The sequence below is a fragment of the Nocardia veterana NBRC 100344 genome (assembly GCF_000308855.1).
In the GTDB taxonomy this organism is placed as follows: Bacteria; Actinomycetota; Actinomycetes; order Mycobacteriales; family Mycobacteriaceae; genus Nocardia; species Nocardia veterana.
Genome location: NZ_BAGM01000135.1, coordinates 1 through 57,324 on the forward strand (window position 1 = coordinate 1; position 57,324 = coordinate 57,324).

Annotated in this window: 52 protein-coding genes (1 of these 52 only partly in view); 25 read left to right on the forward strand and 27 right to left on the reverse strand. The window is 67.7% G+C overall.

The features are described from left to right. Window positions 1-491: 491 nt before the first annotated feature. Together ON37_RS26020 and ON37_RS26025 are read right to left on the reverse strand one after the other, a co-directional pair. The gene (locus tag ON37_RS26020; protein ID WP_040723000.1) at window positions 492-3,263 is read right to left on the reverse strand and encodes an FAD-binding and (Fe-S)-binding domain-containing protein; all 2,772 of its coding nucleotides are present in this window, start codon (window positions 3,261-3,263) and stop codon (window positions 492-494) included. Between the two features lie 19 nt (window positions 3,264-3,282). Further along, complete coding sequence (locus ON37_RS26025) at window positions 3,283-4,200, reverse strand: NADP-dependent oxidoreductase (protein WP_245553481.1); 918 nt, start codon at window positions 4,198-4,200, stop codon at window positions 3,283-3,285. Window positions 4,201-4,385: 185 nt separating this feature from the next. Between ON37_RS26025 and ON37_RS26030 the strand changes: the two genes are divergently transcribed. After that, complete coding sequence (locus ON37_RS26030; protein WP_040723042.1) at window positions 4,386-6,266, forward strand: ABC transporter ATP-binding protein; 1,881 nt, start codon at window positions 4,386-4,388, stop codon at window positions 6,264-6,266. Between the two features lie 93 nt (window positions 6,267-6,359). Here the strand turns inward: ON37_RS26030 and ON37_RS26035 are convergent, their stop codons facing one another. The 6 genes from ON37_RS26035 to ON37_RS26060 all read right to left on the reverse strand — a co-directional run bounded on the left by ON37_RS26035 (window position 6,360) and on the right by ON37_RS26060 (window position 13,400). Then, entirely contained in the window at window positions 6,360-7,580 is a 1,221-nt protein-coding gene (locus tag ON37_RS26035) for a Cmx/CmrA family chloramphenicol efflux MFS transporter (protein WP_051032054.1), read from the reverse strand. Between the two features lie 121 nt (window positions 7,581-7,701). Continuing rightward, window positions 7,702-8,274, reverse strand: a complete 573-nt coding sequence (locus ON37_RS26040; RefSeq protein ID WP_040723002.1) for a TetR/AcrR family transcriptional regulator — start codon at window positions 8,272-8,274, stop codon at window positions 7,702-7,704. A gap of 84 nt (window positions 8,275-8,358) precedes the next feature. After that, a complete protein-coding gene (locus ON37_RS26045; RefSeq protein WP_040723044.1) occupies window positions 8,359-9,354 on the reverse strand; it encodes an oxidoreductase in 996 nt (331 codons plus the stop codon). A gap of 94 nt (window positions 9,355-9,448) precedes the next feature. Continuing rightward, complete coding sequence (locus tag ON37_RS26050; RefSeq protein WP_040723003.1) at window positions 9,449-11,365, reverse strand: hypothetical protein; 1,917 nt, start codon at window positions 11,363-11,365, stop codon at window positions 9,449-9,451. Window positions 11,366-11,421: 56 nt separating this feature from the next. Further along, window positions 11,422-12,207, reverse strand: a complete 786-nt coding sequence (locus ON37_RS26055) for an enoyl-CoA hydratase/isomerase family protein (RefSeq protein WP_040723005.1) — start codon at window positions 12,205-12,207, stop codon at window positions 11,422-11,424. A gap of 116 nt (window positions 12,208-12,323) precedes the next feature. Next, the gene (locus ON37_RS26060; RefSeq protein ID WP_174362151.1) at window positions 12,324-13,400 is read right to left on the reverse strand and encodes a DNA polymerase IV; all 1,077 of its coding nucleotides are present in this window, start codon (window positions 13,398-13,400) and stop codon (window positions 12,324-12,326) included. A 90-nt stretch (window positions 13,401-13,490) separates the two neighbouring features. Between ON37_RS26060 and ON37_RS26065 the strand changes: the two genes are divergently transcribed. The 3 genes from ON37_RS26065 to ON37_RS31210 all read left to right on the forward strand — a co-directional run bounded on the left by ON37_RS26065 (window position 13,491) and on the right by ON37_RS31210 (window position 15,245). Beyond that, entirely contained in the window at window positions 13,491-14,048 is a 558-nt protein-coding gene (locus ON37_RS26065) for a TetR/AcrR family transcriptional regulator (RefSeq protein WP_040723007.1), read from the forward strand. A gap of 29 nt (window positions 14,049-14,077) precedes the next feature. After that, on the forward strand, window positions 14,078-14,560 hold the full coding sequence (locus tag ON37_RS26070) for a PaaI family thioesterase (protein WP_051032055.1): 483 nt from the start codon (window positions 14,078-14,080) through the stop codon (window positions 14,558-14,560). Window positions 14,561-14,627: 67 nt separating this feature from the next. Then, a complete protein-coding gene (locus ON37_RS31210) occupies window positions 14,628-15,245 on the forward strand; it encodes a DUF1707 SHOCT-like domain-containing protein (protein WP_051032056.1) in 618 nt (205 codons plus the stop codon). Between the two features lie 11 nt (window positions 15,246-15,256). Here ON37_RS31210 and ON37_RS26080 read toward each other — a convergent pair whose 3' ends face one another. Next, a complete protein-coding gene (locus tag ON37_RS26080) occupies window positions 15,257-15,712 on the reverse strand; it encodes a MarR family transcriptional regulator (protein WP_083893298.1) in 456 nt (151 codons plus the stop codon). 104 nt (window positions 15,713-15,816) lie between these two features. Between ON37_RS26080 and ON37_RS26085 the strand changes: the two genes are divergently transcribed. Continuing rightward, window positions 15,817-16,212 carry a hypothetical protein gene (locus tag ON37_RS26085; protein WP_040723008.1) on the forward strand — a complete coding sequence of 132 codons (396 nt, stop codon included), beginning with the start codon at window positions 15,817-15,819 and terminating at the stop codon, window positions 16,210-16,212. A gap of 85 nt (window positions 16,213-16,297) precedes the next feature. Here the strand turns inward: ON37_RS26085 and lon are convergent, their stop codons facing one another. Both lon and ON37_RS26095 read right to left on the reverse strand, forming a co-directional pair. Further along, complete coding sequence (gene lon, locus ON37_RS26090) at window positions 16,298-18,691, reverse strand: endopeptidase La (RefSeq protein WP_051032066.1); 2,394 nt, start codon at window positions 18,689-18,691, stop codon at window positions 16,298-16,300. A gap of 215 nt (window positions 18,692-18,906) precedes the next feature. Next, window positions 18,907-19,779 carry a helix-turn-helix transcriptional regulator gene (locus tag ON37_RS26095; RefSeq protein WP_040723010.1) on the reverse strand — a complete coding sequence of 291 codons (873 nt, stop codon included), beginning with the start codon at window positions 19,777-19,779 and terminating at the stop codon, window positions 18,907-18,909. Window positions 19,780-19,917: 138 nt separating this feature from the next. Here ON37_RS26095 and ON37_RS26100 point away from each other — a divergent pair, with 138 nt between their 5' ends. Together ON37_RS26100 and ON37_RS26105 are read left to right on the forward strand one after the other, a co-directional pair. Beyond that, a complete protein-coding gene (locus ON37_RS26100; protein WP_040723012.1) occupies window positions 19,918-20,697 on the forward strand; it encodes an NAD(P)H-dependent oxidoreductase in 780 nt (259 codons plus the stop codon). A 75-nt stretch (window positions 20,698-20,772) separates the two neighbouring features. Beyond that, window positions 20,773-21,561, forward strand: coding sequence for a TetR/AcrR family transcriptional regulator (locus ON37_RS26105; protein WP_245553483.1), 789 nt, complete (start codon window positions 20,773-20,775; stop codon window positions 21,559-21,561). Window positions 21,562-21,607: 46 nt separating this feature from the next. On the opposite strand, the gene ON37_RS26110 is transcribed toward ON37_RS26105, so the two are convergent. Next, the gene (locus ON37_RS26110) at window positions 21,608-22,657 is read right to left on the reverse strand and encodes an AurF N-oxygenase family protein (RefSeq protein WP_051032057.1); all 1,050 of its coding nucleotides are present in this window, start codon (window positions 22,655-22,657) and stop codon (window positions 21,608-21,610) included. 312 nt (window positions 22,658-22,969) lie between these two features. Between ON37_RS26110 and ON37_RS26115 the strand changes: the two genes are divergently transcribed. The 6 genes from ON37_RS26115 to ON37_RS26140 all read left to right on the forward strand — a co-directional run bounded on the left by ON37_RS26115 (window position 22,970) and on the right by ON37_RS26140 (window position 28,798). After that, complete coding sequence (locus ON37_RS26115; protein ID WP_040723013.1) at window positions 22,970-23,998, forward strand: zinc-binding dehydrogenase; 1,029 nt, start codon at window positions 22,970-22,972, stop codon at window positions 23,996-23,998. 125 nt (window positions 23,999-24,123) lie between these two features. Continuing rightward, window positions 24,124-25,479, forward strand: a complete 1,356-nt coding sequence (locus ON37_RS26120; protein ID WP_040723014.1) for a DUF445 domain-containing protein — start codon at window positions 24,124-24,126, stop codon at window positions 25,477-25,479. Between the two features lie 55 nt (window positions 25,480-25,534). Next, window positions 25,535-26,341, forward strand: coding sequence for a TIGR03084 family metal-binding protein (locus ON37_RS26125; RefSeq protein ID WP_040723050.1), 807 nt, complete (start codon window positions 25,535-25,537; stop codon window positions 26,339-26,341). Window positions 26,342-26,703: 362 nt separating this feature from the next. After that, window positions 26,704-27,435 (forward strand): hypothetical protein, encoded by a 732-nt coding sequence (locus ON37_RS26130; RefSeq protein WP_040723016.1) that lies wholly within the window; start codon window positions 26,704-26,706, stop codon window positions 27,433-27,435. A 222-nt stretch (window positions 27,436-27,657) separates the two neighbouring features. Next, window positions 27,658-28,164, forward strand: a complete 507-nt coding sequence (locus tag ON37_RS26135; RefSeq protein ID WP_040723017.1) for an SRPBCC family protein — start codon at window positions 27,658-27,660, stop codon at window positions 28,162-28,164. A gap of 10 nt (window positions 28,165-28,174) precedes the next feature. Then, window positions 28,175-28,798: a ribonuclease H family protein gene (locus ON37_RS26140; protein ID WP_040723018.1), complete on the forward strand. Its 624-nt coding sequence runs from the start codon at window positions 28,175-28,177 to the stop codon at window positions 28,796-28,798. 199 nt (window positions 28,799-28,997) lie between these two features. Here ON37_RS26140 and ON37_RS26145 read toward each other — a convergent pair whose 3' ends face one another. The 9 genes from ON37_RS26145 to ON37_RS26185 form a co-directional block, all read right to left on the reverse strand. After that, window positions 28,998-29,888 carry a hypothetical protein gene (locus ON37_RS26145; RefSeq protein WP_051032058.1) on the reverse strand — a complete coding sequence of 297 codons (891 nt, stop codon included), beginning with the start codon at window positions 29,886-29,888 and terminating at the stop codon, window positions 28,998-29,000. A 61-nt stretch (window positions 29,889-29,949) separates the two neighbouring features. Beyond that, a complete protein-coding gene (locus ON37_RS26150) occupies window positions 29,950-31,119 on the reverse strand; it encodes an MlaD family protein (RefSeq protein ID WP_040723019.1) in 1,170 nt (389 codons plus the stop codon). Next, window positions 31,116-32,210 carry an MCE family protein gene (locus ON37_RS26155; RefSeq protein WP_040723020.1) on the reverse strand — a complete coding sequence of 365 codons (1,095 nt, stop codon included), beginning with the start codon at window positions 32,208-32,210 and terminating at the stop codon, window positions 31,116-31,118. The genes ON37_RS26150 and ON37_RS26155 overlap by 4 nt, the downstream gene beginning before the upstream one ends. Continuing rightward, window positions 32,207-33,295 (reverse strand): MCE family protein, encoded by a 1,089-nt coding sequence (locus ON37_RS26160; protein WP_040723021.1) that lies wholly within the window; start codon window positions 33,293-33,295, stop codon window positions 32,207-32,209. The genes ON37_RS26155 and ON37_RS26160 overlap by 4 nt, the downstream gene beginning before the upstream one ends. After that, the gene (locus tag ON37_RS26165; protein WP_040723023.1) at window positions 33,292-34,299 is read right to left on the reverse strand and encodes an MCE family protein; all 1,008 of its coding nucleotides are present in this window, start codon (window positions 34,297-34,299) and stop codon (window positions 33,292-33,294) included. Before ON37_RS26165 ends, ON37_RS26160 begins: the two co-directional genes overlap by 4 nt. After that, the gene (locus ON37_RS26170) at window positions 34,296-35,324 is read right to left on the reverse strand and encodes an MCE family protein (RefSeq protein WP_040723024.1); all 1,029 of its coding nucleotides are present in this window, start codon (window positions 35,322-35,324) and stop codon (window positions 34,296-34,298) included. Before ON37_RS26170 ends, ON37_RS26165 begins: the two co-directional genes overlap by 4 nt. Beyond that, window positions 35,324-36,826: an MlaD family protein gene (locus ON37_RS26175; protein WP_040723025.1), complete on the reverse strand. Its 1,503-nt coding sequence runs from the start codon at window positions 36,824-36,826 to the stop codon at window positions 35,324-35,326. Before ON37_RS26175 ends, ON37_RS26170 begins: the two co-directional genes overlap by 1 nt. Window positions 36,827-36,838: 12 nt before the next feature. Next, complete coding sequence (locus tag ON37_RS26180) at window positions 36,839-37,702, reverse strand: ABC transporter permease (RefSeq protein WP_040723026.1); 864 nt, start codon at window positions 37,700-37,702, stop codon at window positions 36,839-36,841. Window positions 37,703-37,706: 4 nt separating this feature from the next. Further along, window positions 37,707-38,525 carry an MlaE family ABC transporter permease gene (locus ON37_RS26185; protein ID WP_051032059.1) on the reverse strand — a complete coding sequence of 273 codons (819 nt, stop codon included), beginning with the start codon at window positions 38,523-38,525 and terminating at the stop codon, window positions 37,707-37,709. A 541-nt stretch (window positions 38,526-39,066) separates the two neighbouring features. Between ON37_RS26185 and ON37_RS26190 the strand changes: the two genes are divergently transcribed. From ON37_RS26190 to ON37_RS26225, 8 genes are all read left to right on the forward strand, one after another. After that, a complete protein-coding gene (locus ON37_RS26190; protein WP_051032060.1) occupies window positions 39,067-39,735 on the forward strand; it encodes a chymotrypsin family serine protease in 669 nt (222 codons plus the stop codon). Window positions 39,736-39,899: 164 nt separating this feature from the next. Then, the gene (locus tag ON37_RS26195; RefSeq protein ID WP_040723027.1) at window positions 39,900-40,418 is read left to right on the forward strand and encodes a DUF6764 family protein; all 519 of its coding nucleotides are present in this window, start codon (window positions 39,900-39,902) and stop codon (window positions 40,416-40,418) included. A 149-nt stretch (window positions 40,419-40,567) separates the two neighbouring features. Then, entirely contained in the window at window positions 40,568-41,734 is a 1,167-nt protein-coding gene (locus tag ON37_RS26200; protein WP_040723055.1) for a serine hydrolase domain-containing protein, read from the forward strand. 62 nt (window positions 41,735-41,796) lie between these two features. Then, window positions 41,797-43,197 (forward strand): cytochrome P450, encoded by a 1,401-nt coding sequence (locus ON37_RS26205; RefSeq protein ID WP_051032061.1) that lies wholly within the window; start codon window positions 41,797-41,799, stop codon window positions 43,195-43,197. Window positions 43,198-43,506: 309 nt separating this feature from the next. After that, window positions 43,507-44,433, forward strand: coding sequence for a L,D-transpeptidase (locus ON37_RS26210; protein WP_051032062.1), 927 nt, complete (start codon window positions 43,507-43,509; stop codon window positions 44,431-44,433). Window positions 44,434-44,785: 352 nt separating this feature from the next. After that, window positions 44,786-45,706 carry a carbohydrate ABC transporter permease gene (locus tag ON37_RS26215; protein WP_040723057.1) on the forward strand — a complete coding sequence of 307 codons (921 nt, stop codon included), beginning with the start codon at window positions 44,786-44,788 and terminating at the stop codon, window positions 45,704-45,706. Further along, window positions 45,703-46,566 (forward strand): carbohydrate ABC transporter permease, encoded by an 864-nt coding sequence (locus ON37_RS26220; protein WP_040723030.1) that lies wholly within the window; start codon window positions 45,703-45,705, stop codon window positions 46,564-46,566. The genes ON37_RS26215 and ON37_RS26220 overlap by 4 nt, the downstream gene beginning before the upstream one ends. 18 nt (window positions 46,567-46,584) lie before the next feature. After that, entirely contained in the window at window positions 46,585-47,916 is a 1,332-nt protein-coding gene (locus ON37_RS26225; RefSeq protein WP_245553485.1) for an ABC transporter substrate-binding protein, read from the forward strand. Window positions 47,917-47,922: 6 nt separating this feature from the next. Here the strand turns inward: ON37_RS26225 and ON37_RS26230 are convergent, their stop codons facing one another. The 3 genes from ON37_RS26230 to ON37_RS26240 are packed head-to-tail and all read right to left on the reverse strand — an operon-like array spanning window position 47,923 to window position 51,202. Beyond that, window positions 47,923-49,911, reverse strand: a complete 1,989-nt coding sequence (locus ON37_RS26230) for a M13 family metallopeptidase (protein WP_373282090.1) — start codon at window positions 49,909-49,911, stop codon at window positions 47,923-47,925. Window positions 49,912-49,962: 51 nt separating this feature from the next. Then, on the reverse strand, window positions 49,963-50,343 hold the full coding sequence (locus ON37_RS26235; RefSeq protein ID WP_040723032.1) for a DUF397 domain-containing protein: 381 nt from the start codon (window positions 50,341-50,343) through the stop codon (window positions 49,963-49,965). A 10-nt stretch (window positions 50,344-50,353) separates the two neighbouring features. Further along, entirely contained in the window at window positions 50,354-51,202 is an 849-nt protein-coding gene (locus tag ON37_RS26240; protein ID WP_040723033.1) for a DUF5753 domain-containing protein, read from the reverse strand. 116 nt (window positions 51,203-51,318) lie between these two features. Between ON37_RS26240 and ON37_RS26245 the strand changes: the two genes are divergently transcribed. Next, complete coding sequence (locus ON37_RS26245; protein WP_040723034.1) at window positions 51,319-51,834, forward strand: hypothetical protein; 516 nt, start codon at window positions 51,319-51,321, stop codon at window positions 51,832-51,834. A 16-nt stretch (window positions 51,835-51,850) separates the two neighbouring features. Here the strand turns inward: ON37_RS26245 and ON37_RS26250 are convergent, their stop codons facing one another. Together ON37_RS26250 and ON37_RS26255 are read right to left on the reverse strand one after the other, a co-directional pair. After that, a complete protein-coding gene (locus ON37_RS26250; RefSeq protein ID WP_040723035.1) occupies window positions 51,851-52,417 on the reverse strand; it encodes a DUF4190 domain-containing protein in 567 nt (188 codons plus the stop codon). Between the two features lie 36 nt (window positions 52,418-52,453). After that, window positions 52,454-53,188 carry a pirin family protein gene (locus ON37_RS26255; protein WP_051032063.1) on the reverse strand — a complete coding sequence of 245 codons (735 nt, stop codon included), beginning with the start codon at window positions 53,186-53,188 and terminating at the stop codon, window positions 52,454-52,456. Between the two features lie 170 nt (window positions 53,189-53,358). On the opposite strand from ON37_RS26255, the gene ON37_RS26260 reads away from it, so the two are divergent. Next, on the forward strand, window positions 53,359-54,747 hold the full coding sequence (locus tag ON37_RS26260; RefSeq protein WP_040723037.1) for an MFS transporter: 1,389 nt from the start codon (window positions 53,359-53,361) through the stop codon (window positions 54,745-54,747). Here the strand turns inward: ON37_RS26260 and ON37_RS26265 are convergent. Then, entirely contained in the window at window positions 54,737-55,018 is a 282-nt protein-coding gene (locus ON37_RS26265; RefSeq protein ID WP_157171592.1) for a hypothetical protein, read from the reverse strand. The two genes, ON37_RS26260 and ON37_RS26265, sit on opposite strands and share 11 nt — an antisense overlap. Window positions 55,019-55,251: 233 nt before the next feature. On the opposite strand from ON37_RS26265, the gene ON37_RS26270 reads away from it, so the two are divergent. Both ON37_RS26270 and ON37_RS26275 read left to right on the forward strand, forming a co-directional pair. Beyond that, a complete protein-coding gene (locus tag ON37_RS26270) occupies window positions 55,252-56,898 on the forward strand; it encodes a glycoside hydrolase family 183 protein (RefSeq protein WP_051032068.1) in 1,647 nt (548 codons plus the stop codon). An 81-nt stretch (window positions 56,899-56,979) separates the two neighbouring features. After that, window positions 56,980-57,324, forward strand: partial view of a hypothetical protein gene (locus ON37_RS26275; protein WP_040723038.1) — the start only. 471 nt of this gene lie beyond the right edge of the window; the window shows 345 of its 816 coding nt (coding positions 1-345); the start codon lies at window positions 56,980-56,982; the stop codon falls past the right edge of the window.

The window sequence follows — 57,324 nt, forward strand, 5'->3', positions numbered from 1 at the left end:
AGGCCGGAGTCGGAGTCGCCGGGCGCGGGCCGGACCCGGTGCCGGCGCGGCGTGGTCGTTCCACTGCGGGTGGTCCCGATCGTCGACCTGCTGCGTCCTGGCACCGCATCATTGTGCGCCCGGTTCGCCGGCGGGATACCGGGACCCACCGGGCGCCGGACGACGCCGCAGCTTCTCGAGGAAACTCCCAGGTGTGGTTGTGCCCGAGCGCACGCGGGTCGGGCAGCATGTAACGATACGATTACGCACGCCGATTTCGCTGCAGACCGTTTTCGACTGCTTCGGTCGGCAATGCCACAACGGAGGTGTCCATGCTTACCAACATTCTGAATTGGCTGCTCAACGCGTGGGGTGGCGTTTCCGCCGGTAGCTCGGGCTACCAGATCCCGCCGGGCACCCTGCCGTTCGGCAGCTGACCTGCCACCCGCGGGTCCGCCGCGGCAGCGGCCGGCGGGCGCGCGGGTTCCACCCGCCGACGACCCGGTGGGCGATCACCGACCGGTCAGATACCGGGCGAGATGGAGTCCGCGGCGTCCGGCCAACTGTTCGGCCTGGGTCCGGCAGGAGAAGCCGTCGGCCAGCAGGGGCGTTTCCGGATCGGCCGAGCGCAGCGCCGGCAGGAGACCGTTCTCGGCCACCGCTACCGAGATGTCGTAGTGGCCGGCTTGCATGCCGAAGTTCCCGGCGAGTCCGCAGCATCCGTTGATCTCGGTGATCGTCGCGCCGGTCCGGCGCAGCAGCGCCAGATCGGCGTCGAAGCCCAGCACCGCGTGCTGATGGCAGTGCGGCTGCACCACCACGGTCTCGCCGGAGCGGTCCGGCGGCTGCCAGCCGGGCTGTTCGACGAGGAACTCGGCCAGGGTTCGCACCGCGCGGGCGGTCGGCGCCGCCCGTGGATCGTCCGGTAGCAGTTCGATCAGATCCGAGCGCAGCACCGCGGTGCACGAGGGTTCCAATCCGATCACCGGCCCGCCCGCGCGGATATGTTCGTCGAGTGCCTCGAGTCCGGCCCGCAACCGTTTGCGCGCCCCGTCGAGTTGTCCGGTGCTGATCCAGGTGAGTCCACAGCACACCCGGCGCTGCGGGATCCGCACCCGATAGCCGGCCGACTCGATCAATTCGACCGCCGCCCAGCCTATCTCGGGTGCGAACGCGTCGGTGAAGCTGTCGATCCACAGCATGGCGACCGGGCCGTCCCGATGGAGGTCACGGTCGCGGCTCGCCCACTGCCGGCGAAACGAACGCGGCGCCAGTCGCGGCGCCGGGCGGCGCGGATCCATCCCCGCCAGTCGCATACCCCAACTGCGCAAGCGCCGATTGCCGGTCAGCGCGTTGACGATCCGCGGTACCCGGGTGCCCACCGCCAACCAGCGCGGTAGCTGCCCGAGCACGTAATGATCCATCGGCCGCGGCCGGCCCTGGTACGCGCGATACAGCGTTTCGGATTTGTAGGTCGCCATGTCCACGCCCGCCGGACAGTCCGACGAACAGGCCCGGCACGACAGGCACAGGTCCAGCGACTGCGCGACGGCCTCGTCTCGCCAGTCGAGTGCGCCGCGCACCACCTCCTGCAAAACCCGGGCGCGCCCGCGGGTGCTGTCCTTCTCGTCGGCTGTGGCGAGATAGGACGGACACATGAAGCCGCCCGCCGCGCGCGTGTCGGCGCGACATTTGCCTACCCCGACACAGCGGTGCACGGCCGCACCGATATCGCCGTCGGCGCCGAAGGCGAATCCGCCGACCGCGGGCACCGGACCGACGCCCGCCAGTCGCAGCCGCGCGTCGACGGGTTCCGGCCGCACCAGGACACCCGGGTTGAGCGCGTCGTCGGGATCGAAAAGTGTTTTGAATTCCGCGAATACCCGCAGGGCGGCGGGGGAGTACATGCGCGCCAACAGCTCCGACCGGGCGCGGCCGTCGCCATGCTCGCCGGAGGCGGATCCGCCGTGGCGCACCACCAGATCCGTGGCCGCGTAGAGGAAATCGCGGAAGCGCTGCGGCGCGTCGGCGATCGGCAGATCGAGGCGGACATGGATACAGCCGTCACCGATGTGGCCGTAGAGCAGGCCGTCGACGCGATACTCGTGCATCAGCCGGTCGAAATCGCGCAGATAGTCGCCGAGCCGCTCGGGCGGCACCGCGGCGTCCTCCCATCCGGGCCACGCGGGTTCGCCCGCCGGAGTTCGCCCGGCCAGTCCGGCGCCGTCGGCACGAATGCGCCACAGCCGTGCCGCGACCGCCGGATCGGTGACGATCCGGCTGTCCAGCGCACCGCACGAACGAGCCACCGACGCCGCGCTGTCTCGCGCGAATTCCGTACTCTCCCCGGCGAATTCGACGAACAACCAGGCACCGCCCGCAGGCAGTTCGGGCACCGCCCGGCCGTGCGCGCGCACGACGTCCACCAGCCGGGCGTCCAGCCCCTCGACGGCGATCGGATGACCCGCCATCACCGCCTTCACATCATCGGCGGCGGTGGGCATATCGGGATAGCCGAGCACCGCGACCGCAGTGGCGCGGGGGACCGGCACCAACTCGACCGTCGCGTCGAGGATCAGGCCGCAGGTACCTTCGGAGCCCACGAATGCCCGCGCGATCGAGGAACCGCGTTCGGGCGTGAGATAGTGCAGGCCGTAACCGGAGGCCTGCCGTTCGAATCGGCCCAGTTCGGTGCGCAATGTCGCGAGATGTCGCCGGGTGAACTCCGGTAGCCCGGGCAGTGCGGAAAGATCGGAACCCAGCCTGCGCTCACTGCCGGTCCCGTCGAGAATTCGCAGCTCGTGCACGGTATCCGAGGTGCGCCCCCAGGCCACCGCGCGCGGCCCGCAGGCATTGTTGCCGAGCATGCCGCCCAGGGTGCAGCGATTCTGCGTCGACGGGTCGGGGCCCAAGCGCAGCCCGTGCCGGCCGGCCACACGTTGCAGTTCGGACAGCACGAGCCCGGGTTGCACTCGCGCACAACGCTGCTCGGGATCCATCGCGAGCACGCCGTTCATGTGCCGGCTGAAGTCCAGGATCAGCCCGGATCCGATCGCGTTGCCGGCCACGGAAGTTCCGCCACCGCGCGCGGTGACCGGAAGACCCTCCTCGCGTGCCGCCCACAGCGCTCGGGCGACATCGTCGTCCCCGCGTGGATACACCACCGCCGCCGGGACGACGCGGTAGTTGGAGGCATCCGAGGAGTACTCGGCGCGGCGCCGATCGTCGGCGTCGACCTCGCCGTCGATCCGGTCACGCAGGGCCCGCACCCAGGAGTCGGTCATACCGCCAGGGTAGAACCGGTCAGGACGGGATCAGGACGATCTTGCCGAGTCCGTGGCCCGTCTCGCTCTCCCGCTGGGCTGCGGCTGCCTCGGCCAGCGGATAGCCGCGAGCCGGACCGGCGAGCCGGAATTCGCCCGTCGCCACCAGCTGCGCGACCCGCGCCACCACATCCAGTCCCGCCCCACCCGGGCGGGAGAAGAAGGTGATGTCCTTGTCCGCCGCAGCGCCGTCGGCGATGGTGATGATGCGGTCGGTACCGCCGCGCAATTCGATTGCGGCATCGAGGAATCCGTGGCCCGCACAGTCGAAGACGGCGTCGATCCCACGCGGCGCGAGGGCGCGCACCCGCTCGACGACGCCCGGACCATATGTGGTCGGCAGCGCTCCCAGGCCGCGGACCACCTCCTGATTGGCAGCCGATGCGGTGCCGACCACGGTCGCCCCGAGGGCCCGGGCCAACTGCACCGCCAGCGAGCCGACCGCACCCGATGCCCCGTTCACCAGCAACGTCTCGCCCGGTTCGAGTTCGAGTTCGTCCAGACCGCCACCCGCGGTGTTGGCGGCGACCGGCACGGCGACGGCGTCCGGGAAGGACAATCCGGCGGGCTTGGCCACCAGGGGACCGCTCAAGGCGTACTCGGCGTAGCCGCCGCCCTGTGCCCAGCCCAGCACCTCGTCGCCGGGACGAAATCGCGCCTCGGGACCGGCCGCGTCGACCACGCCGGCGATTTCGAAACCGGCCCGGCGGGGGAAGGCGGCCGGGCCCGGCATCAGGCCGGCGCGCATCTTCCAGTCGGCGGGATTCACCCCGGCCGCCCGGACCGCGACCCGCACCTGATCACCGGTAGGTTCCGGGATCGGCACCTCGACCAGTTTCAGCACTTCCGGACCCCCGACGTGGTCGTACTGGACGGCCCGCATCCGATCTGTCGCCATGACGTCGACCTTAGGACCTGCGCCGGGCGGCGGCGCTTCCGCCATCCGGCGTGGCCGCCGAAATTTCGCCCGGAGCGAACCGGGACTACTTGTCCTCAACCATTGTTGAGGTCTTAATGTCGGTGACCCGGAGTTGATGTCGGTGGCCCGGAGTTGAATGGCTTCGGCAGCGGAAGGAGATGCGGATGAGCATCGAGTCGGTCGCGTGGAGTCAGCTGTATCGGCAGGCACACGCACCTGAGCAGCGGCGTGGCCTGCGCCGGGAGACGGCCGCGCGCATTTTGCGCTTCGCCCGGCCCCACCGCGCCCAGCTCATCGGGTTTTTGATCTTCAGCATCGCATCCGCGCTGCTCACGGTGGCCAATCCCGTCCTCGCCGGGCGAGTGGTGAACGATATCGTCGGACATGCCGCACCGAGTTCGGTGCTGACCCTGGCCGCGATCATCGCGGCGGTGGCGGTGGCGGACGCCGCGTTGGGCATCGTCATCCGGTGGTTGTCCGCGCGCATCGGTGAGGGGCTGATCCTCGATCTACGCACCGCGGTTTTCGACCACGTCCAGCGGATGCCGGTCGCATTCTTCACTCGCACCCGCACCGGAGCACTGGTCAGCCGGCTCAACAACGATGTGATCGGCGCGCAGCGCGCGTTCAGCACCACGCTGTCCGGGGTGGTGACCAATATCGTCACCCTGCTGCTCACCGTGGTGGTGATGGTGCAGCTGTCCTGGCAGATCACGCTGCTCGCGCTGATCCTGTTGCCGCTGTTCATGATTCCGGCCCGCCGGATGGGCACCCGGATCGCCGGCATTCAGCGGGAGGCGGCCCAGCTCAATGCCGCGATGAGTACCCAGATGACCGAACGCTTCTCCGCGCCGGGCGCCACGCTGGTCAAACTGTTCGGGCGGCCGGATCAGGAATCCGCGGAGTTCGCGGTGCGGGCCGGGCGGGTGCGCGATATCGGGGTGCGGACCGCCATGTTGCAAACGGTCTTCGTGACCGCGCTGACCTTGGTGTCGGCGCTGGCGGTAGCGCTGGTCTACGGACTGGGTGGCTGGTACGCACTGCGCGGCCAGCTCGATGCCGGTGCGGTGGTCGCACTCTCGCTCCTGCTGACCCGGCTGTACACGCCGCTGACCGCGCTGGCCAGCGCGCGGGTGGACATCATGTCGGCGCTGGTGAGTTTCGAGCGGGTCTTCGAGATCCTGGACCTGAAGCCGTTGATCCAGGATGCGCCGGACGCGAAACCTGTTCCGCCGGGTCCGGTGTCGGTGGAATTCGAGGACGTGCGGTTCGGCTACCCGGCGGCGGACAAGGTGTCGCTGGCCTCGCTCGAGGATGTGTCGACCCTCGACCAGCGCGGCGGAACCGAAGTGCTGCACGGCATCTCCCTGCGCGCCGAGCCCGGCCAGGTGATCGCGCTGGTGGGTTCGTCCGGCGCCGGGAAGTCCACCATCGCGCAATTGGTGTCGCGGCTCTACGACGTCGACGGCGGTTCGGTGCGCCTGGCCGGCGTGGATGTGCGCGATCTGACCACCCGGTCCATTCAGGACACCGTCGGACTGGTCACCCAGGACGGCCACCTGTTCCACGACACCATCCGGGCGAATCTCCTGCTGGCGCGGCCGGAGGCCGATGAGGCGGACCTGTGGGACGCGGTGGAACGGGCCCGGCTGCGCGCCGTGATCGAATCGCTGCCCGACGGGCTGGACACCGTGGTCGGCGAGCGCGGGTACCGGTTGTCCGGCGGCGAACGGCAACGGTTGACCATCGCCCGGCTGCTGCTCAAGCAGCCGCGCGTGGTGATCCTGGACGAGGCGACGGCGTCACTGGACTCGACCTCCGAGGCGGCGGTACAGGAGGCCCTGACCGAGGCGCTGGAGGGGCGTACCGCGCTCGTGATCGCCCATCGCCTCTCCACCGTTCGCAACGCCGACGAAATTCTGGTGATCGAGGACGGCCGGATCGTCGAACGGGGCAACCACGCACAGCTGCTCAGCGCACACGGCCGGTATGCGGAGCTCTACCGCACCCAGTTCGCGGACGACACGGAAGTCGCTGCCGCATAAAGGATTCGGCATAACGGATGCGGCGCGGCGGTGGACGGACTCTCCGCCCACCGCCGCGCCGACGCGATTGCCCGGTTCGGAGCCCGCCCGGCGCTACCGCTCCGCGGCGACGACCGGTGCGGGGTCGGCGGCCGCCGTGGTCGACGTGGCGATGACGTCGGCGCTGTCGGTGACCGGCCGTCCGGTGAGCCGGCCGAGTCCGACCAGTCCGAGGGCGAGCACCCCGAGCCCGGCGCCGATCCATGCCACCGCGGGATAACCCCACCCCGCGCCGATGGCCAGGCCGCCCAGCCACGGGCCGAGGGTGATGCCGACGTTGAACGACATCACATTCCCCGCTGCACCGAGCGTTCCGGCGGCCGGAGCGAGGGTGAACACGCGGCTGTTCAGGACGGGATTGGTGCCGAACCCGAAGGCGCCCAACAGGAAAGCGGCCACGGCCACGGCAAGCCAGCTCTGCGCGGTGAGGGCGAGCAGCACCGAGCTGAGTACCAGGCCGGAGATCCCGACGGTGAGCGTCCGCAGCGGATGCGCGTCCGCGGTCCGGCCCCCGACCACGATGCCGGCCAAGGATCCGAGGCCGTAGATGCCCAGGATCACCGGCACCCAGTTGTCGGACACCCCGGTCGTTTCGGTCAGCAGCGCGCCCAGGTAGCCGAAGGTGGCCAGCAGGGCGGCGGTGGCCACCAACGTCGTGCCGTACAGGAGCGCCACCGGCCTGGTCGCCAACGCCCGCAGTTCCTTTCGCACCGGTGGGACGTGACCGGCACGCTCGTTCGGCACCGCGATCGCGACAGCGACCATCACCAGCGCGCAGGCCGCGGCCACCGTCCAGAAGGCGGCCCGCCAACCCAGATGTTGGCCGATGAAGGTGCCCACCGGCAGCCCGAGAATGGTTGCGATGGTGAGTCCGCCCGCGACCACGCTCATCGCCCGGCCCCGTGCGGTGGTCGGGACCAGACCGACCGCGGTCGCCGCGGCCACCGACCAGAACCCGGCATAGACGAACGCGCCGACCACTCGGGTGGCGATCAGTACGCCGTAGTTCGTGGTCACCGCGGCGAGGATATGAGTGAGGACGAAGACGCCGAGAAACGCCAGCAGCGCCGTGCGCCGGGACCACCGCGCGGTGGCAACCGCCAGAATCGGCGCGCCCAGCAGCATCCCGACGGCGAAGGCCGAGATCAGCAACCCGGCCTGCGGGACCGTCACGCCGAGATCGGCGGCCATACCGGTGAGCAGGCCGGACAGCATCATCTCCGAGGTGCCCTGGGCGAAGATCGCCAGGCCCAATATGTATACGGCGGCGGGCATGTCATTTCCTTCCATTTTTGGATCATTCAGTTCAAAACAAGCGCAGACGGAGCCGCGCGCAGCGGTCGGCCGACCGGGTGCAGGCGACGAGCGGCTAGCGGGGGGATCGGCTACCGGGGGGTCACAGACAACGCAACGCGACTTCGGCGATTCCGGCGAGCGTCTGCCGGGACGCCCCGCCGCGGGCCGCCACCCGCATACCGCCGATCGTCGCGACTACGAACTGGGCGAGATCGGCGGGATCCGCCGCCGCATCGATCTCGCCCGCCGACTGCCCGGCCCGCAGCGTCGCGACCAGGGCGTTCATCCGGGCATCGAGGTCGGCCCGCAGCGCGGCTGCCACCTCCGGATCGCGCGGGCCCAGCTCCACCGTCGTGTTCACGACCAGACAGCCCAGAGGCTCACCTTCCGGGGCGTCGACGACCCGCCACAGCAGGGCCTCGACCTTGTCCCGCGCCGAGCCCCGCCCGTCGAGCAGGGCGAAGGTATCGGCGTTCTTGAACTCCATGTACCGGCGCAAGGCGCGCTGAAACAGATCGTGCTTGCTACTGAAGGTGTTGTAGATACTCGACCGTGCCAAACCGGTTGCGGCACAGAGGTCTTGGGTCGACGTTCCGTCGTAGCCGGAGCTCCAGAACGCCCGCATCGCCGCATCGACCGCGCCGGCTTCGTCGAACTCTTTCGGTCGCGCCATATCGCGAGGCTAACACATTTTGGATGGTTCAGTACAAAATTGTCTGCGCGGAGATGGAGAGATGGGGCAGGGCCGCCCCTGGGATCAGAATTCGCCCGCGACGGCCAGGACGGTACGACCGGAGTGGTGGCCGGTGCGGATGGCGTTCAGGACCGACGCGGCCTCGGTGACCGGTGCGATGTTCTCCAACGCCGAAAGATGCTGGGGCCGCAGATCCTTACCGAGCCGGGCCCACAACGCCCGGCGCCGGCCGATCGGGAAGTTGACCGAATCGATGCCGAGCAGACTGACACCGCGCAGGATGAACGGCATCACCGTGGTGGGCAATTCGGTCCCGCCGGTCAGACCACTCACCGCCACCGCACCGCCGTACCGGATCGTGCTCAGGATGTGGGCGAGGGATTTGCCGCCCACGCTGTCGACCGCGGCCGCCCACTGGGCCTTACCCAACGGCCGAGGCTTGGCGTCCGGATCTTCCGGCAGGCGGCCGATGACCGCGGCCGCGCCGAGCGTCGACAACAACTCACCGGCATCGGTCTTCCCCGTCGAGGCCGTGACCTCGAATCCGAGCCCGGACAGGATGTCGAGCGCGACGCTCCCGACGCCCCCGGTCGCTCCGGTCACCAGAACCGGACCATCGGCCGGGGCCAGCCCTCGGTCGAGCAGCGCTTGCACGCTGAGAGCAGCCGTGAAACCGGCCGTCCCCAGGGCCGCCGCCTCCCGGGTGCTCAACCCGTCGAGCTTGACCACCCATTCCGCGGGGACTCTGGCGTATTCGGCGAATCCGCCGTGGTGGGCGACACCGATCTCGTAACCGTGGGCGATCACCTCGTCGCCGACGGCGAATTCCGGATCCTCCGAGGCGACCACCTCGCCGGTCAGGTCGATACCGGGGATGATCGGGTAGTTGCGCACCACGCCGCCACGCGGTGTGATGGCGAGCCCGTCCTTGAAGTTCGCACTGGAATAGTGCACCTTGATCGTGACATTGCCGGGTCCGAGGTAATCCTCGCCGACCTCCTCACGGGTCAGAACCACGCCGTCGTCGGTCTCATGCGCAACCATCGCCTGGAACTGCATGAGTCCGAGCATAGGGGTGAGCGCAGTCCGGGGCCATCACCACGGCGCGCCCGCACCCCGTTCGCCGGGCGCCCGCCGGACCCGGCGGTTCCGGTCAGCGTTCGAAGGCCGCGACCCCGACGGGGCCGACCCCGATGCACACATCGGAACCCGGTGTGCGCGAACCGATTCGCAGCACGTCGCCCGCACCGACCAGATGGACGAATACGGTGTGCACCCCCGCCCGCACCGGTGCGACCACGGGTTCGCCGGTGCCGAGGGCCACCGAGATCCGGCCGTCCCGCCCGGCGAAGTAATTGATCTGGGCCGTCCAGCCCCGTTCCAGCATCGGCCCGTCCAACCACAGCGCCACCGGCTCCGGGCCGTCGATGCGGTAACCACAGCCGGGTTCGGGTCCGGCGAGGATGCGGCGGTTCCACCACACCGACGCGTCCACGAGCCTGCCGTCGTCGGTGAACATCCGCAGCCGCGGCGTCGAGTCACCGAACGCACCGGGCGGCGCCATCGGGCCGAGCACCTGCGAGACGAGGTTCTGCGGATGCGTCATCGGCGTCAGTACTTCCCACGGCACCTCCTGCTCCAGGAGCGGGGCGCCGTCCCACTCGGCGAACGCGGCTCGGGCATTCGTCAGATAGGTGCGGGTGGGGCTGATCGTCCAGGACCGCGCGAAGGTCACCGTGGACCACAGGCTGCTCGCCGTGAACGCCACGGTCAGCGCGATCGCCACGGCCGCGCGCCGACGCCGCGCCCCCTCGGTGGACGAGCGAATGCCGGCACCGAGGGCGGTGGGTCGCCGGGCCGGAGCGACCAGGAGCAGGGCGACGACCGCGGCCAGCACCACCGCCACATCGGCCGGATAGCGCAGCGACTGCATGAGTTCGGCGGCGGTGTTCGGCCCACCACGGATCAGCACGATCGGAAGTTGAACCGCCAGCACATATCCCGCGAGCAGAATCCATACCGGCAGCACAGCGCGGCATCGGCGCGCGGTGATCAGCACGGCGGCCGCGAGGAGCAGCCAGGCAGGCACGACGGTCCACCCCGGCGGTGTGGCCCACGGGGTCGACGGCAGCCAGCGAGCCCACACCCAGGGACCACCCGCCAAGGTCGGAACGATCCCCAGCGACGTCGCGCTGTGCAGCAGCCGCCGGGCTCCGGCCAGGCTGGTGTCGACGGCGATGCGATCGACCACGGTCAGGTAGATCGCGGCCCAGATCGCCAGCACCACCGCCGAGCCGATCCACAACCTCGCACCGGCACGCGCCACCGTCCGCAGCGGGGACCGGGCACTCGATGCGCCGGCGCCCGGCTCGGTATCGCCGGACTCCGGCACGGGGCGCGGGGTCCGATCGCGCAGATATCGGACCAGGACCGCGACGGCGAAGGCGACGAACGGCACCACCACCGCCTTCTCGAAGAACAGCAGCCCGACCACCAGCGCGGCGAGCCCGGAGATCGCATACCGAGTACGGCCGGTCCGGACCAGCAGCACCGCATCGGCGGTCACCCAGGCCAGCGCGAATTGCAGCGGCAACGCGTTCAACGCGGCCGCCCACCAGGCGAAGGCGGGCAGCGTCAGCGGACAGAACAGGTAGCCCGCCAGCGGAATCAGCAGCGACCAGCCGACCCGGCCGCGGACGGTGCTCATCAGCACGAACACCATCCGCAACACCGACACCGATGCCACGAGTTGCAGCACCAGCATGGTCACCACCGGCCCGGCCCACCGCAACGGCGCGATCGCCGTCACCAGCCAGGCGGTGGCGAAGGCCATCGGCATGAAATGACCGTCGTGGTCGTAGAGCAGCAGATCCGGCGACCAGAGCGGATACCGGCCGGCCCGGCCGACCAGGATCAGATCGTCCCAGTAGAAATAGCCGCGCCCGGCCACCCACCCGCGAATCGCGAGTTGCGTGACGATCATCAGCATCGCGACCGACAGGACCGCAGGCAGCACGCGCCGCGTCCGGACCCGACCCACCCAGCGGGCGAAGCCGGGCGCGGAGAACATGGCACCCCACCCTAGTGGCGTGCCGTGGGGCGTGCTCGGGACGACGGGTCAGGCCCTCACTCGAAAACCGGTGCGCGCTTGCCGAGGAAGGCCGCGATCCCTTCGACGCCGTCGGGCGAATCGGCACAGGCGGAGATGAACGCCGCCTCCCGCGCGGTTTGCTCCTCCAGGTTGTGCGAGGAGCTGACCAGCAGCAGCTTCTTCACGCTCGCATTGGAATGCCGCGGCCCGGAGCCGAATTCGGCGGCCAATTCGTCGACCGCGGTGGCGAGGTCGGCGTCGGGCACCACCCGATGCACCAGATTCCACTCCAGCGCCTCGGCGGCCGACAGCGTGCGGTTGGTGAACATCAGCTCCTGGGTGCGGCGCAGGCCGATCAGACGCGGAAGGTAGTACGACGCGCCGCCGTCCGGGCTGAGTCCGGCGCGGGTGTAGGCCATGGTGAAGGCCGCCGACTCGGCCGCGACCACCAGATCACCCGCCATCGCGAGACTGAATCCAGCACCGGCGGCGACACCGTTGACGGCGACGAGCAGCAGCGCATCCATGCGGGCGAACGACGACAGGGCCTCGTGCAGATCGTCGGCCAGACCCTTGACGTAGTGTCCGGCGCCGCCCTCCTGCGCAGCCATCGCCTTCAGATCGCCACCGGCGGAGAAGAACTTTCCGGCACCGGTGAGTACGACGACCTTCAATGCCGGATCGTCCACGCACTGCCCGGCGATCTCGGCCAGTTCCCGGCCGAGGACGTGGTCGATTCCGTTGGCGGCCTTGGGCCGGTTCAGCGTGATCCGGGCGATCGGGCCGGTTCGCTCGAAGATGATCGTCTCGTACTCGCTCATGAGCTGCCTTTCGGTCGAGTCTGCGCGCTCAGCATGGCAAACCGCCACGCCGGGCGTGACGCCGCCACCGTCGCCAGACATATCCGGCCGCCGCCATCGGAAACTCCGACGGCCGGTTACAACGGGACCAGCTCCAGCCGCACCCCGAGTAATCGGACCGGGCGATCCAGTTCGAACCGGTCCATCACCTCGAGCGCGGTCGCGACGATCACCTCGGCATCGATCGTCGGTTCGGGCAGCTTCTGCTGTTTGGTCCGGGTATAGAAGGTGTTGGTACGCACGGTGACTCCCACCCGGGTGCCGACCCGGCCCGCCGCCGCCATCTCCTCGGCCACCTCGCGCGCCAGCCGCGCCACCTGGGCGCGAATCTCCTCCCGCTCGGTCAGATCGTGTGGGAACGTCTCGGACTTGCTGCGGCCCACCGGGATTCGAGGCTCGGTGACCACCTCGGTATCGCCGGCGCCGTGGCCGAGTACCCACAGATAGGGACCGGTCGTCGGGCCGAATTCCGCGGCGAGAACGGCGCGATCGGCCGCGGCGAGTTCGGCTACGGTGTTGATGCCGAGCGCCGCCATGCGCGCCGCGATGCGATTGCCGATACCCCACAGCGCGCTCGTGGGCCGGTCCGCCATCAGCTCGTTCCAGTTCTCGGCGGTGAGCCGGAAGATGCCGGCAGCCGGGTGTTCGGCCGGTGCGGGTTCCGGTCCGTCCCTTCCTTTTCCGACGGATTTGGCGAATCCGGTCGCCAGTTTCGCGCGAAGTTTGTTGTCGCCGACGCCGATCGAACAGGTGAGATTCAATTCCGCCACGGCACTGCGTATTTCGCGGGCCAGTTGCTCCGGATCGTCGGTGTCGGCGGCGAGGAAGGCCTCGTCCCAGCCGAGGACCTCGACCCGCACGGGAAAGCTTCGCAGCACGTTCATGACCTCGTCGGAGGCCTCCTCGTAGGTGGCCATGTCCAGCGGCAGAAATACGCCGTCCGGGCATTTGCGCAGGGCCGTGCGCAGCGGCATACCGGCCCGCACCCCGAAGCCGCGCGCCGGATACGAGGCGCAGGTGACGACCTTGCGGGGCTCGTTGGGGTCGCCGTTGCCGCCGACGATCACGGGCTGCCCGCGCAGCTCGGGATGGCGGCGGAACTCCACCGCCGCCTGGAATTGGTCGAGGTCGACATGCAATATCCACCTGGCCACGAGTCCGTTCATACCGCACGGCGCCGACATCCGGACGAAGTTCGCAGGTAGACCCTTGCCCTTTCCCCAAAACAGAACTAGATTCTGGTCATGAAGATTCGAGATCGGCTGCTGCTCGCCGCCGAGCGACAGTTCGCCGAGCGGGGGGCGCTCGAAGCCACATTGAGCCGGATCCGCGCCGATGCGGGCGCCAGCGTCGGCGCGCTGTATCACCACTTTCCCGACAAGGCCGACCTGTATCGCCAGGTATGGGCCAATGCGCTGGCCGACTACCAGCGCCATTTCTGGGCGAGCATCGCCGACAGCGCCGACGCGCGCACCGGCGTCGTCGCGGGAGTGACCGAACATCTGCGCTGGGTCACCGAACATCAGTACCGCGCAACGGTTCTCATGTCGCCGCGGCCGCCCGGGGTGCGCGACAGCGACAGCAATCGCGAGTTCCTGCTGTCGGTGGCCCGTTGGTGGCGCACTCATGCCCGCTACGGCGCGGTCCGGGATCTGGAATTCGACCTGCTGTACGCGCTCTGGCTCGGGCCGGCGCAGGAGTACTCGCGGCAGTGGGTCGGCGGCAATATCCGCACCGCGCCGCTCGATATCGCTCCGGAATTGGCCGCCGCGGCCTGGGCATCGCTGCGGGCCGACGGATGACCACAGTTCGACGAATCGAGGACGGGACAATGCACCATTCGGCGGACGCACTCACACTCGAGCAGGCCCGCGCGGTGCTCGCCGCGCAGCCCTTCGCCCGGCACGTCGGAACCGAGATCACCGAATTCGCCGATGGGGCGGCGACTCTGGTGGTCGAGGTGAGCATCGAGCATGCCCAGCAGTTCGGCTTCGTGCACGGCGGGGTGCTGGCGTATCTGGCCGACAACGCACTCACCTTCGCCGCCGGATCGGCGCTCGGGCCGAACGTGCTGACCGGCGGATTCACCGTCACCTATCTGCGTCCGGCGCGCGGCGGCCGCCTGCGCGCCCGGGCCACGGTCACCGACGCGACCCGGCGCCAGGCCGTCGCTCGCTGCGAGATCTATTGCGAGACCGAGGGTTCCAGCACGCTCTGCGCGGTGGCACAGGGCACCGTGCGCGTGGTCGAGCGGACGCTGCCGAGCAACGGATCATCGGCGGACGCACGGGCGCCGGAACCTGCGCACCGGTAGCGACCGCGCGGTCCGGGCCGGCACCCGGACGTAGGATTTTCGGCATCACGACCAAGAGGATGCGCCGATGACCGAATCCCCGGACCACAGCCCGGACCTCGACCGCGATCGCCCGGCACCCGCGGTACGCATCACCGACCACGAACGCGCGCAGGTGGAGCGGCTGCTACAGCTGGCCCTGGCCGACGGCTCCCTCGACCTCGCCGAACTCGACCGGCGCCTGGCCGCCGCCTACGCCGCGCGCAGCCACGACGAACTCGCCGCGGTGACCGCCGACCTGCCGGTGGCCGCCGCGCGCGAACCCTTGGTGCTCAACACCGTGAGCGGTTCGCTGCGCAAGGACGGCCGGTGGGTCGTACCCGCCGAGATCACCGTCGCCGCGGTCTCGGGATCGGTGCGACTGGATTTCACCGAGGCGATCTGCCCGCATACGGTCGTGCAGCTACATCTCGGAATCGCTTCCGGCAATGTGCGATTGACGGTTCCACGCGGCTGGCAGGTGGATCTCGACGGGGTGGCCTTCGTCAGCGGGAGCCCCAGGAACCGGGTGACCGAGCCGCCGCTCCCCGGCTGCCCGACGCTACGCGTCGACGGTTCGGTCACCTCCGGTTCCGTCCGCGCCGAGTATGCGAAGCCACCCCGCCGCTCGTTCTGGGCCTGGTTGCGGCGCCGCCCGCGGCGCTGACCGATACGGCGTCAGGGCGCGGATACGGCTTCCTCGTAGGCACGCAACGTCGAGATGACGAGGGCGCGCTGCTCGGCCGTCAACGGGCCCAGCGCGGCACGCCACCCGCGGTCGGCGCCACCGAGCCAGGCCGAGACCGCCGCTCGGTGGGCGTCGGCGATGGTGACGAGGGTGCGCCTGCGGTCGGTGTCGTCGCTTCGCCGGTCCAGGACGCCCTGGCGGCTGAGGTCGGCGACCATCAGGCTCACGGTGGTCGGCGCCACCTCCAGGCGCTGTGCCAGCTCGTTCACCGTCAACGGCCCGTCGAACAGCACGTAGGTCAGCAGCGACAGGTGGCGCGGCGCCAGGTCGAACGACCGCAACGCCGCCGGCACGGGCATGCGCTTGGCACGTCCGACCAACCGGGGCATCAGCAGCACCATGGCTCGAACGCTGTCGTCCAGCGACAGACCGGGCTCCGTTGACATACCTTTCTCTCCAAAATATCTTTGCTTACAAAGCAATTTCTCGAATCCGGCCCTCATGGTCCCATGCGACTCGGCGAGGGCCGTCCCTTGCCGAGGAGAGAGCAATGCCCGAATCCGATGTCCGCCCTCGGGCGCTGACCGTGGGGTTACACCCGAAAGCCCTGGACTACAGCCGCTTCCCCGATCTGGACGAGGCGCAACTGACCGCCCGGATCGACGCCGCGAACGCCGCCCTGCACGACACCGAATTCGAGATCACCCCGCTGCTGGTCGGCACATCGCCCACGGAAGCCGAGACCGAAATCCGGGCCCTGCTCGGTAACCGGCGATTCGATCTGGTCATGATCGGCGGAGCGATCCGAGCCTTCCCCGAGCACACCGAGCTGTTCGAGCACATCGTCAATGCCGTGGTCGAGACGGATCCGGCAATTCGACTGTGTTTCAACACCTCTCCCGAGACCACCCACGACGCCCTCCGCCGCGGCCGGGCCCGGCTGTGAATTCGACATCGACGCCCCGCCGAACGGGCCGTACCCACGGCGAAGGGGTCGTACATCCGCGATGTACGACCCCTTCGATGCGAAATCAGGCGCTGGCCGCGAAGGCCTTGCCGTCGTAGGCCGGTTCGGCAACCGGCTCGATGGCGTAGGCCAGGATGTCGGCCACGTCGGCGACGGGGCGGACGTCCAGGCTTTCCAGCACCTCGGCCGGGACCTCGTCCAGGTCCGGCTCGTTGCGGGCCGGGATGAACACGGTCTTCAAGCCGGCTCGCTGGGCTGCGAGCAGCTTCTGCTTCACCCCGCCGATCGGCAGCACCCGACCGTTCAAGGTGACCTCACCGGTCATGCCGACATCGCCGCGGACCTGCCGGCCCAGCGCCAGCGACACCAGGGCGGTGACCATCGTGACGCCCGCGGACGGTCCGTCCTTCGGCACCGCTCCGGCCGGGAAGTGGATGTGGATATTGCGATCCAGCACCTTCGGCTCGAGGCCGATCTCCTCCAGGTGTGAGCGGACGTAGGTCAGGGCGATCTGCGCGGACTCCTTCATGACATCACCGAGCTGGCCGGTCAGGGTCAGCGAGCGCTCACCCTCGGCGGCATTGGCCTCGATGTAGAGGACATCGCCACCGGCGCCGGTCACCGCCAGGCCGGTCGCCACACCGGGGACGGCGGTACGTTCCACCGAATCCGGGGTGAAACGCGGACGACCCAGGTAGTCCTTCAGATCACCGAGTCCGATCACCAACGGCTCGGAAGTGGTTGCGGTATCCCGCTTTTCGGCGGCGCCGACCGTCGAGTCGTAGCCGAGCTCCGGGTCGTAGCCCAAGTCGACCACGGTGGCACCGGCCTCGGCGCCATCGACCGGTTCCTGCTGCGACAGCCGAGTCGCCGCCTTGCGCAAAGCCTTCGCGATCAAACGCTCCAGCTGACGCACACCGGCTTCCCGGGTGTAGTTGGCGGCGATCTCCCGCAGCGCCTCCTCGGTGATCGACACCTCGTCGGCGGTCAGCGCATTGCGTTCCAGCTGCCGCGGCACCAGGAAGTCGCGGGCGATGGCCACCTTGTCGTCCTCGGTGTAGCCGTCGACGGTGATCAGTTCCATGCGGTCCAGCAGCGGGCCGGGAATGGTCTCCATGACGTTCGCGGTCGCGATGAACAGCACATCGGACAGATCCAGATCCAGATCCAGGTAGTGGTCGCGGAAGGTGTGGTTCTGCGCCGGATCCAGCACCTCCAGCAGCGCGGCCGCGGGGTCACCGCGGAAGTCCGAGCCCACCTTGTCGATCTCGTCCAGCAGGACGACGGGATTCATCGAACCCGCCTCCTTGATCGCGCGGACGATCCGGCCCGGCAGCGCGCCCACATAGGTGCGGCGGTGCCCGCGGATCTCGGCCTCGTCACGCACACCGCCCAGGGCGACGCGCACGAACTTGCGGCCCAGGGCGCGGGCCACACTCTCGCCGAGCGAGGTCTTACCCACACCGGGCGGGCCGGCCAGCACCATCACCGCTCCGGAACCACGACCGCCGACGACCTCCAGACCACGGGCGGCGCGGCGGGCACGCACGGCCAGGTACTCCACCATGCGGTCCTTGACCTCTTCCAGACCGTGGTGGTCGGCGTCGAGGACGGCGCGGGCGGCCGCGATATCGGTGCTGTCGGTGGTCTTCACATTCCACGGCAGATCCAGGACGGTATCCAGCCAGGTCCGGATCCAGCCCGATTCCGGGCTCTGATCGCTGCTGCGCTCGAGCCGGTCGACCTCGCGCAGTGCCGCCTCGCGCACGGCCTCGGGCAGGTCGGCGTTCTCGACCCGGGTGCGGTAGTCGTCCGCGCCGTCGGGCTCGCCGTCGCCCAATTCCTTGCGGATCGCGTTGAGCTGTTGGCGCAGCAGGAATTCGCGCTGCGACTTCTCGACGCCCTCGCGCACCTCTTCGCTGATCTTCTCGGTGACCTCGACCTCGGCGATGTGATCCTTGGTCCAGCCGATCAGCCGGGTGAGGCGTTCGGCGACGTCGGGAGTCTCGAGCAGTTCGCGCTTCTGCTCGTCGGTCAGATACGGCGCGTAACCCGCGGTGTCGGCCAGGGCCGACGGATCGGTCAGCCGGTTCACCACGTCGATGACCTGCCACGCCTCACGACGCTGCAACACCGAGACGACCAGCTTCTTGTATTCGGCGGCCAGTTCCTTGGTGCGAGCGTCGGGGGCGGGTGCGTCGACCGGCTCGGCCTCCACCCACAGCGCGGCTCCCGGTCCGGTGACTCCGTGCCCGATCTTGGCGCGCCGCTCCGCCTTCAGCACCGCGGCGGCCGCGCCACCACGCATCCGACCCACCTGCTCGATGGTCGCGATCACGCCGTAGGCGGCATATCCCTCGGTCAGCCGCGGCGCCAGCAGTACCGAATCCGAATTCGCGGCCCGCGCGGCGTCGATGGCCGCCTGCGCCGATTCGTCGAGTTCGATCGGGACGACCATGCCCGGCAACACGACCGGGTCGGTCAGGAACAGCACCGGCAGACGTTGTGGGGTACTCACAGTTTCAGCCCCTTCCAAAGCATGCCCCGGATCCTTCGTTTTTCCGCCTCCAGGGTTGAGCGTTACCTACTCAACTACGGGGTGGGCCGAGTTGTTCCGAGGGGCTTGTTCACCGATGGCGAACGGGCCGAATCACGGCGAGTCCAGGTCGCGCGCTACTCGCGGACCTGGGCGTTCAGCGCGGTACGAGGATCGCCGGCCGCCGCGCCCAGACTCGCGAGCAGGCGCAGCCCGTCTTCGGCCGGACTACCGGGCGCCGCCGACAGCACCAGCAGCTCCATGCCCGAATCGTCCGGTAGCGCGAAGTTCTCCTGGTGCAGTTCCAGCAGTCCGACCAGGGGATGCCGGTAGGCCTTGCGTCCGTGCGTCCGGGCCCGCACATCCGCGCGCGCCCACAGTCGCCGGAACCGCTCGCTGCCCATCGCCAACTCCCCGATCAGCGAGGTCAGGCGCGGGTCGTCCGGATACTTACCCGCGGCCAGCCGCAGATGGCCGACCGCGTCCAGGGTGCAGGTCTCCCAGTCCGCGTAGAGGCCGCGCTCGGATTCCTCCAGGAAGATGTGGCGAGCGGTATTCAGTCCCGGCAGCGACCGGGCGTTCGGGCCGGACAACGGCCGACCGTAGAGCAGCCCGGCGAGGCGATTGCCCGCCAGCACATCGAGTCGATGATTCATGATCAACGCGGGCGCGTCGGGGACCAGATCGAGGACTCGCAGCAGTTCGGGCCGGAGCCGTCCGGCCGGTGTCTTCGCCGAGCGCCGACGCTGGCAGGCCAGTCGGTGCAGATGTTCGCGTTCGGTCTCGTCGAGTCCGAGAACCCGGGCGAGCGCGTCCAAGACCTGCTCGGAGGGCTGGGTCGCGCGCCCCTGTTCCAGCCGGACGTAATAGTCGACGCTGACCCCGGACAGATGCGCCACCTCTTCACGCCGCAGCCCCGCCACCCGCCGGCGCCGGTCGGGGGCGATGCCGGCGGCCGCCGGATCGACCCGGGCGCGCCGGGTCCGTAGGAAGCCCGCGAGATCGTCCATGCCACCAGTATCACCGCGGCATATCCGGCGAAGGTGGTCCTGCCGATACCAGGAAGTCCCGTCCGACGGATGTGGCGCCCCTGAATATCGCGCCTCGCGACGGTCAGGCTCGAACTCATCCGATCGCGAGGAGTTCTCATGAAGATATTGATCGTCCACGCCCACCCCGAGCCCCGATCGCTCAACGGTGCCCTGAAGGATCTCGCGGTATCCACGCTGGAAGCGGCCGGGCACGAGGTGCGGGTCAGTGATCTGTACGCGATGAACTGGAAGGCGGTCGTGGACGCGGCGGATTACGGTCCGCACGCGTCGAGCCCGCTGCAGGTGGCCCGGGACTCGGGCCGGGCCTTCGATGCCGGGGCGCTCACCGCCGACGTACGCGCCGAACAGGACAAGCTGCTGTGGGCCGACACGATCATCTTCCAGTTCCCGCTGTGGTGGTACTCGATGCCCGCGATTCTCAAGGGCTGGGTGGACCGGGTGTTCACCTTCCACTTCGCCTACGGCGTCGGCGAACACAGCGACGTCAGGTACGGGGACCGCTACGGCGAAGGCACCCTGGCGGGCCGGCGCGCCTTGTTGTCGGTGACCGTCGGCGGTCGCGAATCGCATTACGCCGCACGCGGAATCAACGGCCCCATCGACGATCTGCTGTTCCCGATCCAGCACGGCATCCTCTACTACCCGGGTATCGAGGTGCTCCCGCCGTTCGTGCTGTACGGCGTCGACCGGATGACCGACGAGGATTATCCGGACGTCGCCAAGGCGTGGAAACAGCGCCTGCTCACCCTGGAATCGACCGATCCCATCCCGTTCCGGCCGCAGAACTTCGGCGACTACGACATCCCCTCGCTGCAGCTGAAGCCGGGCCTGGAACCGGCGGGCCGCACCGGGTTCGGGCTACACGTGCGCGGGTGATCGTCCGGGCCCGACCGGCGGACAGTACGTCGACAGCGCCCTCGAGCGGGAGTCGACTCGCTTAAACTCGACCCCGTGGCGACACCATCTCCGTCCGAACCGGCGCAGGTCGGTGGTCGGCAGGCGCGGTGGCAGTCGCACAACGATCGACGGCGCGAGCGGATCGTGCGGGCGCTGATCGAGCTGCTCGAAGATCCCGGGGTGGGGCCGGAGATTTCGATGCAGCAGATCGCGCAGCGGTCCGGGCTGGCCAAATCCGTGGTGTATCGGCAATTTTCGGGCCGCGACGAGCTGGATCGGCGGGCTCGCAGTGCGATCGCCGAGCAGTTCATCGACACCGTCGACGCGGCGCTCGACATCTGGGACGGATCGATCCATCGAATCCTGCACCGCACGGTCGCCGCCGTGGTGGATTGGATCACCGAACACGCACGGCTCTACGACTTCGTGCGCGGTGGCCCGGCGGTCGGCGATCCGGACGACGTGGATGCGCTGAGCAGCATCAAGGCGACGATCGCGGCACGCACGCGAATGCTGGTATCCGGGCTCGCGGGGGTCGTCGGGGTGGTCGACGAGGCCACCGCCGACACCATGACCTTCGCGATCGTGTCGATGACCGAGGCGACCGTGAGCCGGTGGGCGCGCGATCCGCAGCCGCTGCTCAGCCGGGAGCAGTTGGTATCCGAGGTCGCGAGTTACGCCTGGAGCGTGCTCGACGGCGCAGCTCGTGCCCACGGACTGACGCTGGATCCGGAGCTGCCGCTGATCGAACTGGTCAACACCCTCGCCGAGCGAGCCGAAGCAGCGCGCCTCGGCGGATCGGACAGCGCGGACTCGGCCGGCGGTTCCAGTCGAGCCCGATGAGCCCGGCGAAGGTGCCGCCCGAGTGGTCGCCGGGCCCCTGGCCGAATTACGCGGCCAACCAGCCGACCAGCGATCCCACCACCGGTACCCGGTCCACCACGGCGGCCGCGGGGTTGCGGCGCTCGGGCTCGCCGCGGTACCGCGACGATTCGCCGTCGATGTGCAACAGCTGCCACAGCTTGCGCGTCACCGGATTCATCAGGCCCAGCTCGTCGGCGAGTTTGCGCATATCCCCGAAGTAGCCGGACAGGATCCGGCGCGAATTCGGCGACCGCCAGAACGCCTCCTCGATCACCTCGCGCGGAATATCGAACTGCTTGGCGAACGAGCGTGGCGGAGCCATGATCTCGCCCGCCAGCCACCGCATCGTGATCGGAAAAGCCAAGGCGCACACGGCCTTGCCGAACGGGCTCATCCGTTCGATATGGGCCTTCAGGAATTCACCGGCGAAGGAGATGTGCCGGGCCTCCTCGGCGATATGGATCTGCATGGTGCGCAGAACCGCCGGGGGCATCGACTTACCCTCGCGGATGATGGCCTTCTGGTAGTGATCGATCGGTTCCTCACCACCGAGGATGCCGATGAACAGGATGGCGTGCGCGTAACCGCCGGCCACCCCGATGAACGGCGACAATGCCCGGAACAGCGGCCGCATCCCCGGAACGTCCACGCCGATCCGGTTGATCAGCTCCTGGAACATCTGGATGTGGTTGCACTCTTCGGTCATCTCGTGCAGGCAGTACCGAAACTCCGGAGATCCGTTGGGGAGCTTCATGATGTACTGCATCATTCCGCGGATGAGAATGCTCTCGAAGGCAGCGCCGACCTTGATCACGTTGGCGGTACGCCATTTCCCGATCTCGATCCGGCGTTCCAGCGGCAACGACTTGTACCACTCGGTGCCGCCGAGCGGATCGAGATCCGGTGACAGCACCCATCGCGGATCGTTCGGGTCGATCGCCAATTCCGGTGAATCCCAGTCGATATCGAGATAGGGGTCGAAATTGCGATGGACCGATCCCTCGGACAGGATCGCCAGCATCTCCCGGTACTCCGGGCCGAAAATATCGGTACGAACCGATTCCGACAGCGTCATCGATGTCTCCTCGCTCTGCGGGGCACCCGCACCGTCGGCCCAACGAGCGAGCTCCGCATGGTGACTCATCGGGCCTCCTGGCTCCCGTCGCCGAGGCTCGGCCCCAGCGTGGGCGACACCCGGTAGGTGTGGTACTTCGAGGATATATGGGACTCACGGTCCCACACAATCCCCCGCGCCGGAAATGTCACCGGGTCGAGACGAACCGGGCCCTGCCGCAACTCCGGCGGAAAACGCCGTGTCGGTGCGATACTCGACCGGGTTCACCGGGCCCGCCGGTCCGCCCCACGATCCACGAGGAGTAGCCCGAACATGCTGGCCGCACGCCTTCACCTGGGACCGCAACGGCGACTGGAACTGGACGAGGTACCGACGCCGGAACCGGGTCCCGACCACGTCCTGATCAAGGTCGAGGCGGCGGGGGTGTGCCTGTCCGATGTTCATCTCATCGACGGAACGTTGACGCCGGTGATGCTCGACGGCGACGTGGTGACGCTCGGACACGAGGTCGCGGGCACGGTACACGCGCTGGGACCGGGCGTGACCAGCGCTGAGGTCGGGGACCGGGTGCTGTTGCAGGCCGGTGAGCGCCGCGGCGGTGACGCCGCGAATCCGCAGGGCGGCGCGGTGTTCACGCGCGGGGTCGACTACGACGGCGGGTGGGCCGAGTACACCCTGGCGCGGGTGGACACCCTGGTGCCGATTCCCGACGATCTGCCCTTCGAGCAGGCCTGTTTCATTCCGGACGCGGTCTCCACGCCGTGGGCCGCGATCACCGCGACCGCCGCGGTGCGGCCCGCCGAGCCGGTCGGCGTCTGGGGCGTGGGCGGGCTCGGCGCACACGGTGTGCAATTGCTGCGGCTGGTGGGAGCGGCGCCGATCGTGGCGGTGGACCCGCTGCCCGCGGCGCGGGAGCGGGCATTGAGTTTCGGTGCGGACCTCGCCCTCGATCCGGCCGATCCGGATCTGCGATCGGCGATCTCGACGGCGACCGGCGGCGCCGGATTGGCGGCCGCCTTCGACTTCGCCGGGGTGGCCGCGGTCCGGGAACAGGCCGTCACCTGCCTCGGGCCGGGCGGCCGGCTGGTACTGGTCGGGCTGACCGACAAGCCCATCACGATCACCGGCGGTATCGGTTTCAGCTTCTTCCAGCAGCAACTGCGCGGCCACTACGGATCGCAGCCCGAACACGTCGCCGAACTGGTGACGCTGCGGCGGCTGCACCGACTCGATCTCGCCCGCTCGGTCAGCGCGGTGCTGCCGCTGTCGCAAGCCCCGGAAGCGGTGCGCACGCTGGAAAGCAAACAGGGCAATCCGATTCGGCTCGTGCTGCGCCCCTGAGCCGGGTGCGTTCACCCCGCCGACCAGGGCAACTACCGCCCCGCCGCATTGACACCACCTGGCCCCGGTGAGAATGTGGGGGACCCAGCAACTCGCAAGTCCGCACGGCGCAAGGGGGATCCACGATGGCGGTAGTCGCCGGCGGTGTGTTCATCGACTGGGAACAGCTGACCGGGCAGTCCAAATTCGTCGTGGACCTGATCACCTTCCCCATCTTCAGCGCCGTCGCCGGCTGGCTCACCAACTGGACCGGCGTGCTGATGTTGTTCTGGCCCTTGCAATTTCGCGGAGTGCGCATTCCGGGTTTACAGGTGCTGTACCCGTATTTCCCGCGGCGGGTGCAGGTGTTGCCCACCTTCTCCGGTGACGGCAAGCGGCTGGGCTTCCAGGGCTTCATCCCCGCGCGCGCGGAGAAGATGGCCAGTATCTGCGTGGATATGGCGATCATGCGGATCGGCAGTCCCCGCGATTTCATCCACGAACTCGATCTCGAGGGCATCGCCGATTACATCGCCGAGCGGGCGCACGAACAGCTGCAGCAGATCGTCGACGATGTGATGTACCGGGAGAATCCGGAACTGTGGCGCGCGGTGCCGCGGCCGGCCAAGCAAATTCTGTATCAGCGCATCGATCGTGAACTGCCGAAGCTGTGCCGGCGCGGTTTCGAGCAACTCGGCGACAATGTCGATCAACTCATCGATATCAAGAGTTTCGTCATCCGCTATCTCCAGGCGAATCCGGAGATTCTCGAGGACCTCACCACCACCATCGCGGCGCCCGAGCTGCGGTTCATGGTGCGGATCGGTTTGCTGGGCGCGCCGTTCGGCGTGCTGCTCGCGCTGTACATGCACGTGCACTACGACATTCCGGTGATCGGCTGGATCCCGGGCTGGCTGGTGGTGCTGGCCGCGGCCGCCGCGATCGGCGTGGTGGTGAACATGATCGCCATCAAGATGGTGTTCGAGCCCGGTGATCCGCAGCCGCGCTACAAGTACCTGTGGCGGCAGGCCCTGTTGGCCAAGCGGCAGCCGCAGGCGGCCGAGGACCTGGCCCAGATCCTGGCCTATCAGGTGCTGACGCTGCCGAATCTGGCGGCCGAGCTGCTGGACGGCCCGAACGGCGACAAGACCCGCCAGCTGGTGGAACATCTCATCGCGGACGAGATCCGTATCCAACTCGGCCCCACCCGCTCGGTGGTGCGGGCCGCCTTCGGCGCGCGCCAATTCGACAATCTGCAGGTGGGGGCCGCCGGGGCGGCGGTGAGCCTGGCGCCGAGTCTGGTCCAGGACGAGGCGTTCGCGCTGGATCAGGCCAAGAAGATCGACGAGTTCGCGGCCCGCAAACTGAAGCAGCTGACCCCCGGCGAATTCATGGAGATGTTCTACGCCTCGGTGGAACAGGACGCCTGGCTGCTGTACCTGCACGGCGCCGCGCTGGGCCTGGTCGTCGGCGGGGTGCACCTGCTGATCTTCGGCTGGTGAAGAATACAAGCACGCGTGCTTGCATTTTTTCTCCGGCATTGCCATGCTGTCCGTCATGGCTGACCTGGAGGCGCTGCTCGACGATTTCGCAGCCGAGTGTGCGGATCTCGACCGCCTGGTCGCGCCGCTGGACCCGGCCGACTGGGCCCGGCCCACGCCGGCGCCCGGCTGGACCATCGCCCACCAAATAGGGCATCTGACCTGGACCGATGAGGTATCGACGGTAGCGGCTACCGACGCCGAGGCCTTCGCCGAGCTGCTGAAGGAGGCGACCACCAAGATCGCCACCTTCGTCGACGAAGCCGCCGCCGAGGCCGCCACCATGCCCGCCGCCGACCTCCTGGAACGCTGGCGCCGCGGCCGCACCGGACTGACCGATGCCCTGCGCGCGGTCCCCGCTGGGACGAAACTGCCGTGGTTCGGTCCGCCGATGAGCCCGATGTCGATGGTGAGCGCCCGGCTGATGGAGACTTGGGCACACGGCCAGGATGTGGCCGACACCCTCGGAGTGCAGCGGCAGCCGACGGCACGGCTGCGCAATATCGCGCACATCGGTGTCCGCACCCGCGATTTCGCCTACACGGTTCACTGTCGGCAGGTGCCCGCCGATCCGTTCCGGGTCGAACTGACCGCACCGGACGGGTCGATCTGGAGTTGGGGGCCCGAGGATGCCGCACAACGAGTCACCGGCTCCGCCCTGGACTTCTGCCTGTTGGTGACACAGCGCCGGCACCGCGACGATCTGCCGCTGGTGGCCGTCGGGCCGGATGCCGCCGAGTGGTTGACGATCGCACAGGCCTTCGCCGGACCGCCGGGAGCAGGCCGCGCTGCCGGTCAGTTCGCCGAGGCGAACCGGATGTGACTCGACCGTCGAACAGCCGGTGGGGGGACTCGAATGAAGCGGGCGAGCGCCGACTCGGGGGTGCGCCGTGCTTGTGGCCGACCGGACGCCGTTGGCCGGAGGTCTTCGAAACCGCAGCTCGAAGCTGACGCTCGCCAGCAGTCAGGGATTACCCCCGGCGGCGAGGCCACAAACCTGTCCATGGCATGCCGGGGTCGCCCTCGCTCGCCGGCACGCCGGCTGATCTGCGCCCGGTCGGTGTTGTGATCTTTGCCGCAGGGACGCCGCGTCGGGCGCCGCCGGGCAGTAACCTGGACACACGTACGACTTTCAACGGTGCGGGTCGGCAACGAGGGGAACAGGGGAGAGGGAAGGACGCACCGATGGCACCGCAGTCCGCGCAGTCCCGGTCCACCGGCCAAATTCTGCAACACACCGCCGTCGTGCTCGCCGGGATGGCGAGTATCGGCCTCACCGTCACCGCCGGAACCTACATCGTCAATCAGATGGGCGGCGCCGGCCTGCCCGCCGTGATCGGCTCGGGCGACCGGAACGACACGAAAGACCCAGCGGCGGAACCGGATCGGCCCGATCTGCCCGTCGTGACACCGCGCTCCTGGGGGCTCGCCGCCGAATCCCGGCAATTCCCGATCGCATCGGTAGCACCGGCGACGGTCTCGGCTCGTCCCGCGCCCGCGGTGACCGAGGGCGACGGCTCCACACCGACGGCGGCCGCCCACTCACGCGGCCTCGGCGGTCGGCTCAACTTGACCGGCGATACCTTCGTCGGAGCGAATCTGGCTCGGACGCAACAACATTCGCTCACCGTCACATTCGATACCAACGTGCCCGCCGCCCTGGGCGCGACCGCCGCGCCGGAACGCACCGGCGACCCGGCGATCACCGAATTCCGCACCGATTTCGATGTCCGGAGCGGGGAATTCAGTGTGGCGATGACGGATCCGCTGCTGGGCCGACACGACGTGCAGGTGCAGCGGCACGCCCGGCCCGCACAGCTGCCGGCCGACCATCCGCAGCAGGTCCGCTCCGACGACACCGGAGCGGCGATCGACGCATCTGCTCCGACGCCGCCCGCTGAGCCCGCGCCCGCATAGCCACCACACATCGATCGAGCCGGGTACCGTCAGGTGCCCGGCTCGTCCTGTTCGGCCCGTTGCCGGCCAGCACACCCGAGCACTACTGGGCATTTGCCCCATTTCGGCTCGTCGGCGGATATCCGCCACCGAAGCCCCGGACCGCACGTTAATCCTCGGTAACCGTTCAATAAAGAGGATTTCTGTAGTACTTTTGTGGCAGCCGTGGAACAGGGAGGGCCGATGGGCCACCGCATCAGGTACGCGAGCGACGTCGGGGCGCCGGTGGAGGTCGCATTCACCTACACCGACAATCATTTGTTCGTACCGGACTGGATGTTCGGGGTCGCCACCTTCGAACCGGTCGGCGATGCCGGCCACGGCCCGGGCGCGGTCTATGCCGCGACCTTTCGGCTCGGGTTGTGGCGGCCCACGCTCGAATGCGAGATCACCGAGTACCGCCGCAACGCGGTGATCGGGTACACCCTGCGCAGGCGCCGGCCGGGGAAGACGGCGCCTGCGCGGGATGCTCCGATCCTCGCCACCTTGACGTTGCGATTCGATCCACTCGGCTACGGTCGCTCGGTGCTGACCTCGGAAGCCGGCTATCCGCCGGCCCGCCGACCGGCCGGACCGGTCGCCAAAGCCGTCGACACGCTGATCCAGATCGCGGTCCGGCGGAGCGAGGCGCAATTGCGCAGGGAGATAGAGGAATTCCACGGTACGGATCTTGTCGGCCGGATTGCGTAGGGTACCGGGCATGATCATCGTGAGCACCGACGGATCCTGCCTGCGTAATCCCGGCGGCGCCATCGGCTGGGCGTGGGTCAATCATCAGGGCAGTTCGGCGAGTGCGGGCGCGGCCTCGGGCACGAATCAGGTCGCGGAACTACGTGCGGTACTGGAGGCGATCCGCGCGCATCCCGGTTCCGAGCCGCTGTTCATCGAGAGCGATTCGCTCTACGCGATCAAGTGCGCGTCCGAATGGCTACCGGGCTGGCGGCTCAACGGCTGGCGCACCGCCACCGGCAGCGCGGTGAAGAACGTGGAACTCGTGCAGTGGATCGATCACGCGATCTCGACGCGGCCGGGACCGGTGCGGTTTCGGTGGGTGCGCGGCCACGTCGGCAACTACTACAACGAACAGGCCGACAAGTTGGCCGGGGAAGCGGCTCGGGCCGCCGCGGGCGCGGCCGACGCGAGTCCCGACGGCATCGTCGACCTGCCGCCGCTGCCGTCCGCGGTTCGGCCCGGGCCGGCGGCGACCGAAACGATGACCGAAGCCGTGACCACCCCGATCACGATCGTGACCGATAAGCCCGCCGGACGTGCCAAGCGCGCCCGGGCGAAAACCGAGACCGCGGACGCGCTGACCCTGTTCTGATTCCGGCGATCCGGGTGCGGCGAGCCAACCGAATGGCTTCCGGCGGTGGTGGGTCGGCCCACCGCCGGAAGCGCCCGGTTCGCGCATCCGGTGTTCGACAGCTCGAACCGGACCTCGGGCCCACTGGTCCTCGCTCCGAAAACGCTCCGGCCCCGCGACGAGAGTGCCGCGGGGCCGGAACGTGTCGAACGAAAGGGTTTCAGTTACCCGGCTGAGCCGGAGCCGGCTGCTCGCCACCGTTGGACTGCGGGCTGGTGCCCGGCGCGGCCTGCGGCGCGCCCGGCGCCGGAGCGGCCGGACCCATGCCCTTGGTCACCGGCGAGTCGAACTTCGCGACCAGCCACTTGCCGTCGTGCTTCTCCATCTGGGCCACGCCCGGAATGGTCAGCTTGTCCGGCTGCGGAACGGCCTGGTTGGTCTGCTCCTGGGTGATGACCAGGACGACGTTGGCCTGCGAATCGTTACCCGATTCCCACGCGCAATGGATCTCGTCCAGCTTCGATTTCGCCTGCACACTGACCATGGCCTTCTTCAGCGTGTCGGACGCGTCGCTGAAGAATTTGCCCCACTCACCCGTGGACTTGTCGTTGACGCTCTTGAAATACGCGTCCAGGTCCTTCGAGTCGTAGCTGGCGACGGCCTTGCCGAAGTCGCAGGCCGCCCGAGTGGAGTCGTCGCGCGCGGCGAGCTGATCCTCCCGGTCGTCGGCCTTCAGCCAGAAGACCACGACCGCGGTGATCGCGGCCACCAGCAGCACGCCCGCGGCGAAGGCGGAAACGATCGCCACCCACGGCGTGTTCTTTCCGGCCGCCGGGGAGCCTGCCGGCGCGGCGGCCGGAACGGACATCTTGACCGTCTGCGCCTCCGTCGCCGGTGTCGCCGTCGGAAGTTTCACCGTGGCATCACCGTCAGCGACCGGCTTCGAGGCGTTCGTCCCGGTCTTGCCGGCGCCCTGGGCGGTATCAACCGACGAGTCCGATTCGAACTTGACCGTTGCGTCCGCGGCGGTGCTGTCTTGCGCCGCATCGACCTTCTCGGTCGACTCGGCATCGTTGTTCGCCTTGTCCTTGGCGGTGTCGTCATCGGACATGAATCGATCTGTCACCTTCCCGACGCGGTCGGACCACGCCGTATGTTTCGGGCCACTCTACTTACCGCACCGGGGGCGGGGTGCGGTCGCTGGGGTTCGCTCCCGCCGGCATCTGCGCTCCGTTGTTCGGAACGTCCGGTCGGGGCGCGTTCGCCGAACCACGGATCTGCTGGTCCGGCGGCGGGTTCGTGCAGTAGTTCCACTTCGGCAGCGTGCCGTCGGTCACCACGTAGGGGGCGACCGGTGCGTGCGAGTACTGGCAGTACGGCCGCGGCCAGATATCGAGGATCGTATAGAACTCCCCGTCGTGCGCCGGCACGCCCATCGCCGAACTGCCGACGACCAGCGACGGGAACAGCGCCCGCAGGGCCGGCAATCGCAACTGCGCCGCCCGCGTGATGGCGACAAAGTTGGACGCCAGACTGGTGATCGGATCGTTGGTCTTGTCCAGCGTCGCACCCAGCGCCTGCATCTGGCCGGGCGCCTGATCCAGCACCTTGCGCAACTCGTCGTTGGCGTTGTTGAACTGCGTGAACAACGTCGACGAATTGGAAGTCAGGGTGCTCAGGTCCGGCTGCGCGTTCGACGTGGTGGCCGCGATGGTGCGCAAATTCTTCAGCAGGTTGGTGGTCTGCGGCAGCAGATTGTCCAGACCCGCCGTCACCAGGCTCAGCGCATCGATCATGTCCCGCAACTGGTTCGGGCCGCCGCTGAGCGCGGTGTCCAACTCGCCGAGGATGGTGCTGAACCGATCCGGGTCGATCTGATCGAAGAAGCCGCTGGCGTTCTCCAGCACGGCCGACACCGGGGTCGGCGTCTGCACCTTCTGCGGATCGAACTGGATCACCGAGCCGTCCTTCAGGAACGGTCCCTTGTCGGTATCGGGCTGGAAGTCGATGTACTGCTCACCGGCCGCCGACAGCGCGTGCACGACCACCTGGGTCGCGACCGGAATCTTGTACCGGTTGTCGATCTGGGCCTCGGCCGCGATGGCGGATCCGTGACCGGCCAGTTTGATCGAGTTCACCTTGCCGATGCGGTAGCCGCGCAGGGTGACGTCGTTACCCGGCTGGAGCCCGCCGGACCGGTCCAGTGAGACGGTGACGGTGTAGGTGGTCCGCAGCGGATTGATCCGCATGACGCTCACCGCCAGATAGGACGCACCGACCACGAAGACCACCACCAGTCCGATCGTGGACAGCAGCAGTTTGTGTCGCAGCAGCCAGCTCATCGGTGGCCCCCTGTCACTCGGCCGTAGACGATCTGCAGCACCTGGATCAAACTGCCCGCCATATCCTGCAGGTCGCGCAGATCCCAGAACTTGCTGTGCGGCGGATCGGTCAGCAGGCCGATGTCGAGCTGGGTGAGCGTCGCGGCGACGGCCAGCGTGTTGCCCTTGAACGACGCGTCGACCTTGGGCCGGATCTCGTGCAGCGCATCCAGTGCCGGGCCGAGATCGTTGCCGGCCCGCGACAGCGCGTCCATCAACTTGTGCACGTTGTCGAGCAGCGCGGCCAGCTGGTCGTGGCTGGTGTCGGCGTAGTCGCCGAGGGCCGCGCTGGTGGTGGAGATCTTGCCGAGCAGATCACCGATCTGCTTGTTGTTCTCGGCGATGGCCCCGATCATCTGCGGGAGCGAGTCGGCGACCTGGCCCAGCTGGTTGTGGTTGGCCTCGATGGTGTTGGTCAGCGCGTCGAATCCGTTGAGCGTGTTGTCGATTCGCTCACTGTTGGCGTGCAGCGTGGTGACCACGCTGGTCATCTGCTTGATCAGACCGGCGAGCTGGTCGGGCCGGCCACCCACCACCGAATCGAGTTCGGAGGTCAGTTTGGTCAGCGCCGCGACACCGCCGCCGTTGAACAACATCGACACCGAGAGCAACAGTTCCTCGACGGTGGCGCCGGCCGAGGTGTGGTCGATGCCGATGGTGTCGCCGTCCTTCAGCATCGGCGTGGTGTCGTCGGATTTCGGCTTCGACAGGGCCACGAACACATCGCCCAGCGGGGTGGCCTGACGCAACTCGGCGGTCGAATCACGCGGCAGCGCAATATCTTTGCGCACATTCATATCGACGATGGCCTGGAAGTTCTTGGTCTCGATATGGGTGACCACGCCGATATCGGAACCACCGATCTTCACCTTGGCCTGATCGGGCAGGTTGAGGGCGTTGGCGAATACCGCGTGCAGCGTATAGGTGTCGCCGGACTGCCCCGGTTTGGGCAGCGGCAGGCTCTCCACCGTCAGCCCACACCCGGAGGCCGCCACGGCGGCGGAGATGCCCAGTGCCAGCCAGGTGCGCCGCAGGCGCGTCGATCCCGTCATTTCGTCAGTCCCAACAGTGCGGCGGTCAACCCGAGGTCGGGTCCGAAGTCCTCGATCTTGCCGGTGCGGCAGCCGTCGGCGCGCATCTGGATACGTTCGCAGAACAGGCTGACGATCTCGCCGGACAGTGCCGTGCCGAGTACCGCGTGCAGGCGGACGAAGCCGCGGTTGCGGTCCATCGAGCGATCCAGGTTCTGCAGCAGCAGCGGCGCCACGTCGACGGTTTCCACGACGCCGGCGGCGTTCTGGCGCAGCTGGTTCGTCACCGCGGTGAGGCCGGTCAGGCTCTCCGACAGCTGATCCTGATACTGGCTGAACACGCCGCTGGTGTTCGACAGGAAGCTGTTGAGCTGGTCCAGCGTCGCCTGCAGGCCCGGCGCCTGCTCGGCGAGCAGCGACGACATCTGGGTCACCTTGTTGCTGAACTCGCGCACCGACTGGTCGTTGTCGGCGAGCATCGAGGTCAGCTCGTTGAGCTTGATGATGATCGTCGAGATGGCGTCCTTGTTGTCGACGCCGACCTTCAACGCACCGGACAGCGCGTTGAGGGTGTCGCGGATCTTCTCGCCCTGGCCGTTGACCATGTCGTAGAGCAGCGTGCCCGACAGCGGACCCTGCGTTTGGCCGGGCGCCGGCTTCAGCGCCGCGGTGAACTGGTCGATGGTCTTGATCATCGTGTCCAGCTCGACCGGCGTGCGGGTCTGCTGCACGGTGAGGTGCGTATCGTCGGGCAGCTTCGGTCCGCCCGTGTAGCGCGGGGTGAGCTCGATATGACGGTCGGTGACGATGGACGGCGAAATGATCGCCGCCGTCACGTTCTTCGGAATATCGACACCGTGGTCCACGGTCATGTGAACCTCGACGTACTCGCCCTTGGGGATGATCTTGTCGACCTTGCCGACCTCGAGGCCGAGCACGGTGATCGGATTGCCCTCGAAAATACCGGCGATATTGCGGAAGTCGGCGGTGATGTGGGTGGAACCGCCCACCGCGTTCTGCACCGAACCGCAGCTGACGGCGACGAGCATCGCCGCGCCGATCGCCACCACCTTGGTGGCGCGCACGAGCCGCTTGGTCAGTTTCATCCCTGGCACCCCTCGATCACTCGGGCGAAGCACAACCAGTTGTCGGGGAACAGCCACGGCACACCGACCTCACCGTAGGGGCCGTTGCCGAAGACATTGTTGAACTGGCGCAACGAGACCGGCATGATCTGCAGCAACTTGTCGAGGTTGTCCTTGTTCTTCTGCAGGCCCTGCGCCATCGTGTTGAGCTGTTCGATGGTCGGACCGAGCTGGTTGTTGTTCTCCGCGCCGATCTGCTGCAGCTGCTTGGTCAGCGTCGCGACGTTGTTCAGCAGCTGCTTGAGCAGATCCTGGCGTTCCATCACCCGCGCGGCGATCGCCTCGCCCTGTGTGATGACCAGGAGCACGCTGTTGCGGTTGTCGCCCAGGATCTGGGTGACCTTGTCGAGATCCTTGAGCAGCCCGTCCACCTGATCGCGGCGGTCGTTGATCGTCTTGGCCAGCGCGCCGACGCTGTCGAGGGCCTGGGCGGTCAGCTGCGGCGAACCGTCGATCTGATCACCGAGCACCTTCAGCGATTCGGCGAGCTTCTGGGTGTCGAGCGCCTCGAACTTCGGGGTGCCGATCTGCACCACATCGGCCAGGTCGTAGGGAACCTTGGTGTTGGACTTGCGAATCCGGTTGCCCGGCAGTCCCTTACCGTCGCCCGGATCCAGGTCGATGTAGCGCGCGCCCAGTAGGGTCGCCATCTTGATGGCGGCACGGGCGTCGGGGCCGAGCTTCACATCGTTGTTCACCTGCAGGGTGATCAGCACGTGATCGCCCTCGAGCTTCGCCCCGGCGACCGTACCGACCGGCACACCGGCCACGTTCACCTTGTCACCGGGTCGCACGCCGGCGGTCTGCACGAATTCCGCCTGCACATCCTTCGTGCCGACGCCGAGCTTCTTGTATCCGCTGGAAACCACCAGCAGCACCACGATCAGCACGGCGCCGATGACACCGAGCCAGAAGAACCGGTTGCTCTGGAAACGGCTTCTGATCCGCTTACCGAATGTCGTCATGGGCGGCACACCGCCGAATGCGCCGGGCCGCCGATCTGGTTGACCAGACCGCGAGGCAACAGCACCCCGTACAGCGACACGTCGAGCGTGCACAGGTACGCGTTGGCGTAGGCGCCGTCGGAGGTGAACTTGCCGACGTCGGTGAGAATGCCGGGCAGGTCGATCGCGGCCTGATCCAGCTTGGCGCCGTTGTTGATCAGCATGGTCAGCGCGTCGGTGGTGGAGTTCTGCGCGGCCGCGATCTTCGGCTGCACCTGATCGACCATGTTCACCAGGGAAGAGGTGGCATTCGCGATCTGCACGGTGGACGCCTGCAGCGATTGCCCCTGCTCGTACAGCCCGCCGATCAGCGCGCGGGTCTGAGTCACCAGCGTCTCCAATTCATCACCTCGTTTCGCCAATCCCGACATCACGGCCGACAGGTTGGTGATCACATCGGCCAGGATCGCGTCGCGCCGCTGGAAATCACCGGCCACCGCGGCGGCCTGGGTGATGAACGAGCTCAGCGAGACCCCGTCACCCTGCAGCGCCTGGATGAAGGTGTTGGTCAGGTTGTTGACCTGTTCCGGCTGCAAGGTCTGGAACAGCGGCTGGAAACCGTTGAGCAGACCCGAGATATCGAACGACGGTTCGGTCCGCTCCACCGGAATGGTCGCATGGTTGCGCAGGGCCGAGTTGTCACCCTTGTTGCCCGGCGCCAGCGCCACATAACGCTGGCCGATCAGGTTCTGGTACCGGACAAGGGCTTTGGTGTTGCCGTACAGCGTCTGGTTGCGCTGCACGATGAACGACACCTTGGCCTGGCGCTGACCCTCGACCTCGATCTTGGTGACCTTGCCGACGCGCACACCCGCCATGCGGACGTCGTCGCCCTCGCGCAGACCGAGCACATCGGTGAAGATCGCCGAATAACTGTTGGTGGAACCGGATACCGTGCGCGCCAAGGTGTTCCAGATGACCACGGTCACCAGCACCGAGACGATGGCGAAGATACCGAATCCGATCAGCGGCTTGCGAATACTCATCAGCTGGCACCGCTTTCGGACACTTGCAAGGTTCCACCCCTCAGGATCGAGCTCAGCAGCAGATATTCGGCGGCCGTCGGTTCCCGGCCGAGAATCTGGGTCATCGCGTCACGGCCGGTGTAGTAGGCGATCGGCCCGGCCTGCGGCTTGGGCTGACCCGGTACCTGGGCGGCGGCCGGAACCGGCTGCGGAGCCGGTGCGGCCGGCAGTCCCGGCAGTCCGGGCAGTTGCGGGAACAGTCCCTCCAGCGGCGTTCCGGCGAGCGGGTTACCCGGCTTGGGCGCCTGCTCCGGCGCGGCCGTCTGCGCGGTGTCGCCGGTGGTGACGCCCGGGATGACGGGCAGTCCCGGCATCGGCGGCAACTTCGGCAGGCCCTGGGCCGAGTCCAGCGTGCGCGGCTTCAGCGCCGGGGTCGGCGCACCGATGTCCGCGACCAGCGGCGCGGTCGCGCAGCTCGGCGCGGCGAGATCGCCGTAGCGCGGGCAGTCGGAACGGTCGTAGGGCTTGTACGGCGTGAACGTCAGACCCGCGTTCCACACCATCTGCTTCTGCGGACCCCAGTGGAAGGTGCTGCTCAACGCGCGCACCGACGCGTTCAGGTTGGCGATGGCCTGCGGAATCGCGTTCGAGTCCTCGGTGAGCGCGCCGAACATATCCGATGTGCCGGCGGTCAGCTGCTTGCCGACATCGGGGTTGCGAGCGAACAGTCCGTTGACCTTGTCCACGGTCGCCGCGGTCCCGGTGATCAGGCCGGCGAGTTCACTGCGCTTGTCGGCGACGGTCTGCGCGGTCTTCACCGATTCCGACAGGGTCGTCATCAGATCGGGCGCCGACTGGTTGAGCGCGTGGAACGAGGCGGAGAAATTGCCCAGTGTGCCTTCGACATCCGGCACCGCGGCCCGGACCTCGGTGAACCAGTTGTTCAACCGCTCCACGGTGGAGCCGGGGACCCGGCCGCTGCCGTCGAGCGCGTAGGACAGCGTGCTCAACACCCGGCCCAGCTGGATCGGGTCGATCTTGTTGAGAATGGTGCGGACCGTGGTGAGGGTGTCCTGCAGCGCGATGGTGCCCTCGCTGCGGTCCTCGGGGATCTGCGAACCCGCCTTCAGCGAGGCGTTGTCGGGACCGTTGTAGACCAGTTCCACCGAGGTGACGGCGAACAGGTTGCTGGGCACGACGCGAGCGGTGACGTTGGCCGGAATATCGGAGATGTATTCCGGCTTCATGTCGATGTGCACCTGCTGCAGCTCACCCTTGGCGGCGACCGACACATCCTTCACCGCACCCACCAGGACACCGCGGAACTTCACGTCGGCCTGGGAGGGCAAACCGTCGCCGGTGGTGGTCAGGTTGGCGGTGACCTCCACCTTCGGATGCATGATGTAGCCCTTGTAGCGGGCCATCAGCAGGCTCAGGGCGACGGCGAAGACGATGAGTCCGCACAGACCGGCGATGAGCAGCTGCCGCATCGTCGGTCCGCGGCCACTCGGATCGATGATCATCTCGTTCGCCCCCTATCCCGAGATCCTGATACCGGGGTTGACCCCCCAGACCGCCAGCGTGATGAACAGGTCCGCGAAGACGACCGCGATGATGCAGAGCTTGATCGCCCGGCCCGCGGCCACACCCACACCCTCCGGGCCACCGGAGGCGAAGAAGCCGTAGTAGCACTGGATGAAGGTCGTGATCGCCACGAACAGAATGGCTTTCAGCAGCGACCACAGCACGTCGTGCGGGACCAGGAATTGATAGAAGTAGTGCTGGAAGGTGCCCGAGGCGGTACCGCCGATCAGCCCGACGGTGAACGAGCACGACAGGTATGCGACCGGCAGGGCCAGGCAGTACAGCGGCACGATCGCGATCATCGCCGCGATCATCCGAGTGCTGACCAGATAGGGCAGCGGCCGGATCGCCTGCGACTCCAGCGCGTCGATCTCCTCGGCGATGCGCATCGAACCCAGCTGCGCGGTGAATCGACAGCCGGCCTGGGCCGCGAACGCCAGGGTGGCGAGCATGGGCCCGAGCTCACGGGTCGTCGCGAACGCGGAGATGGCGCCGGTCAGCGGGCTCAGACCGAGCAGGTTCAGCGAGGTGTAACCCTGGATGGCGACGGTCATACCGCCGAAGGCGCTGAGGATCAGGACCACGCCGATGGTGCCACCACCGACGATGATGCTGCCGTTACCCCAGGTGACGTCCGAGAGCAGGCGCCAGACTTCCTTCGGATAGTGCTTGAGCGCCAACGGCATCGAACCGATCGAGCGCAGGAAGAAGAAGACCTGGTGGCCCACCCGGGCGAGCCAGTCGCGCGGGGCACCGGCGGAGCTTCGGATCCGCTGCAGAGGCCGCAGTAGCGGCGGAACATAAGTTGACGACACCGGCTCAAACCATCTGTGGGGGGAACAGGGCGTTGTAGATCTGCGTGATGATCAGATTCGTGCCGAACAGCATCAGCGCGGACAGCACCACCGCGGTGTTGACCGAGTTCGCGACACCGCCCGGGCCGCCGCGGGTGTTCAGCCCGGAATCGCACGCGATGATCGCCGCCAGCAGACCGAAGATCAAGGACTTGATCAGCGCCACCAGCAAGTCCCCCGTGACCGCGAAGGATGCGAAGGTTCCGATATAGGAGCCCGGCGTGCCGTTCTGAGCGAAGATGTTGAAGATGTAGCCGGTCAGGAAGCCGACGAAGATGACGAAGCCGCACAGCAGCACCGAAACGAGCATGGCGGCGCCGAGCCGGGGAGCGACCAGGCGGCGCATCGGATCCACGCCCATGACCTTCATGGCGTCGATCTCCTCGCGAATGGTGCGGGAGCCGAGGTCGGCGCAGATGGCCGAGCCGACGGCGCCGGCGATCATCAGCGAGGTGACCAGCGGCGCGCCCTGCTGAATGATGCCCAGGCCGTTGGCCGCACCGATGAACGAGGTGGCGCCGACCTGCTGAGCGACCGAACCGACCTGAATCGAAACGATGACGCCGATCGGAATTGCGACGAGCAGGGTGGGCGCGGCGGCCACGCTGGCCATGAATGCGCATTGCCGGACGAATTCACCGAAGGGGAACCGGCGACGGAAGATAGCGATGAACAGTTCCGCGACGGCCGAGACGCCCATCGTGATCTGCCGGCCGAAGGTCTCGAGCGATCGCTTGGGGTGATCCTGCCAGTACGCCTTCGTCCAGTCCGCCGCGGCACTCATTCTCGATGTCGAACCGATTGCCCCCGACCCGTCCGGACCGTTGGTGACTTGCACTGGCTACCCCTCTCGACGCCGGTTACCCGCCCCGACGACTGTTTCGCTTGAGGCACCTTACTACGGAGTTAGGAAAAACACAGCACAAAGTGTGGTTGTGGTCATAGACCCAGATCACGTTGGATCTAGGCCTGTGACGACGGGCACTCCACTGGTATCGGTCACAATGAACGGGCTCGATTTCTAGAACAGGTTCCAGTTTTCTGATCGAGCGTCCAACTCGAGAACCAATACCGGATTTATCGGAATGAAATTCTCGTTATTGAGTTTTGCCCCGAATACTGACGAAAGCGTATCGGGAGTACCTCCGAAACTGCGGTCAGCGCACAACGGTGTCGCATCTCCTCGCCTGCGCGCGCGTCACCTCGCAACCTTGGCATCGATCCAGCAAACTGCACCGGCATACCGGGCGCGCTCCGGGGGGATTACTGCAAGGATGTAGTACGACAAGGCTGATATCGTGCGGACTTCCGACGTCTGGAGGGAAATGTTCAACAAACTCGTCAGGGCGGCTCATGCCGCCTTCGCCGTAGCTCTGGGCGCGGCGCTACTGGGGACGGGCGCGGGAGTCGCGCAGGCCGATCCCGGGCCCGTGATCGGCGGCGGCTCCGGAATCATCATCGACAAGCAGTTCGAGTGCACCGTGACGACCATCGGACACGACGCCGGCGGCCGGCTGGTCGGCCTGACCGCGGGACATTGCGGTGAGGCGGGGTCGGAGGTCTGGTCCGAACAGGATCGCGGCGCCGGCGTGATCGGACATTTCGTCTACTCCAATCACGACCTCGACTACGCGGTCATCCAGTTCGATCCGGGCCGTGTCACTCCGGTCAACCACATCGGCAACGTGACGATCACCGGGCTCGGCGCGCCCGCGCAGTTCCCCAACATCGTGTGCAAGGAGGGCCGGACCACCGGCAACACCTGCGGCCTGGCCTGGGGCGATGTCTTCCAGACCGATGAGACCTGGACCCAGATGTGCGTGGTCGAGGGCGACTCCGGCGCCCCGGTCGTCATCGGTTCGACCCTGGTCGGCATGGTGAACGCCTATCTCGCGGTGGCCTGCTTCGGCCCCGAGGTCGGCACCAACATGACCGCCATCACCAATGACATGAACGTCCGCGGCGGCGCCGGGGCAGGCTTCGCCCCGATCTGATCGACGGATCCGAAACCCCTTGCGGCGGGCGGTGATTCGAGTGCCGAACTCGAGTCACCGCCCGCTTTCGGTGGGACGGGGGAACGAGCCGGCCCGGCGCGGATGGAGCCGGCCGGCGAGCGGTGCGGTTATGGTGAGGGTTGCCGGCCCGAAAGGAGCACACCGTGAAGGTTTGGGGCGTGATCATGTGTTCGGCCATCGCCGTCGGGGCCGCGGCGTGGTGCTCCGGCACCGCTTCGGCAACCAACGTGCACTGTGCTGCCGACCGGAACCGAGACATCACCATCATCGCCGGTAGCACCGCGTGCCGCGCCGCCGGCGACGATTCCGGACACGCCCGATCGGCCGGTATCGACGGCGTTGGCTATGCCAAGGCAACCGCGGGAGCGATCGCCCTCGGACTCGGCGCCTCCGGTGGGGTCGGAGCCAGCGAAGGAGCGGCCGGGCTGCCGGTCGCGGTCGGGATGGGCCCGGATGCCTTCGCCTTCACCTCGATTGCCCCCGAGGCGGTTCCGGGGCGCGTCGGCCTCTCGCTCGCGATGAACGGCTCACAGGCGCAAGTGATCACGAGTGAGCACACCACCATCTGCCTCGGTTCGGCGGCGCTGGCCTGGGATTCGCGCACGGGCGCGGCCTGCCTGGCGACCCCGATCGGGCTGTGGCGGATGCCCGCGGCCCGCTGACCTACCCTGGCGAGGGGAACGTCTACGCCGCGATGATGCGGCGGCAGGAGGTCGACAGGGTGGATTCGCCACGTTCGCAGCAGGCGGCCGAGACAGCCGCGGCGCAGGTCGCGCGCGCCGCCGACACCGGAGCCGACGATGCGCCGCAGATGATCATCGATCCACGATTCGTGCCGGTCGTCCATCGCTTCTTCCGGATGTTTCCGCGATCCAACCGGGGCGGCGGCGCCTTCGCGGTGTTCCTGCACGGCCGTCCGGTCGTCGACGTGTGGGCGGGTTGGTCGGCGCCCGACGAACGCTGGCAGTCCGACACCGTGGCGCTGAGCTTCTCCACCGGTAAGGGCGTCGCGACCACCGTGCTGCACCGGATCGCCGAGCGCGGTCTGATCGATTACGACGCCCCGGTCGCCGAGTACTGGCCGGAATTCGCGCAGAACGGCAAACAGGACATCACCGTGCGCGAGGTGCTCTCGCACCGCGCCGGCCTGCACAAGGTCCGCGGCCTGGCCGCCACCCCGGACGGCATTCTGGACTACGACGCGATGGTTACCGCACTGGCCGCGGCCGAGCCGGATCCCCGTCGATTGCAGTCGTCGGGATATCACGCCGTCACGTTCGGCTGGCTCGTCGCCGAGATCGTGCACCGGGTGACGGGTGAACCGTTCACCGAGGTGGTGCGACACGAGATCGCCGAACCGCTGCAGACCGAGGAATTCTGGTACCGGGTGCCCGAGTCCGAGCGGCACCGGATCGCCCGCACCTTCCCGCGGCTTCGGATTCCGGGCCTGCGCTGGGATACCGCGTCCAAGGTGATCGCGCGCAGCCGGGCGATGGGCGCGATCGCGGAGGCCGGGATGCCCGCCGGATTCGATGTGCTGATCGGTGATGCCCGGGTGTACGACGCGGTGATGCCCGGCTTCAACGGCGTGTTCTCCGCTCGCGCGCTGGCCCGGATGTACGGTGCGCTGGCCAACGAGGGCCGGGTCCTGCTGCCGGACGGTACCTGGAGCGAGCCGCTGCTGCGGCCGGAAACCATCGAAACCGTCAACCATGTGCAGCGCAGCGCGCATCGCGACTATGTGATCGGCGTGCCCGTTCCCTTCACCCTCGGTTATCACCGCCCGCCGATCGCCTCGCGACGACCGCTGCGGCGGGCCTTCGGCCATTACGGCGTGGGCGGTTCGGGTGCGTTCGCGGATCCCGAGTCGGGCATGTCGGTCGCCTTCGTCACCAACCGGCTGGGCAATTCGCTGAACACCATCGGCGATGGCCGGCTGGCCCGGCTGGCGGCGGAGGCACGCGCGGCCCTCGCCTGACGCGGCCGCAGCCGGATCGTTTCGGATCGAACCCGGCCCGGGGCTCACTCGTATTGCAGGGTATGCGCACGGCAACAGCAGACGGCGCCCACCCACCGCAGCCTTCCGGCGAACCGGTCGCACCCCGGCAGCCGAGGTGGGTCGCGGCTCACGCGGTGGCGGCCGGAATGGATTTCGATCGCTACTTCCGGCTGCGCCGGGCGCGCGACGGTGATCCGTTCGTGGTCCGTTTTCCGGGATTCGGCGCGGTATTGTTCACCGGGACACCCAGCGGCACAAAGGAATTACTTCGGGCGCCGATCGACATTCTGCATCCACCGCAACCGAATCCGATCGAACCACTTATCGGTTCCGCGTCGTTGATACTCGCTCGTGATCACCGACATCGCAATGACCGCACCCTGTTGACACCCGCATTTCATCGGTCCCGAATTGCGGAGTACGGCACGGTAATCCGGGACAGCACTCGGGACGAACTCGCCGGCGCGGGCGCGGGCCCGCCGTGGCGGCCGGGAGCGACGATCGATGCGCGGGTGGCGGCGCGCGCACTGACGCTGCGCGTGATCCTGACACTGATCTTCGGCACCGACGATCCGATCCGGCGGCCGGCCTACACCGCCGCGGTCGGCGACTTCCTCACCGCCTTCACCGGACCGCTGATGCTGGTTCCGGCACTGCGGCGCGGCGCATTCGGATATGCGCCCTGGGATCGGTTCCTGCGCGCCCGCTCCCGAGTGGACGCGTTGCTCGATGCCGAGATCGCCGCGCGCCGAGTCGCCGGCACACCGGGCAGCGGCGCGCTCGGTGTCCTGCTCACCGCGCGGTACGACGACGGCAGCGGTGTCGACGACGCCGACCTGCGGGAACAACTGCGCACCCTGCTGGTGGCCGGGCACGAGACGACGGCGACCAGTCTGGTGTGGGCACTGTTCCGGCTACATCGCCGACCGGACGCGCTGGCCCGGCTGCGCGCGGAGATCGATACCGCCGGCCCCGCCGCCGATCCCGAGGAGCTGGCGCGGTTGCCCTATCTGAACGCCGTCTGCCAGGAGACCCTGCGCCTGCATCCGCCCGTGCCGATCGTGCTGCGGCGGCTGACCGGGCCCTACACGCTGCGCGGTGTGCGGCTGGTCGAGGGAGACACGATGGGGATCGCGATTCCGTTGCTGCACTCGGATACCGGTTGCTGGGACGAGCCGGCCGCGTTCCGACCCGAGCGGTTCCTGGAGCGGCGCTACGGCCCCTTCGAGTTCGCGCCCTACGGCGGCGGGCACCGGCGCTGCCTCGGGGCAACCCTGGCGGAATACGAATTACGGATCGCGCTCGCCACCGTGGTCGGCACCGTCGAGTTGTCGCTGCTCGAGCGCTATCGTCGCGGCCGGATTCCGCGCTCGGTCCCGCACAACATCGCGACCGGCCCACATCGGGGGATCCGATTTCGAGTAGAGGAAATCCGCCACTAGTGAAGTGATTTGCCTCACAATGAGGTTTGCTGGGTATCGATTCGGCTCCGATGGCGCCACTCGGACCTCACCCCCGACTCGCCGATGCGAACGGGACTTTCGCCCCGTCACGACGGCACGCCGCCGGTGCAGTGACACATCACACATTCGGCGCGATCAGTTCATAACTGCCAGAACGCAATTGGCCGATGTCCGCACGAGATGTAGTAATGGAACCGGGCCGGGGCCTGATAGACCATTCGCGCCTCCGCGCGCAAACATTCCTGTGCGCCGTGGCGCGCGATCTAGGTTGGAGAGGACGAAACGGCTGTGCGCACCACCACCTGTCGGAAGCCCGTTCGGGACAAGACCAGCTTGCTGGCGCTCGCGGTGACTTCGCTCGCGGTGACCGCCGCCGGTGCGATCGCCATGGCGCCCGCCACCGCGGCGCCGCTGTGGCCCGGCGGACCCGATCTCCCCGGCGCCCCCGCCGTCGTGCAGGCGCCGCAGCCCGAACCCGGCGCGGCCCCGCTGCAGAACCCGCCGCCGTTGCCGCAGGCCAATTTCGCCCCGCCGAGCATCAGCCCCGGCGACGGCGACGTGGTCGGTGTCGCCCAGCCGATCATCATCAACTTCAAGGAGCCGGTGACCGATCACGCCGCGGCGGAGAAGGCCATCCGGATCACCTCCAGCAACGCCACCCACGGCCACTTCTACTGGCGCGGTGACAAGCAGGTGCGGTGGCGGCCGGAGGAGTTCTGGCCCGCCAACTCCGACATCACCGTCGAGGCCGGCGGCACCAAGGTGGCCTACAAGGTCGGCGACGCCGTCGTCGCGACCGCGGACGACGCCACCCACACGATCACGGTCACCCGCAACGGCGAGGTCATCAAGACCATGCCCACCTCGATGGGCAAGAAGGACCACGAAACCCCCAACGGCACCTACTACGTCGGGGAAAAGAACCGGAAGATGATCATGGACTCCTCCACCTACGGAGTTCCGATCACCGATCCGCAGGGCTACAAGCTCGAGGTCGAGTACGCGACCCGGCTGTCCAACAGCGGCATCTTCGTCCACGCCGCGCCGTGGTCGGTTGCTCAGCAGGGCGTGTCCGACTCCAGCCACGGCTGCCTGAACGTCAGCACCGAGGACGCCAAGTGGTTCTTCGAGAACGCCCAGAAGGGTGACCCGGTCGTGGTGACGAACTCGACCGGAACGCTCAGCGCCAGCGACGGCATGGGCGACTGGAGCTAGGCTCGCCCGCCTCTCCGGGACTTTTGCGGGCCGTGAGTGCCGCGAGATGTGGTTGTCGGGGCGGCGGTAAGTGGCTGCTGTGGTTTTGGGCGTGCCCGGTGAGTTACCCATGTGCTTGCGAAATCTGTTGATTCGTTGACGGTTTCGGGGGATCTCGCCGGGCATTGCTGTGTTCCGGGGGGGTGACGGGTCTGGGTGTTTTCGAAAACTCCGGCCTTCGGGGGTGCCACGCTTCTAGGATCTGGTCATGGCCGGGGTGTCCTCGAACGATCATCCGACGGCCGGTCGAGAGTTCAGGGGTTCGGTGCCGGGGGTTCTCCGGGTGTTCGCGCGGGGCGGGCAGACTGCGGGGGTGCGGAGCCGGGCGGAGCGAGTATTGCCGCAGAACCGGGGACGGCGGCGGCCGTGGGGGGATTACGGGCTGTTCCTGGTGCTGGTGGTGCCGAATCTGGTGTTGCTCGGGCTGTTCGTCTATCGGCCGCTGATCGACAACATCCGGCTCTCGTTCACCGACTGGAATCTCGCCGAACCGTTCGCGCATTTCATCGGCGGGCGCAACTACCGCGAATGGTGGGAACGCGACGACACCTGGCAGATCGTCGGCAATACCGTGATCTTCACCGTCTGCGCGGTCGGCGGCAGTATGGCCCTGGGATTGGCGCTCGCCCTGCTGCTGGATCGGAAACTGTTCGGTCGCAACGTCGTTCGCTCGGTGATCTTCGCGCCGTTCGTGATCTCCGGTGCGGCGATCGGGGTGGCGTTCCAATTCATCTTCGACCCCGGATTCGGCCTGGTACAGGACGTACTGCACCGCATCGGAATCAGGAATGTGCCGGATTTCTATCAGGATCCGCACTGGGCGCTGTTCATGGTGACGGTCACCTACATCTGGAAGAACCTCGGCTACGCCTTCGTCATCTATCTTGCCGCGCTGCAGGGAGTGCAGCGCGACCTGATGGAAGCGGCGGCGATCGACGGGGCCGGCCGCTGGGCCGCCTTCACCCGGGTGCTGCTGCCGCAGCTGCGGCCCACCACATTCTTCCTGTCGATAACCGTGATGCTGAATTCGCTGCAGGTCTTCGACATCATCAACGTGATGACCCGCGGCGGCCCGCTGGGTACCGGCACCACAACCATGGTCTACCAGGTCTACGAGGAGAGCTTCCGCAACTTCCGGGCCGGCTACGGTGCGACGGTCGCGACGATCATGTTCGTGGTCCTGCTGATCATCACGCTGGCCCAAGTCCGAGCGATGGATCGAGACGAACGATGAACACTCTCGTCGGAGTATCCGATCGCCGCCGGAAACGCCTGCTGGCCACCGTTTTCGGCTACGCGGCGATGGTCTGCGTACTGGTCGTGGTCGGCGTGCCGCTGTTCTGGATCCTGATCACCTCGTTCAAGGCCCGGCCGGACATCTACACCCAACCGGCGGTGTGGTGGCCGCACAGCTGGCATCCGGAGAACTACCACGAGGCCACCACGGCCCTGCCGTTCCGGACGTTCCTGCGCAATTCGCTGATCGTGACCGCCGTGGTCGCGGGGGTGAAATTCGGCCTCGGTGTGTTCAGTGCGTACGGATTGGTGTTTCTGCGCTTTCCGGGTAAGACGCTGATCTTCCTGGCGATCATCGCCGCCCTGATGGTGCCGAATCAGATCACGGTGATCTCCAACTACGCATTGATCGCGCAGCTCGGCTGGCGAAACACGCTGGTGGGCATCATCGTGCCGCTGTGCGGGGTGGCATTCGGAACCTTCCTGATGCGCAACCATTTTCTGTCCCTGCCCGCCTCGGTGATCGAGGCGGCGCGCATCGACGGAGCCAACTGGTGGCAGCTGCTGATCCGGGTGGTGCTGCCGATGTCCGGGCCGACGATGGTCGCATTCGCGGTGGTGACGCTGGTCAACGAATGGAACGAATACCTCTGGCCGTTCCTGATGGCCGACGACTCCGGGGTCGCGACCCTGCCGGTCGGATTGACGCTGTTGCAGAACACCGAGAACCCCAGCGTCACCAACTGGGGGCCCGTGATGGCCGGCACCCTGCTGACCATGCTGCCCATCCTGATCGTCTTCGTGGTCCTGCAGCGCCACATGATCAAGGGCCTGACCACCGGTGCCGTCAAAGGCTGACCCCCTCAGGAGCATGCCGTGTCCCCGACACCGTCGACCCCGCGCCCGCTGACCCGCCGCGGGTTCCTCACTGCCGCAACGGCTACCGCCGGGCTGGCGCTGTCCGCCTGTGCCGGAATGGGCGGTAGCACCGGAGTCGGTGGCGACCCGCACACCATCGTCTTCTGGTCCAACCATCCGGGCACCTCCAAGAACCAGGAAACCGAACTGATCAATAGGTTCCAGGCCCGGAACCCCGAACTCACCGTGAAATTGGTGGACGCGGGGCGCAATTACGAAGAGGTGGCACAGAAGTTCAACGCCGCGCTCACCGGTGGGGCGCTACCCGATGTGGTTGTGCTGTCGGATGTCTGGTGGTTCAACTACGCCCTGAACAAGGCCATCGAACCGCTCGACGAACATATCGCCGCCGCGCGCGTCCCGATGTCCGATTATGTCGACAGCTTCGTCGACGACTATCGCTTCGACGGCAAACTGTGGGCCCTCCCGTACGCCCGCTCGACGCAGATCTTCTGCTACAACCGCGGACTGTGGGCCCGCGCCGGACTACCCGATCGTGGCCCGCGGAGCTGGCAGGAATTCGACGAATGGGGGCCCGAACTGCAGCGCGCCATCGGCGCCGGGAAATGGGCGCACGGCTGGGGCGACGCCAAGAATTATCTGGCCTGGACCTTCCAGGGGCCGAACTGGACCTTCGGCGGCGCCTACTCCGACAACTGGACGCTGAAGTTCACCGACCCGCACACGCTCGCGGCCGGAAACTTCCTGCGCGACATGATCGTTCGTAAACGGTATGCGAGCATCCGGCCGCAGGTGGCCGTCGATTTCGGCACCGGGGTGGTGGGCTCGGCGATCACTTCCACCGGCGATATCAAGGGCATCGTGGCCAATGCCGCCGGCACATTGGATTTCGCGACCGCATTCCTGCCCCATCCGAACGGGCCCGGCTGCACCACTGGTGGCGCCGGCCTGGCGATCCCGTCCCGGATCTCCGATCAGCGCAAATCGAACGCGCTGCGCTTCATCGAATTCCTCACCAACCCGGCCAACACCGCGTACTTCTCGCAGGCCACCGGCTATATCCCGGTCCGCAAATCGGCGGTCTCGGATCCCTCCGAACAGCAATTTCTCACCGCCAACCGCAATTTCGCCACCGCCGTCGACCAGCTGCCGCTGACCCGGTCCCAGGACTACGCCCGGGTGTTCCTGCCCGGTGCCGATCAGATCATCGGCACCGGGCTGGAACAGATCGGACTACAGAATCGGGAGGTGAGCGCGGCCTTCGCCGATATCAACGACCGGCTGCAGACCATCTACGACCGGCAAATCGGCCCGAAACTACCGAAGTAGCACGGATTACCAGATCCGCACCCGCTCGGCCGGGGCCAGATACAAGCCGTCGCCCGGCTCGACGCCGAAGGCCTCGTGGAAGCTGTCCAGGTTGCGCACCACGCCGTTGCACCGGAACTCCGGCGGCGAATGCGGATCCACCGCGAGCCGGCGCAGGGCCTCCTCGTCCCGGGCCTTGGTCCGCCACACCTGAGCCCAGCCGAAGAACACTCGTTGCAGACCGGTCAATCCGTCGATCACCGGCGCCTCGGCACCGTCGAGCGCGATCTTGTAGGCCTCCAGAGCGATCGACAGCCCACCAAGATCACCGATGTTCTCGCCGATGGTGAATTCTCCGTTCACAGTGTGCCCGGGCAACGCCTTCGGCTCGAACTGGTTGTACTGGTCGATCAGCGCCTTCGTGCGCTTGCCGAATTCGGCCCGATCGGCGTCGGTCCACCAGTCGACCATATTGCCGTCGCCGTCGTACTTGCTGCCCTGATCGTCGAATCCGTGCCCGATCTCGTGCCCGATCACCGCGCCGATACCGCCGTAGTTGGCCGCGTCGTCGGCATTCATATCGAAGAACGGTGGCTGCAGAATCGCGGCCGGGAATACGATTTCGTTCATGCCCGGGTTGTAGTAGGCGTTCACCATCTGCGGGGTCATGAACCACTCACCGCGATCCACCGGTCCGCCGAGCTTGTTCAGATCCCGGTCGTGGTCGGCGGCGTATCCGCTGCGGTAGTTGCCCACCAGATCCGTGGCGTCGATCCGGACCGCCGAATAGTCGCGCCAGGTGTCGGGATAGCCGATCTTCGGGGTGAAGCGCTCCAGTTTGGCCAGCGCGGCCTGCCTGGTCTCCGGCCCCATCCAATCCAGCCGGCTGATGTTGCGGCGATAGGCTTCGATCAGATTCGCGACCAGCTCCTGCATCCGCTGCTTGGCCTCGGGCGGGAAATGCTCGGCGACATAGATTTTCGCCACCGCCTCACCGAGCAGATCCTGCACCAGCGAGACGCCCCGCTTCCAGCGCTCCCGATTCTCCTGCGCCCCGGTGAGGGTACGACCGTAGAAATCGAAATTCTCCTCCACCACCGCGGCGGTCAGATACGGCGCCCGCGCCCGCAGCACCCGCCAACTCGCCCAGGCCTGCCAATCCGCGAGCGATTCGGAGGCCCACAGCCGAGCGAAGGTGCGGGCGTAATCGGGTTGGCGGACAACGACTTCGGCGAACAGCTCGGGGCCGGAGGCGGGGACGCCCTCGGCCAGCGCCTCGGTCCAGGCGGACCAGTCGAATTCCGGATTCTCGGCGGCGAGATCGGCGAAAGTGGTGAGGTTGTAGCTCAATTCGGCATCGCGACGACGCACCACGTCCCAATGGCCGGCCGCGAGCTTGCGCTCCAGTTCGAAGACCCGCTGCGGGTCGAAATCGAGCGCGGCCAAATCGAACATCCGGCGCATGTGCTCGACGTACTTGGTCCGGATCTCGGCGTAATCGTCACTGCGATAATAGGATTCATCGGGCAGGCCGAGACCGGACTGGGTGAGGTTCACCAGGTAGCGCTGGGAATTCTTGTCGTCGGTGTCGACATAGGCGCCCACCGCGCCGCCGACGCCGGTGCGCTGGAGCCGGCCCAGCAGAGCGGCGAATTCCCCGCGATCGCGGACCTCGCGCACCGCGGCCAGCTCCGCGGCGATCGGCGTGAGCGCGGCGGCCTCGACGGCCTCCTCGTCCATGAAGCTGTTGTAGAGGTCGGCGATCTTGCGCGCCTCCTCCGGATCGGGCACCTCGGTCGCCGTCCCGGCGGCCAGTTCCTGGATGATCTTCTTCACATCCAGCTCGGCCTGGTCGTACAGGGTGCGGAAGGCACCGTCGACCGCGCGGTCGGCCGGGATCTCGTAGGTGTCCAGCCATTTGCCGTTGACGTGCGCGAACAGGTCGTCCTGCACCCGCACAGCATCATCGCGAAAGGTCAGATCGATACCCGAGGGAGTCGTCACGTCGGAAGTCACGATCTCCAGTATGCCGACGCCGACGGTTCGCCGCCGCCGGGTTTCCGCGCGCTAGGCCGTGGTCACCGGAAGGCGATCGAATTCGCCGTCTCGGGCCCCGGCCAGAAAGGCACACCACTCACCGGCGGTGAAGCGCAGTTCGGTGGTGGTGTGGCGCAACCGGACACCCCCGTCCGCTGCCGGAAGAACCCGCAACTCCGGCGTATCGGAGCCATTGCCGAGCGCCCGCAGGAACGCCATCCAGGTCTCGGCGTCGACGGTGACGATCGGCTCGTCCTCGGGGCGGCGCGTGGGATCACGACGATATTTGCTGTCGCGGATCAGCACCACGGCGTCTTCGAAGCGCACCTCGACACATTGATTGCCGTTGTTGGTACGCGTCGAGGTGAACCAGGGTGTGACCGCCGGCCGATACCTCGCGGGGGTGGGCATGGGCTGGAGTTTACACACCGAGATATTTCTCGATCAGCGCCAATGACTCTGTGCGAGTGAGGGATTGGTCGAGCGCACGCACATATGCGAACGCAAGATCGTGCACCTGATCCGGATCGTCGACCGGGCCGCCGAAGACCGCACTCTCGGCCCAGCCGAAGGTGGGCAGATGATCCGAGGCGAAATCGAGCAGATGGAAGCTCGCGCCGCCGAGGATCGCCCCGGCGGTGGCCGCGAACGGAATGACCCGGATGTCGATGTTGTCGCGGGTGTGCAGCAATCCGGCCAGATACTCCAGCTGGTCGCGCAACACCTGCTGACCCCCGATCTGCTGCAACAACGTCGCCTCACCGACGACAGCCGTCAGCTCGACCGGGTCCGGACCGTGCAGCCGCTGCCGACGGCGCATCCGCACCGCGACCAGCTGGTCCACCTGCGCCGGCCGAATCATCACATCGGCGCTGATCAGGGCGCGGGCATAGGCCTCGGTCTGCAGGATTCCGGGCACCACCAGGCTGTCGTAACTGCGAATACTGCGGGCGCCGTACTCCATGCCGTAATAGCGCTGCAGCTCCGGGCCGATCAGCCCCGAGCGCGCCCACCAGCCGCGCTCCCGACCGGCAGCGAGCAGGGCGAGTAGCTCGGCCCGCTCCTGTGGATCGACCTCGAGCAGCTCGAGCACCGGGCCGATCGAATGGGGGGTCAGCGCCCGACGGCCCTTCTCCACATGTGACCAGTTCGCCGGGGTGTAACCCACCGCTCGCGCGAACCCGGCCGAGTCGTAGCCGCGTTCTTCCCGCAGCCGACGTAGGCGACGAACCAATTCCCACCGAGCGACGACAGGCGAGGTAGGTGCCATGCGGGCCGATGCTACGCCCGCGCATTCGCCAGCGTGTGACTATTGTCATTTCAACTGCACGGCGATACGGTCTGTGCATCGGTGGCACTGCACTCGACGACGAGACGAGGTTCGCCATGAGTACGCCCGACCCGACGGCCGGCGCGATCGAACCGAATAGCACCGCCATCCCGAGAGCCGGGCGAGTCGTCGCCCGCGAGGCACTGGCCCGATGCCGCCGCTACCGCACCGAAAACGGGCTCTACGGAATCGTCGAACCGGTCATCGGACGGATTCTGCTCGAGGTCGGACCGGTCGGGGCGGTGACCGTGCCGGCGGCACTGGGCATTCCGATGCGGGAATATCTCACCGGCCGCGGCCATCGCGGCCCGATCATCGGACACCCGCGCTCCGGGCGCTGGACCTTTCTCACCGGGCACGTCGACGAATCGGCGTCCGATGCGGCGATCGCAACCGACATGTTCCACCGCTGTGCGGCGCTGGTCGCGCCGGGCACCACCATCGTGTTGCCCTCACCGGCCGACGAGCGCACCGGATACCGGGTGTGGATCGACTCGCCGCAGGGCGATTACCGGCCGGACCTGGCCGAGGTGCTCACCGCCACTCGCCAGTGCCGGCCGGTCGACTACTGATCGCCGCGACGACCGGCTACGAGGTCGGCCGCGGGCTCAAGGTCACGCTGTACTTGTTCTCCAGCGTCTGATTCCAATCGCGCTGGCACTGGTCGATCTTCGACTGATCCCCGTTGGCCTTGTTCACGCAGTCGAGGAAGTCCTTACCGCCATTGTTGACGAAGAAGTTCACCCCGATCACCGCGATCACGATGCCGGCGATCAGCCCGAGCAGGCCGAGGACGAGACCCGCGATCGCCATGCCGCCCCCCGCGGCCGTTCCGCGGCGCGCCTTGACCGTGGCGATGATGCCGAAGACGACCGCGATCAGGCCGAACAGAATGCCGCCCAGAATCGTCCAGCAACTGAGCAGGGCGATGATCCCCAACACCAGGGCGGTGATCGCCAGGCCCTTGCCCTTGGGCTCCTGCCAGGCGCCCTGGCCGGGCGGGCCCGGGTACTCGCCCGGCGGCGGGGGGGGATAGCCGCCCGGGTACTGGCCGGGCTGCTGCGGGTACTCGCCGGCCGGGCCGGGGTGCGCTCCGGGCTGCTGCGGATACGGCTCCGGCGGTGGATAGCTTCCGGGCGGTGGCTGGTCCGTCATGGCTGTCCTCTCCGATGGCGTCGGCGTCTGCCGACTCTATTGCCCGCCGAGCCGAGCGTGCATTTCCCACACCAGAACCTCGGCCGGAACTTCGGCGATGATCCGCTGGCCGCCGCTGCGAGTCATCCGCACCGCATCACCCTGGTAGAGCGTGCCCACACCCTCCAGATCCACCTCGCCGCGCGCGACGAAGACGTGCAGGTACGGCGCTTCCGGCAGCGTCACGACGGCGGGCACCTCGGCCATGCGGGCGACGTGCAGGGCGGAATGGCTGCTGCTGATGGCGATCGCCGTGCGATCGCGATATCGGGGCATTCCGGTGGCAACCGTGACCAGCCCGCCGCGAGCGAGTTCGTCGTCGATTTCGAGTTGCTGATATCCGGGGGTAATTCCGGGCTCGTCCGGAACCACCCACATCTGCACGAAATGCACCGGATCGGAATGCGGCGAGGTGCCGCCCTGCTCCGGGGGCAGCCGCCACGAATCATTCTTTTCCGAATGCAGAATTCCGGTTCCCGCACTCATTCGCTGCGCCAATCCCGGATAGATGACACCGGCATGTCCGAGTGAATCCTGATGCACCAGCGAGCCGTTCAGCACCCAGGTGACAATTTCCATATCCCGGTGCGGATGAGTGTCGAATCCCTCGCCCGGCAGGACGATGTCCTCGTTGTTCACCAGTAGCAGGCCGTGATGGGTGTTGTCGGGATCGTAGTGCTCGCCGAACGAGAACGAATGCTTCGAATCCAGCCATGCCACACGGGTTTTCATCCGATCGCCGGCGCGATGGACATCGATGTGGGGTGTCGCGAGTGTGGACAAGCGTGGTCCTCCTCTCGGGCTGGGAGTCGAGGCCGCCCGGTAGATTCTACCGTGGCGCCGCACCGGCCCCGCACTTTGCTCGATCCCGTTCGGCTGCTGGATCCGGAGGTGAACCGATAATGCGACCCGACGCGCAGCGGCGGGCCGCGATGGCCGCCGCCGTCCGCCGCCCCGGAATGCCCAGGCTGGCCCTGGTTCGTTTCGCCGGTCAGTTCGGCGACGGAATGTTCCAGGCCGCGTTGTCCGGGGCGATCCTGTTCAATCCCGAACGCGCCACCGATCCGTTGGCGATCGCCGGCGGATTCGCGGTATTGCTGCTGCCGTATTCGGTGATCGGCCCCTATGCCGGCGCACTGCTCGACCGCTGGGACCGACGGATGGTGCTGCTCGTCGCGAACGCGCTCCGAGCGGTGCTGATCCTGGTGACCGCGGTGGGACTGTGGGCCGGAATCGGCGATACCCCACTGCTGTTGCTCGCGCTGGCGGTGGTCGGGATCAGTCGATTCGTGCTGGCCGGGATATCCGCGGCGCTACCGCGCGTACTGGAGCAACGCTGGCTGGTGCCGATGAATTCGGTACTGGCCACTGTCGCGTCGGGCTGTGCCGGGGCGGGCGCCGCCGCGGCGGTCGCCGTCATCGGCGCGCTGGGGTCCGGCGACGCCGCGGGTGGCGTGGCGGTGGCTGCCAGTGCCGGTGGGTCGGCCGTGTCGGTGGTCGCCGCACTCGGATTCGCTCGGCACCGGCTGGGGCCGGAGCACCGGGCCGCATCCTCGGGGGCCCAGCCGGCAGCGGAGGCCGTCGGCGCCGAAACCGACGCCGCTCCTTCGGCCCGCGAGTCGGTCGCGGAATCCGTGCGCGCCGTGCTGACCGGACTGCGGACCGGTGCCCGAGCCGTTGCCGAATCGCGCGATTGCACCACGGCCATGATCGGTGTCGGGACCCATCGCATCGTGTTCGGCGCGAACACCCTGCTCATGGTGCTGGTACTGCGGCGCACGAACGAAAGCGGGGTCTCGGCCGCATCGGGACTGGTCGGCTTCGGCGTGGCGATCACCGCCGTCGCCGCCGGCATGCTCGCCGCCGCGGTGCTGACCCCGCTGCTGATTCCGCAATTGGGCCGCCCGCGCACGGTGGTCGTCGGGCTCTCGGCGGCGCTGCTGGTCCAGGCGACGCTCGTCCCGCCGATCACCATCGCCACCGGCGCGGCCGAACACCGCGCCCACCAACTGCTCCTGGTCGGCGCCTTTCTCCTCGGTCTGGCGGGACAGACGGTGAAGCTGACCGGTGACGCCACCCTGCAGATCGACGTGGACGACGCCCGGCGCGGGCAGGTGTTCGCGCTGCAGGACACGATCTTCAACATCACGTTCGTCGCCGCTATCGCGGCGACGGCCCTGGTGATCCCGGCCGACGGCCACGCGCCCGGCGTCGTGGCCGCGGGCGCCGGGCTGTATGCGGTGGGGATCGCGGCGATCGCGGTCAACAGTCGGCGGCCGGTCACTCGCTGACCGACCAGACCGGCTGATCCCAGGTGCCCAGGCCGTCGGAATCGGCGAAGAAGCGGTCCAGCACGCCGTCGTCGTCGAGGTCGAGGGCGGCGATCTCGGCGTCGCCGTCGCCGTCCCAGTCCCACAGCGCATCGTCGGCGCGGCCGTCCCCGTCGAAGTCGAGACGCACCGCATCCGGACTGCCGTCGCCGCGGAGATCCAGGTCGGCCCGGCTCGACCAGCGCTGTACGCCACCGTCTCCCGAGCCGAACAGGTAGTCGATATCGGTCATACCGCTACCGACGCACCCACCCGCCACGCGGTTCCCGGCCGGATCCACACGCACCCCGTGTTGTCGGTTAGATTGTTAGCCGCTGTGCTCGGTCCCAGCGAATGCGGTGACTGATCGTGCATTGTCACCAGCGGTGCGAGTGGTAGTCGAGGAGACCGGTGTTCGGGAACTACGCGGCGGGCGGACGATTCCGACTCGATACCGTCGCATCCGGAAGACGTTGCGCACCCGCGATTCTCGCGCCCGGCGTCGCGGGGCTGCTGCTGTTCGGCTGTCTGCTGCCCGCACCGGCGAGCGCCGACCTCGCACCCTGGGCCCCGCCGCCGAAGAACGCTTGCGGCGAAACGGGTTTCGACCCGCTGGCCCGCCAACCCGATCCGAATGCTCCACCGCCGCCGATACTTCCGCCGCGCATCGACATCCCGGTCCCGGTACCGGAGATCGTGCCGGTGCCGGTGCCCGGGCCGGCGCCGAACACCACCCGCATCACGCCGGCTCCGCTGCCACCGGACCCGTGCCGCAATCCGTGCCCGGACATCCGCGACACCCCGAAGCCACCGCCGGCCCCGGATCCGGCGGCACCCGCCGATCCGGCCCCGCCCCGTGAATCCACCCCGGGTTCGGGTTCCGCGTCCGGTTCGGGTTCAGGTTCCGACTCGGGCTCCGGCACCGGGTCGGGGATCGGGCCGGACTCGGGTTCGGGTACCGGTTCGGGCTCGAACTCCGGGCCCTTCAACCTGCCGAACATCAACATCAATCCGGAGCCGGAACCGATTCCGATCCCGATCCCCGGTGGCGAACCGCCCGCGCCGCAGACACCGCCGCCGCCGGTGGTCCATCCGGCCGCTCCCGGGCCGGTCGCCGCACCCCCGGCACCACGCCAGGTGGAGTCGGTGCGCCTGGTCAACCAGGTGACCGGCCACGGCTCGGTCAACCGCACCGATATGCGCTGGCAGGTGGACGGCACCGATCTCGGCATCATGTGGGAGACCGAACCCGGCAAGGTGGCCGTCGTCTTCGGCGACACCTTCGGCAAGGGCTGGCAGTACGGGGTGGTCGGTGGTCCGGACTGGCGATCGAATGTGCTCGGGTTCAGCACCGAACGCGATCTGTCGAAGGGACTGATCATCGACGACATGGTGCAGGACAGTCGCTGCCACGCGGCCGAACTGCTGAACAGTCGCAAGATCAAGAATTTCGAGACCACCGTCATTCCGACCTCGGGTTTCGCACTCGGCAAGCGTCAATATATGAGCTACATGTCGGTGCGCCGCTGGAGCACGATCCCCGGCATGTGGTGGACCAACGACGGTGGCCTCGCCTATTCCGACGACGGCGGCAGCACCTGGGTGAAAGACCGATACGCCAAGTGGGACAACATGTTCGGCATCGACCGCTTCCAGGTCGCGACCATGGTGCCGCACGGCGACTACGTGTACATGTTCGGCACCCCGAACGGGCGGATCGGCGTGATCGGCCTGGCCCGCGTGCCGAAGCAGGAAGTGCTCAACAAATCCGCCTACCAGTACTGGGTGAACGGAACCTGGGCGCCGGCCCAGGAGAATCTGGCGACGCCGGTGGTGCCGGGTATCGCCGGTGAGGTCTCGGTGCGCTACGACGAATCGAGCGGGCAGTGGCAGATGGTGTATCTGGACCCGGCCCGGCACGCGATCGTGCTGCGCACCGCCACCGAACCCCAGGGCACCTGGACCGACGGTGCGGTCCTGGCAGATACGAACGACTATCCCAAGGCCTACGGCGGTTTCATCCACCCATGGTCGACCGGTAAGGATCTGTACTTCACGATGTCGGCGTGGGACAGCTACAACGTGTATCTCATGCACGCCTCGCTCGACGACCCCGAACCCGCAGATCCCTGAGCCGCAGACCTGGACCGGGCGCGGAAATGTCATCCACACCACCGCGCGCATTCACCGGCGGCCAGTAATCTCGAACCAGTCATGGCCACCTATTTCGATCCCAAGTCCTGGTCACCGCTGCGCGCGGTGGACCTGGGCAAGCGGCTGTTCGACGCGGAACTGCTGGATCAGTGGGTGGCCTTCACCACCGCCTGGCTCGATCCGGTCGCCGATCTGGGTTCCGGCACGGTCACCGCGCTCATGCCCGATGTGCTGATGACGCTGCTCAGCGAGGGGATACTCAGCCGCTTCGGCGGCCAGGAGGTCACCGCCACCCTGCTCGGACACGATCTGACGGCGATCCTGCACACCCTCAAAGTGCGCCGGCGCGGTGCTCATTTCCAGACCAAGACGGTACTGACCGACCTGCGCTGGAACGGTCACCCC

Excerpts from the sequence above, each read along its gene's own strand:
- ON37_RS26020 (WP_040723000.1), bottom strand. The coding sequence starts at position 3,263 with ATGACCGACTCCTGGGTGCGGGCCCTGCGTGACCGGATCGACGGCGAG.
- ON37_RS26025 (WP_245553481.1), bottom strand. The coding sequence starts at position 4,200 with ATGGCGACAGATCGGATGCGGGCCGTCCAGTACGACCACGTCGGGGGT.
- ON37_RS26030 (WP_040723042.1), top strand. The coding sequence starts at position 4,386 with ATGAGCATCGAGTCGGTCGCGTGGAGTCAGCTGTATCGGCAGGCACAC.
- ON37_RS26035 (WP_051032054.1), bottom strand. The coding sequence starts at position 7,580 with ATGCCCGCCGCCGTATACATATTGGGCCTGGCGATCTTCGCCCAGGGC.
- ON37_RS26040 (WP_040723002.1), bottom strand. The coding sequence starts at position 8,274 with ATGGCGCGACCGAAAGAGTTCGACGAAGCCGGCGCGGTCGATGCGGCG.
- ON37_RS26045 (WP_040723044.1), bottom strand. The coding sequence starts at position 9,354 with ATGCAGTTCCAGGCGATGGTTGCGCATGAGACCGACGACGGCGTGGTT.
- ON37_RS26050 (WP_040723003.1), bottom strand. The coding sequence starts at position 11,365 with ATGTTCTCCGCGCCCGGCTTCGCCCGCTGGGTGGGTCGGGTCCGGACG.
- ON37_RS26055 (WP_040723005.1), bottom strand. The coding sequence starts at position 12,207 with ATGAGCGAGTACGAGACGATCATCTTCGAGCGAACCGGCCCGATCGCC.
- ON37_RS26065 (WP_040723007.1), top strand. The coding sequence starts at position 13,491 with ATGAAGATTCGAGATCGGCTGCTGCTCGCCGCCGAGCGACAGTTCGCC.
- ON37_RS26070 (WP_051032055.1), top strand. The coding sequence starts at position 14,078 with ATGCACCATTCGGCGGACGCACTCACACTCGAGCAGGCCCGCGCGGTG.
- ON37_RS31210 (WP_051032056.1), top strand. The coding sequence starts at position 14,628 with ATGACCGAATCCCCGGACCACAGCCCGGACCTCGACCGCGATCGCCCG.
- ON37_RS26080 (WP_083893298.1), bottom strand. The coding sequence starts at position 15,712 with ATGTCAACGGAGCCCGGTCTGTCGCTGGACGACAGCGTTCGAGCCATG.
- ON37_RS26085 (WP_040723008.1), top strand. The coding sequence starts at position 15,817 with ATGCCCGAATCCGATGTCCGCCCTCGGGCGCTGACCGTGGGGTTACAC.
- lon (WP_051032066.1), bottom strand. The coding sequence starts at position 18,691 with ATGGTCGTCCCGATCGAACTCGACGAATCGGCGCAGGCGGCCATCGAC.
- ON37_RS26095 (WP_040723010.1), bottom strand. The coding sequence starts at position 19,779 with ATGGACGATCTCGCGGGCTTCCTACGGACCCGGCGCGCCCGGGTCGAT.
- ON37_RS26100 (WP_040723012.1), top strand. The coding sequence starts at position 19,918 with ATGAAGATATTGATCGTCCACGCCCACCCCGAGCCCCGATCGCTCAAC.
- ON37_RS26110 (WP_051032057.1), bottom strand. The coding sequence starts at position 22,657 with ATGACGCTGTCGGAATCGGTTCGTACCGATATTTTCGGCCCGGAGTAC.
- ON37_RS26115 (WP_040723013.1), top strand. The coding sequence starts at position 22,970 with ATGCTGGCCGCACGCCTTCACCTGGGACCGCAACGGCGACTGGAACTG.
- ON37_RS26120 (WP_040723014.1), top strand. The coding sequence starts at position 24,124 with ATGGCGGTAGTCGCCGGCGGTGTGTTCATCGACTGGGAACAGCTGACC.
- ON37_RS26125 (WP_040723050.1), top strand. The coding sequence starts at position 25,535 with ATGGCTGACCTGGAGGCGCTGCTCGACGATTTCGCAGCCGAGTGTGCG.
- ON37_RS26130 (WP_040723016.1), top strand. The coding sequence starts at position 26,704 with ATGGCACCGCAGTCCGCGCAGTCCCGGTCCACCGGCCAAATTCTGCAA.
- ON37_RS26135 (WP_040723017.1), top strand. The coding sequence starts at position 27,658 with ATGGGCCACCGCATCAGGTACGCGAGCGACGTCGGGGCGCCGGTGGAG.
- ON37_RS26140 (WP_040723018.1), top strand. The coding sequence starts at position 28,175 with ATGATCATCGTGAGCACCGACGGATCCTGCCTGCGTAATCCCGGCGGC.
- ON37_RS26145 (WP_051032058.1), bottom strand. The coding sequence starts at position 29,888 with ATGTCCGATGACGACACCGCCAAGGACAAGGCGAACAACGATGCCGAG.
- ON37_RS26150 (WP_040723019.1), bottom strand. The coding sequence starts at position 31,119 with ATGAGCTGGCTGCTGCGACACAAACTGCTGCTGTCCACGATCGGACTG.
- ON37_RS26155 (WP_040723020.1), bottom strand. The coding sequence starts at position 32,210 with ATGACGGGATCGACGCGCCTGCGGCGCACCTGGCTGGCACTGGGCATC.
- ON37_RS26160 (WP_040723021.1), bottom strand. The coding sequence starts at position 33,295 with ATGAAACTGACCAAGCGGCTCGTGCGCGCCACCAAGGTGGTGGCGATC.
- ON37_RS26165 (WP_040723023.1), bottom strand. The coding sequence starts at position 34,299 with ATGACGACATTCGGTAAGCGGATCAGAAGCCGTTTCCAGAGCAACCGG.
- ON37_RS26170 (WP_040723024.1), bottom strand. The coding sequence starts at position 35,324 with ATGAGTATTCGCAAGCCGCTGATCGGATTCGGTATCTTCGCCATCGTC.
- ON37_RS26175 (WP_040723025.1), bottom strand. The coding sequence starts at position 36,826 with ATGATCATCGATCCGAGTGGCCGCGGACCGACGATGCGGCAGCTGCTC.
- ON37_RS26185 (WP_051032059.1), bottom strand. The coding sequence starts at position 38,525 with ATGAGTGCCGCGGCGGACTGGACGAAGGCGTACTGGCAGGATCACCCC.
- ON37_RS26190 (WP_051032060.1), top strand. The coding sequence starts at position 39,067 with ATGTTCAACAAACTCGTCAGGGCGGCTCATGCCGCCTTCGCCGTAGCT.
- ON37_RS26200 (WP_040723055.1), top strand. The coding sequence starts at position 40,568 with ATGATCATCGATCCACGATTCGTGCCGGTCGTCCATCGCTTCTTCCGG.
- ON37_RS26205 (WP_051032061.1), top strand. The coding sequence starts at position 41,797 with ATGCGCACGGCAACAGCAGACGGCGCCCACCCACCGCAGCCTTCCGGC.
- ON37_RS26220 (WP_040723030.1), top strand. The coding sequence starts at position 45,703 with ATGAACACTCTCGTCGGAGTATCCGATCGCCGCCGGAAACGCCTGCTG.
- ON37_RS26235 (WP_040723032.1), bottom strand. The coding sequence starts at position 50,343 with ATGCCCACCCCCGCGAGGTATCGGCCGGCGGTCACACCCTGGTTCACC.
- ON37_RS26240 (WP_040723033.1), bottom strand. The coding sequence starts at position 51,202 with ATGGCACCTACCTCGCCTGTCGTCGCTCGGTGGGAATTGGTTCGTCGC.
- ON37_RS26245 (WP_040723034.1), top strand. The coding sequence starts at position 51,319 with ATGAGTACGCCCGACCCGACGGCCGGCGCGATCGAACCGAATAGCACC.
- ON37_RS26250 (WP_040723035.1), bottom strand. The coding sequence starts at position 52,417 with ATGACGGACCAGCCACCGCCCGGAAGCTATCCACCGCCGGAGCCGTAT.
- ON37_RS26255 (WP_051032063.1), bottom strand. The coding sequence starts at position 53,188 with ATGAAAACCCGTGTGGCATGGCTGGATTCGAAGCATTCGTTCTCGTTC.
- ON37_RS26260 (WP_040723037.1), top strand. The coding sequence starts at position 53,359 with ATGCGACCCGACGCGCAGCGGCGGGCCGCGATGGCCGCCGCCGTCCGC.
- ON37_RS26265 (WP_157171592.1), bottom strand. The coding sequence starts at position 55,018 with ATGACCGATATCGACTACCTGTTCGGCTCGGGAGACGGTGGCGTACAG.